Annotated in this window: 51 protein-coding genes and 6 pseudogenes (1 of these 57 cut by a window edge); 43 read left to right on the top strand and 14 right to left on the bottom strand. The window is 53.5% G+C overall.

All coding sequences use genetic code 11. From position 1 onward, the window contains the following. Positions 1-87: 87 nt before the first annotated feature. Together SYMBAF_RS18110 and SYMBAF_RS11220 are read left to right on the top strand one after the other, a co-directional pair. A complete protein-coding gene (locus tag SYMBAF_RS18110; protein ID WP_272899520.1) occupies positions 88-216 on the top strand; it encodes a hypothetical protein in 129 nt (42 codons plus the stop codon). Beyond that, a complete protein-coding gene (locus tag SYMBAF_RS11220) occupies positions 213-590 on the top strand; it encodes a type II toxin-antitoxin system death-on-curing family toxin (protein ID WP_040266582.1) in 378 nt (125 codons plus the stop codon). Before SYMBAF_RS18110 ends, SYMBAF_RS11220 begins: the two co-directional genes overlap by 4 nt. Before the next feature lie 33 nt (positions 591-623). On the opposite strand, the gene SYMBAF_RS11215 is transcribed toward SYMBAF_RS11220, so the two are convergent. The 7 genes from SYMBAF_RS11215 to SYMBAF_RS11185 all read right to left on the bottom strand — a co-directional run bounded on the left by SYMBAF_RS11215 (position 624) and on the right by SYMBAF_RS11185 (position 3,535). Beyond that, the gene (locus SYMBAF_RS11215) at positions 624-941 is read right to left on the bottom strand and encodes a helix-turn-helix domain-containing protein (protein ID WP_040266580.1); all 318 of its coding nucleotides are present in this window, start codon (positions 939-941) and stop codon (positions 624-626) included. 1 nt (position 942) lies between these two features. Beyond that, the gene (locus SYMBAF_RS11210; protein WP_040266579.1) at positions 943-1,287 is read right to left on the bottom strand and encodes a type II toxin-antitoxin system RelE/ParE family toxin; all 345 of its coding nucleotides are present in this window, start codon (positions 1,285-1,287) and stop codon (positions 943-945) included. A gap of 95 nt (positions 1,288-1,382) precedes the next feature. Next, complete coding sequence (locus SYMBAF_RS11205) at positions 1,383-1,589, bottom strand: hypothetical protein (RefSeq protein WP_040266577.1); 207 nt, start codon at positions 1,587-1,589, stop codon at positions 1,383-1,385. Next, the gene (locus SYMBAF_RS11200; RefSeq protein ID WP_040266575.1) at positions 1,589-1,825 is read right to left on the bottom strand and encodes a hypothetical protein; all 237 of its coding nucleotides are present in this window, start codon (positions 1,823-1,825) and stop codon (positions 1,589-1,591) included. The genes SYMBAF_RS11205 and SYMBAF_RS11200 overlap by 1 nt, the downstream gene beginning before the upstream one ends. Positions 1,826-1,941: 116 nt before the next feature. Continuing rightward, positions 1,942-2,409 carry a head completion/stabilization protein gene (locus tag SYMBAF_RS11195; protein ID WP_040266572.1) on the bottom strand — a complete coding sequence of 156 codons (468 nt, stop codon included), beginning with the start codon at positions 2,407-2,409 and terminating at the stop codon, positions 1,942-1,944. Positions 2,410-2,495: 86 nt separating this feature from the next. Continuing rightward, positions 2,496-3,158 (bottom strand): phage terminase small subunit, encoded by a 663-nt coding sequence (gpM, locus tag SYMBAF_RS11190; RefSeq protein ID WP_040266571.1) that lies wholly within the window; start codon positions 3,156-3,158, stop codon positions 2,496-2,498. Then, positions 3,155-3,535 carry a P2 family phage major capsid protein gene (locus tag SYMBAF_RS11185; protein ID WP_237162968.1) on the bottom strand — a complete coding sequence of 127 codons (381 nt, stop codon included), beginning with the start codon at positions 3,533-3,535 and terminating at the stop codon, positions 3,155-3,157. Before SYMBAF_RS11185 ends, gpM begins: the two co-directional genes overlap by 4 nt. Here SYMBAF_RS11185 and SYMBAF_RS11180 point away from each other — a divergent pair. Further along, positions 3,473-4,243, top strand: coding sequence for a phage portal protein (locus SYMBAF_RS11180; RefSeq protein ID WP_237162863.1), 771 nt, complete (start codon positions 3,473-3,475; stop codon positions 4,241-4,243). The genes SYMBAF_RS11185 and SYMBAF_RS11180 overlap by 63 nt on opposite strands. A 1,019-nt stretch (positions 4,244-5,262) precedes the next feature. Here SYMBAF_RS11180 and SYMBAF_RS11175 read toward each other — a convergent pair. Together SYMBAF_RS11175 and SYMBAF_RS11170 are read right to left on the bottom strand one after the other, a co-directional pair. Next, positions 5,263-6,807 carry a phosphoethanolamine transferase gene (locus SYMBAF_RS11175; protein WP_237162862.1) on the bottom strand — a complete coding sequence of 515 codons (1,545 nt, stop codon included), beginning with the start codon at positions 6,805-6,807 and terminating at the stop codon, positions 5,263-5,265. A 279-nt stretch (positions 6,808-7,086) separates the two neighbouring features. Continuing rightward, positions 7,087-7,389, bottom strand: a complete 303-nt coding sequence (locus tag SYMBAF_RS11170) for a hypothetical protein (protein WP_050789079.1) — start codon at positions 7,387-7,389, stop codon at positions 7,087-7,089. 163 nt (positions 7,390-7,552) lie between these two features. Between SYMBAF_RS11170 and murQ the strand changes: the two genes are divergently transcribed. Both murQ and SYMBAF_RS11160 read left to right on the top strand, forming a co-directional pair. Further along, positions 7,553-8,446, top strand: coding sequence for an N-acetylmuramic acid 6-phosphate etherase (murQ, locus tag SYMBAF_RS11165; RefSeq protein ID WP_040266569.1), 894 nt, complete (start codon positions 7,553-7,555; stop codon positions 8,444-8,446). A gap of 43 nt (positions 8,447-8,489) precedes the next feature. After that, positions 8,490-8,681 (top strand): annotated as a pseudogene (locus tag SYMBAF_RS11160) (PTS transporter subunit EIIC); the annotation flags it as partial. Between the two features lie 67 nt (positions 8,682-8,748). Here the strand turns inward: SYMBAF_RS11160 and SYMBAF_RS11155 are convergent. Next, entirely contained in the window at positions 8,749-9,804 is a 1,056-nt protein-coding gene (locus SYMBAF_RS11155; RefSeq protein ID WP_040266567.1) for a hypothetical protein, read from the bottom strand. Positions 9,805-10,154: 350 nt separating this feature from the next. Here SYMBAF_RS11155 and tadA point away from each other — a divergent pair, with 350 nt between their 5' ends. Continuing rightward, positions 10,155-10,664, top strand: coding sequence for a tRNA adenosine(34) deaminase TadA (gene tadA, locus SYMBAF_RS11150; RefSeq protein WP_037388379.1), 510 nt, complete (start codon positions 10,155-10,157; stop codon positions 10,662-10,664). Here the strand turns inward: tadA and mltF are convergent. Then, complete coding sequence (gene mltF, locus SYMBAF_RS11145; protein ID WP_040266565.1) at positions 10,658-12,118, bottom strand: membrane-bound lytic murein transglycosylase MltF; 1,461 nt, start codon at positions 12,116-12,118, stop codon at positions 10,658-10,660. The two genes, tadA and mltF, sit on opposite strands and share 7 nt — an antisense overlap. Before the next feature lie 278 nt (positions 12,119-12,396). On the opposite strand from mltF, the gene purL reads away from it, so the two are divergent. The 7 genes from purL to SYMBAF_RS11110 all read left to right on the top strand — a co-directional run bounded on the left by purL (position 12,397) and on the right by SYMBAF_RS11110 (position 23,109). Beyond that, positions 12,397-16,287 (top strand): phosphoribosylformylglycinamidine synthase, encoded by a 3,891-nt coding sequence (gene purL / locus SYMBAF_RS11140; protein WP_040266563.1) that lies wholly within the window; start codon positions 12,397-12,399, stop codon positions 16,285-16,287. Between the two features lie 830 nt (positions 16,288-17,117). Then, entirely contained in the window at positions 17,118-18,500 is a 1,383-nt protein-coding gene (locus tag SYMBAF_RS11135; protein ID WP_052447850.1) for a sensor histidine kinase, read from the top strand. Continuing rightward, on the top strand, positions 18,500-19,372 hold the full coding sequence (gene qseG / locus SYMBAF_RS11130; protein WP_082027026.1) for a two-component system QseEF-associated lipoprotein QseG: 873 nt from the start codon (positions 18,500-18,502) through the stop codon (positions 19,370-19,372). Before SYMBAF_RS11135 ends, qseG begins: the two co-directional genes overlap by 1 nt. Continuing rightward, positions 19,369-20,706 (top strand): two-component system response regulator GlrR, encoded by a 1,338-nt coding sequence (gene glrR / locus SYMBAF_RS11125; RefSeq protein WP_040266561.1) that lies wholly within the window; start codon positions 19,369-19,371, stop codon positions 20,704-20,706. Before qseG ends, glrR begins: the two co-directional genes overlap by 4 nt. Before the next feature lie 131 nt (positions 20,707-20,837). Beyond that, positions 20,838-22,460 carry an NAD+ synthase gene (locus tag SYMBAF_RS11120; protein WP_040266558.1) on the top strand — a complete coding sequence of 541 codons (1,623 nt, stop codon included), beginning with the start codon at positions 20,838-20,840 and terminating at the stop codon, positions 22,458-22,460. Between the two features lie 21 nt (positions 22,461-22,481). Beyond that, complete coding sequence (glnB, locus tag SYMBAF_RS11115) at positions 22,482-22,820, top strand: nitrogen regulatory protein P-II (protein ID WP_040266556.1); 339 nt, start codon at positions 22,482-22,484, stop codon at positions 22,818-22,820. A 55-nt stretch (positions 22,821-22,875) separates the two neighbouring features. Beyond that, positions 22,876-23,109, top strand: coding sequence for a hypothetical protein (locus SYMBAF_RS11110; RefSeq protein ID WP_160744051.1), 234 nt, complete (start codon positions 22,876-22,878; stop codon positions 23,107-23,109). Between the two features lie 80 nt (positions 23,110-23,189). Here the strand turns inward: SYMBAF_RS11110 and hmpA are convergent. Next, positions 23,190-24,394: pseudogene (hmpA, locus tag SYMBAF_RS11105) on the bottom strand (NO-inducible flavohemoprotein). A gap of 344 nt (positions 24,395-24,738) precedes the next feature. Between hmpA and glyA the strand changes: the two are divergent. From glyA to SYMBAF_RS11090, 3 genes are all read left to right on the top strand, one after another. Further along, entirely contained in the window at positions 24,739-25,992 is a 1,254-nt protein-coding gene (gene glyA, locus SYMBAF_RS11100; RefSeq protein ID WP_040266554.1) for a serine hydroxymethyltransferase, read from the top strand. A 279-nt stretch (positions 25,993-26,271) separates the two neighbouring features. Further along, positions 26,272-26,907 carry a DUF1007 family protein gene (locus tag SYMBAF_RS11095; protein ID WP_040266552.1) on the top strand — a complete coding sequence of 212 codons (636 nt, stop codon included), beginning with the start codon at positions 26,272-26,274 and terminating at the stop codon, positions 26,905-26,907. Further along, entirely contained in the window at positions 26,898-27,917 is a 1,020-nt protein-coding gene (locus SYMBAF_RS11090; protein ID WP_040266550.1) for a nickel/cobalt transporter, read from the top strand. The genes SYMBAF_RS11095 and SYMBAF_RS11090 overlap by 10 nt, the downstream gene beginning before the upstream one ends. Before the next feature lie 51 nt (positions 27,918-27,968). Here the strand turns inward: SYMBAF_RS11090 and suhB are convergent, their stop codons facing one another. Continuing rightward, positions 27,969-28,772 carry an inositol-1-monophosphatase gene (gene suhB / locus SYMBAF_RS11085; protein ID WP_040266548.1) on the bottom strand — a complete coding sequence of 268 codons (804 nt, stop codon included), beginning with the start codon at positions 28,770-28,772 and terminating at the stop codon, positions 27,969-27,971. 120 nt (positions 28,773-28,892) lie between these two features. Here suhB and trmJ point away from each other — a divergent pair, with 120 nt between their 5' ends. The 20 genes and pseudogenes from trmJ (at position 28,893) to SYMBAF_RS10985 (ending at position 49,159) form a co-directional block, all read left to right on the top strand. Further along, positions 28,893-29,627 (top strand): tRNA (cytosine(32)/uridine(32)-2'-O)-methyltransferase TrmJ, encoded by a 735-nt coding sequence (trmJ, locus tag SYMBAF_RS11080; RefSeq protein ID WP_006708461.1) that lies wholly within the window; start codon positions 28,893-28,895, stop codon positions 29,625-29,627. 173 nt (positions 29,628-29,800) lie between these two features. Further along, a pseudogene (gene iscR, locus SYMBAF_RS11075) lies at positions 29,801-30,296 on the top strand (Fe-S cluster assembly transcriptional regulator IscR). Between the two features lie 52 nt (positions 30,297-30,348). Next, positions 30,349-31,563, top strand: a complete 1,215-nt coding sequence (locus tag SYMBAF_RS11070) for an IscS subfamily cysteine desulfurase (protein WP_040266546.1) — start codon at positions 30,349-30,351, stop codon at positions 31,561-31,563. 24 nt (positions 31,564-31,587) lie between these two features. After that, positions 31,588-31,974 carry a Fe-S cluster assembly scaffold IscU gene (iscU, locus tag SYMBAF_RS11065; protein ID WP_006708463.1) on the top strand — a complete coding sequence of 129 codons (387 nt, stop codon included), beginning with the start codon at positions 31,588-31,590 and terminating at the stop codon, positions 31,972-31,974. A 61-nt stretch (positions 31,975-32,035) separates the two neighbouring features. Further along, positions 32,036-32,359 carry an iron-sulfur cluster assembly protein IscA gene (gene iscA, locus SYMBAF_RS11060; RefSeq protein ID WP_040266686.1) on the top strand — a complete coding sequence of 108 codons (324 nt, stop codon included), beginning with the start codon at positions 32,036-32,038 and terminating at the stop codon, positions 32,357-32,359. A 64-nt stretch (positions 32,360-32,423) separates the two neighbouring features. Then, complete coding sequence (hscB, locus tag SYMBAF_RS11055) at positions 32,424-32,945, top strand: co-chaperone HscB (RefSeq protein WP_040266544.1); 522 nt, start codon at positions 32,424-32,426, stop codon at positions 32,943-32,945. 26 nt (positions 32,946-32,971) lie between these two features. Continuing rightward, positions 32,972-34,822 (top strand): Fe-S protein assembly chaperone HscA, encoded by a 1,851-nt coding sequence (gene hscA, locus SYMBAF_RS11050; protein WP_040266542.1) that lies wholly within the window; start codon positions 32,972-32,974, stop codon positions 34,820-34,822. Between the two features lie 2 nt (positions 34,823-34,824). Then, positions 34,825-35,160: an ISC system 2Fe-2S type ferredoxin gene (gene fdx, locus SYMBAF_RS11045; protein WP_040266539.1), complete on the top strand. Its 336-nt coding sequence runs from the start codon at positions 34,825-34,827 to the stop codon at positions 35,158-35,160. Positions 35,161-35,403: 243 nt separating this feature from the next. Continuing rightward, entirely contained in the window at positions 35,404-36,714 is a 1,311-nt protein-coding gene (gene pepB / locus SYMBAF_RS11040) for an aminopeptidase PepB (protein WP_040266538.1), read from the top strand. 62 nt (positions 36,715-36,776) lie between these two features. Then, the gene (gene sseB, locus SYMBAF_RS11035) at positions 36,777-37,607 is read left to right on the top strand and encodes an enhanced serine sensitivity protein SseB (RefSeq protein WP_040266537.1); all 831 of its coding nucleotides are present in this window, start codon (positions 36,777-36,779) and stop codon (positions 37,605-37,607) included. A gap of 151 nt (positions 37,608-37,758) precedes the next feature. Then, on the top strand, positions 37,759-38,184 hold the full coding sequence (gene ndk / locus SYMBAF_RS11030; protein WP_040266535.1) for a nucleoside-diphosphate kinase: 426 nt from the start codon (positions 37,759-37,761) through the stop codon (positions 38,182-38,184). Between the two features lie 409 nt (positions 38,185-38,593). Next, the gene (gene rlmN / locus SYMBAF_RS11025) at positions 38,594-39,793 is read left to right on the top strand and encodes a dual-specificity RNA methyltransferase RlmN (protein WP_040266534.1); all 1,200 of its coding nucleotides are present in this window, start codon (positions 38,594-38,596) and stop codon (positions 39,791-39,793) included. Positions 39,794-39,869: 76 nt separating this feature from the next. Then, complete coding sequence (pilW, locus tag SYMBAF_RS11020) at positions 39,870-40,619, top strand: type IV pilus biogenesis/stability protein PilW (protein WP_040266685.1); 750 nt, start codon at positions 39,870-39,872, stop codon at positions 40,617-40,619. Continuing rightward, entirely contained in the window at positions 40,609-41,565 is a 957-nt protein-coding gene (rodZ, locus tag SYMBAF_RS11015) for a cytoskeleton protein RodZ (RefSeq protein WP_040266532.1), read from the top strand. Before pilW ends, rodZ begins: the two co-directional genes overlap by 11 nt. Positions 41,566-41,617: 52 nt before the next feature. Next, a complete protein-coding gene (gene ispG / locus SYMBAF_RS11010) occupies positions 41,618-42,733 on the top strand; it encodes a flavodoxin-dependent (E)-4-hydroxy-3-methylbut-2-enyl-diphosphate synthase (RefSeq protein WP_040266530.1) in 1,116 nt (371 codons plus the stop codon). Between the two features lie 146 nt (positions 42,734-42,879). Beyond that, on the top strand, positions 42,880-44,154 hold the full coding sequence (gene hisS, locus SYMBAF_RS11005; protein ID WP_040266528.1) for a histidine--tRNA ligase: 1,275 nt from the start codon (positions 42,880-42,882) through the stop codon (positions 44,152-44,154). A gap of 13 nt (positions 44,155-44,167) precedes the next feature. Beyond that, positions 44,168-44,788 carry a YfgM family protein gene (locus SYMBAF_RS11000; protein WP_040266527.1) on the top strand — a complete coding sequence of 207 codons (621 nt, stop codon included), beginning with the start codon at positions 44,168-44,170 and terminating at the stop codon, positions 44,786-44,788. A gap of 10 nt (positions 44,789-44,798) precedes the next feature. Continuing rightward, complete coding sequence (bamB, locus tag SYMBAF_RS10995) at positions 44,799-45,980, top strand: outer membrane protein assembly factor BamB (RefSeq protein WP_040266525.1); 1,182 nt, start codon at positions 44,799-44,801, stop codon at positions 45,978-45,980. A 255-nt stretch (positions 45,981-46,235) separates the two neighbouring features. After that, positions 46,236-47,723: a ribosome biogenesis GTPase Der gene (der, locus tag SYMBAF_RS10990; RefSeq protein ID WP_040266524.1), complete on the top strand. Its 1,488-nt coding sequence runs from the start codon at positions 46,236-46,238 to the stop codon at positions 47,721-47,723. A 267-nt stretch (positions 47,724-47,990) separates the two neighbouring features. Next, positions 47,991-49,159, top strand: a protein-coding gene (locus SYMBAF_RS10985; RefSeq protein WP_152609001.1) for an IS3 family transposase whose coding sequence is annotated in 2 segments (ribosomal slippage) — positions 47,991-48,240 and positions 48,240-49,159 — 1,170 coding nt in all. Because the reading frame shifts where the segments join, the coding sequence is not laid out codon by codon here. A gap of 387 nt (positions 49,160-49,546) precedes the next feature. Here SYMBAF_RS10985 and xseA read toward each other — a convergent pair. Then, a complete protein-coding gene (gene xseA / locus SYMBAF_RS10980) occupies positions 49,547-50,947 on the bottom strand; it encodes an exodeoxyribonuclease VII large subunit (protein ID WP_040266522.1) in 1,401 nt (466 codons plus the stop codon). Between the two features lie 170 nt (positions 50,948-51,117). Here xseA and guaB point away from each other — a divergent pair, with 170 nt between their 5' ends. The 7 genes and pseudogenes from guaB to thiD form a co-directional block, all read left to right on the top strand. Beyond that, positions 51,118-52,581, top strand: coding sequence for an IMP dehydrogenase (gene guaB / locus SYMBAF_RS10975; RefSeq protein WP_006708481.1), 1,464 nt, complete (start codon positions 51,118-51,120; stop codon positions 52,579-52,581). A 132-nt stretch (positions 52,582-52,713) separates the two neighbouring features. Next, complete coding sequence (guaA, locus tag SYMBAF_RS10970) at positions 52,714-54,291, top strand: glutamine-hydrolyzing GMP synthase (protein ID WP_040266520.1); 1,578 nt, start codon at positions 52,714-52,716, stop codon at positions 54,289-54,291. Between the two features lie 326 nt (positions 54,292-54,617). Then, a pseudogene (locus SYMBAF_RS18470) lies at positions 54,618-54,749 on the top strand (Arm DNA-binding domain-containing protein); the annotation flags it as partial. Positions 54,750-54,827: 78 nt separating this feature from the next. After that, positions 54,828-55,401, top strand: a pseudogene (locus SYMBAF_RS10960) (IS1 family transposase); the annotation flags it as partial. Positions 55,402-55,462: 61 nt separating this feature from the next. Then, the gene (locus SYMBAF_RS10955; protein ID WP_040266517.1) at positions 55,463-56,452 is read left to right on the top strand and encodes an LD-carboxypeptidase; all 990 of its coding nucleotides are present in this window, start codon (positions 55,463-55,465) and stop codon (positions 56,450-56,452) included. Positions 56,453-56,933: 481 nt separating this feature from the next. Then, positions 56,934-57,130: pseudogene (locus tag SYMBAF_RS10950) on the top strand (IS481 family transposase); the annotation flags it as partial. Positions 57,131-57,340: 210 nt separating this feature from the next. After that, positions 57,341-57,671, top strand: the 5' end (the start) of a protein-coding gene (thiD, locus tag SYMBAF_RS10945; protein ID WP_040266684.1) for a bifunctional hydroxymethylpyrimidine kinase/phosphomethylpyrimidine kinase. Its footprint extends 470 nt past the window's final position; 331 of the gene's 801 nt are visible here — the first part of the coding sequence; its start codon is at positions 57,341-57,343; its stop codon lies beyond the right edge, outside the window.

Raw genomic sequence — 57,671 nt, 5'->3', positions numbered from 1 at the left:
TGATAAAGAGTATTAGAGGTAAAAATGATGGCGAAAAATAGTAGTTCCACCAATAAATATGGCATCAAAGTTGTAAAAAGAGACAGTATGAGCGGTCAGTTCGTACCCGTCGAAATGAAGTTGGACGGCCCTGAAGGCGAGCGTGTGATTAAAAAGTCGGCAGAACGTATTTATGCCAGACACAGTAAAGTCATTAAGGCGCTAGCTAACCGATGATTGATGCACATTTGGTGATTGGAATTCACGATTTTATCCTTACTCATGAGCCGGGACTGGTTGGTTATCAAGATGCTGGTCGGGTTGAGGCGACACTGGCGCGGGTGGATAACCGCATTCTGTATGAACAGATGAATGATATTTTTCAGATAGCCGCTGCTTATGCGGTCTCTATTGCCAGAGGTCATGTTTTTGCTGATGCTAATAAGCGAACGGCGTTGGTGACGGCGTTGACGTACCTTGATATGCAGGGTGTGAACCTTAAACGGACGCAAAAGCTGGAAGATATTATGGTGGATGTTGCAGAGGGAACGCTGAATCTGGACGATTTGGCCGATATTTTCTATACCCTTAGTGATGTGAATGCTTCCTAAAAGGCAGCCCGACGAATCGGGCTGTTACGACGATCAGGCAAATACTACTTTAAGACTTCCCGGCGTCCGGCGTGGTTTTCCTACCACTATTTGCACATCGCGCCCTAAGCGGGTCAGACATTCCAGCATTTTGGCTTCACTGATGCCCCGGAACTGTCCACGCAGCATATTAGACAGCTTGGGTTGCGTGATTCCTAGCAGTTTTGCGGCTTGTTCCTGCGTCAGGCGGCGGCTTTTGATGATGTTGCCAATGGTAGTGGCAAGCTGGGCTTTTACCAGCATTTCTTCAGCGTCGTTTCTGCCGATATCGGCATAAACGTTGCCGCTACTGACTTCAATATCGTGGCTCATATTATGCTCCTTTAGCATGGTTTTCTGCGGTTTTCAGCCGTTCGCGGATCTTGTCCATATCGGGTTTTGGCGTGGAGATCCCGGAGGATGATTTTTTTTGGAATGCGTGCAATACATACACTGCATTGCCAAACCTGACGGTATACACCGCCCGATAGGTATCACCGAGGTAATCCTCCTCAACCTCCAGCACGCCAGCGCCGCCAAACCCTTTCAGTGGCTTGGTCAGGGAATGTTTACCGCCAGCCTGCGCCAGATGCAGGGCATAGCCGAAAACATCCTGTACATCGTCGGGCAATGACTGGAGGTCTTTCTTACTACTGCCAACCCAATAGAGTGGCTTCATCCGCGTAATCCATGCGTTAAATTATACCTATATGGGTATAATTTAACATGGCTAATGGTTAATGTATAGTCAAACAGGGAGGGGAATGTATTTGATTAGTCTATATAGGTAGCGGCCCAGCCAGTGCTACGTTCTAGCCTGTCCATATGCTTTTCCGCCCCTTCTAACAGGTCTTTTACAGCATAGTGATGTTCTGCGCCATCGGCCTGATCCAGCAGGGTGTCCTGAAAGTCGTATAACGCCTCGCGCAGGGCAGTTTGCGCCGCTCGTAGTGTTTCCAGCTTAGTGTGGATGTGGTTCATTATGCTGCCTCAATACCCGCGCTGGTTAACATATAGTGGCCCCAGTGGGTTTTCTTCAGGTAACCGGCTAGTTCCATCTGCGTCACAATAAATTCAGCATTAACCATTTCTATACCTGCGTAGTCGGCCAGATCGCGCAGCGGCCATGTACTGCGGACGCCAGCCTTAAGCATGGCATCTCTGATACGACGGGCGGTGTCGGTCATCGGGAGGGTTCTGGTGGTCTGGATGGTCATGGTAATTTTTCCCCTGTAGGTTTTTCCGTTGGTACAGACACTAACTCTGGTAGGGGTGGGCATCCAGCGTACAGATGGGGCGGTACGGTGATACACATCGCATACCCGTACTCTTTTTATACCAGAACGAACGTACTGCGGGGCTTGCCCAGAATATCCCGCACGGAAAAACGGGCATCGCGCGTCAGATCGTCTGCGGTGCTTTCCTTCTGTTCCGCCAGCTTGCTCCCGTGGGTGGTAGTATCGAAGTTGCGGTAGCGTTCCAGCAGGTTGGCGTGTGTCAAGCTGTAGACGGCGCGGCGGTAGCGGTGCAGGTTGACGCTTACACCGTCCAGCCGTTCTGCGGTGGTGTCCGCAATACCGGCTACGCCACGACGTTCCTGTTCCAGCCGCCATTCCCGCAGGTCGTCGTTCACGCTGGCCAGCGCAATCAGCAGCGCCTCGCGCAGCCGTTCGTTGGTGACGGTGGCATCCAGCCGCTGGGCGGCGCGCAGATGTTGCGTATCGATATCGGGGAAGAAAGGGTGGTTGCTGATAATCATCCCCGGCTGGCTGGCAGCGGGGGCGACCTGAATAAAGCTCATGGTATTCTCCCTGTTCGGCGGTGGACGGCAGGCGTTGCGGGAGTTAAAACTCTGCGCGGCCTGCCGTGCCGCCGGTCATGAGGGTCTCACTCTGTAGGCTGGTCAGGCTGCGCGTTACGAATGTGCCGTTCCAGTTGTTCAATCAGTTTTTTGACGCCGACGTTTTCATCCAGTTGCAGGGCGCGCTGGAATTGCGCCAGCGTTTCCTGCGGCTGGCTTTCCGTCTGCGCCAGCCCCAACGCCTTGTGCAGACGGGCGCGCACCTGATCCGGCATATCCTGCTCGGCGAGCAGTCCGGCAAAAGCCAGCAGGCTGTCCGGTGCCGTAAAGGTTCCGGCAGTAAGCTGTTTCAGTGCGGTGTCGGCGACCTCTTCGGCCACCATGCAGGCAGTCTGGCGCTGGTACTGATCCGGCGTCACCCAGCCGTGTTTCAGGGCATGTTCCGCCATATCGTAAGCGGCGGGGAAGTCGTCGGTATCCAGCGTCCAGAGCAGTACGGTCATAAACACATCGTCCTGCTGTTGACTGTCGGCGCTCAGGATGCCGCTTACCCACGGCTGATAGTCGGGCAGCAGCTCGCGCTTGACCTCAATTTTACGCTCAATGGACTGAATGGCTTTCAGGCGGCGCTTATCGGTCGCCAGTTTTGCCAGCATCAGTTCGTAGCCGCTGGCGTGGGTCTGGTTTTCCTGCTGGTTAGCGGCCAGCGCCTGATGGCGCAGCAGGTGGCGACGGGCAGGCGTCATCATGGGTTTTTATCCTCAAACTTGATGTTTTCAAACAGGCAGCCGCAGCCGAAGTCTTCCACTACAAAGGCGTCATTGGAGGACTCGAAGTTTTCTACCCGATCGCGTTTGGGGTTATCAATAATGGCGCGGCGACGGGAGCCTTTTTGCACATAGATAGACAGGTTGCTGAATGCGGTGACCAGAATGGTGTTGCGCGGGAAGCCCGGTACGCGCACGGCAGGACGTCCGCCGATGGTCTTCTGGCTGACCAGAATCTGCCCGGCCAGCTTCTCGCTGTTCTCGTTGTGTTGATTGAGGATCGGGAAGTATTTGTCGTGCAGCACGCCACGGCCACAAATCGCCACCAAATCCGCGCCGTCGACGTGCCATTCGTCAATCAGGTTTTCTTCGCCATCGTTGACCGGCTGGGCCAGCCGATGAAGCTGGTACCGGCGCTGGCCAAATATGTGCGGCGCGGCAAGGAACTGGACAACTACTTCTTTGTTCAGCCCGGTAAGGTGGATCACGAGTTTGTACCGGGCAGCGTTGGTCATCTGCTGGAGCCGGACATCAATCAGGAAATCTACGGCCTGCCGGAATACCTCGCGTCACTGAATGCCACATGGCTGGATAACGCCGCCACGCTGTTTCGCCGCCGCTACTACAAGAACGGCAGTCACGCCGGGTTTATCCTCTACCTGAGCGACCCGGCCCATAATGAGGCGGACATCGAGGCGTTACAGGAAGCGCTGGCGAACAGTCGCGGCCCCGGTAACTTCCGCAACCTGCTGATGTACCTGCCGAACGGCAAGCCGGACAGCGTGAAAGTGATCCCGATTGGCGAGGTGGCGGCAAAGGATAACTTTGCTGATATCAAAAGCGTCAGCCGCAGCGACCAGCAGGCCGCCCACCGCGTACCGCCTGCCCTGATGGGAACCGAACCCAATAACGCCGGGGGCTTCGGCGACCCAATCAAAGCCGCGCAGGTGTTCAACTGCAACGAGATCGAACCGCTGCAGGAACGGTTCAAAGAATTGAACGACTGGCTGGGCATTGAGATTATCCGCTTCAAACCCTACCGGTTAGCCGCAGAAGAGCAGGCATAGCCTGCTCCCCACTTTCTTCTTATCACGCCACCACGCGCCATTCAGCCCGCTTCCTGCGGGTTTTTTTACGCCCTTTCACCGCCAGAAATCCCAGCCAGCACCGCCAGAGCGCGGTTGTGACCCCGCCACGCCTGCACAGTAAACAGATCGCTTTTTTTGCACTGTTGCAGCAGTACCGGGGCAGGCCGTGACGGGGGGCGAAGGCAGGGTTTTGGGTGCAGCGGAATCATGCGGATTTATGCGCTCTGCATATGCACTGGGGGCAACAGGGAAAGCAAAGTCCGCGATCCTTCCGGCATTTTTGGATCGCCCATCGGAAAAAGGTAACCTCAGTAACCAGCAATAAAAATGATGTTTATTCTATTGTTTATAAAGGGGAAATCAGGTTACCCCTGAAAGGTAATCTGAGGTAACCCAAAAGGTAACCTGTTTTATGTTTTCTTATAAATCATAATGTTATGAATAAGAAGAGATCACTATTATAAAAGGTAACCTGATTACCCTTTGGTTACCAAAAGATTACCTTTTGCTGTTTTGGGAAAAACATTGTTATTCATTGTGTTAGCGTGTTTTTTTGTTGCAGGTTACTGAGGTTACCTTTTTCCGAAGTCCCCCAGGACTTTGGGATATATAAAAATAGGTTAAGAAATAGTCTTTGGTTTTGTTGTGTAATTTCTGTTCGGTATGTTTGCTGTCGAGTTGCTCTGGAATGTATAACGTAGTGATGTGGAAGGGGGGATCTGGCCTGATTTGCGTTACGTAATCGTCATTTCGCCGATTCTGCATAATTTACAAAAGCAACGCAAAGCGTAACGCGGATTTTTAATATGCTGTTTTGTATTGCTTTATTAGTTATTGGCGCACATATCGCAGTTGATGTATTTTTGGGTTATCAGCAGTGCCATTTCAGTTTTCTTTCCATTGGAGCGCCCGCGCAGGCGCACAATCTACCATAAATCCCCCTTTATTTGGGACGTTTTTCACCATCGCAGCACCTGGGCAGCCGTGCGAATCGCGCTCTAGAGTAATGCCGGTGGGTCGTCGGCCAACTGATCGAAATTAACCATTTCATGCCCATTATAAACCCGGCGGCTTTGGTCTCCAGGCGGCGCTGAGAAAGAAGTGAGTTTCGGATAGGTAATGTTAATCCCTGCCTCGCGGGCAAACAGGTCGATAAAGCCAAAAGCGCTGAGCGGTGTTTCGATAAGCTGGTGCTGTTGATCGTTGTCCGACAGCACCACCAGAGGCACTTCGTAGTTTTGCCGGGTATCTCCGCCATGTCGCAGGTAGCGGGCATCGCCAATCGTCTTGTGTGACAAACCATGATCGGAAAAATAGAACAGCTTAAAGGGTGAGCCGCTCTGCTTCATCATGTGATAGGTTTGCTCGATAAAGCGGTCGGTTTTGCGGTAGGTGGAAAGGTAACAGGCTAGCTCGCGATCCGGCATGTCAAAGGAAGGTGGCGCGCCGTTGAGGCGCTCGCAGAAATCGCTATGCGAACCCATCAGATGCAACACGTAGAGGTTATCCTGGCTTTTTTCTTGCAATGCATTCTGGAGCAAGGGCAGTAGGTCATCATCATCGGTGTTGCGTGACTGGAAATCCCCCTTTTTCAGAAAATGGTGAGTGTCGCTGAACATGGCCACTTTGGATACCGGAGTATCGAACTGCCCGAGCATCCCCTGATTAGATAGCCAATGGGTCTTCATGCCCGCAGCCTTGGCCAGTGTAACGACATTATTGGCAATAGTGGTATTTTCACCGCTGCTCAACGCTAGCGTCCTAGGCAGAGACTCAAAGGTGTTGGGTGCGGTGGAAATATAATTGCTGTAGAACTGGCCGTTTACGCTATCCAAAAATGGCGTGGTCTGCAACGGGTAACCAAACAGCGACATATGATCTCTGCGCATGCTTTCGCCAATGATAATAATGTAGTTGCCATTATTACGTGCCATTGTGCTGACAACCCAGTCAGGCTGCTTCATGGTAGTGGCCTCAAGATCGGCTATTTGTTGGTGGTATTGATTAAGAGAAGAATAGGCAGATAAAAAGAAATCAGGCAGTTTAATACTTTGCACGCCACCGCTGATTGTCCTTGCCACCACTACGATAATAAAGATCATGGATAGCGACAGTATACTTTTAATGGAAATAGTATGCCGCCAAATAAAAAAATTGAGAGCGAATAGTATCAATAACGTCGCGAGAGGTAACAGATAGCAGCTCGCGGGGATCGTGTGCAAAAACTCATTGGCTTCAGCGCTGTTGGTTTGCAACAGGGCTGATATTACGGCAACTGAAGGAGAACCATACATCTCCCCGACCGGTGCATAAAGCGCGCACAGCAGAATATAAGGAATAACCAACAAATAACGAGTGAGCGATATTGCTGACAATAATAACAGCGTAAGCGCAATGAACAGGATATCAATCCCTTTGGCACCGCCATAACCCATAGCTCTGCATAATATTATTGCGGTAAAGGCATAGAACACAAGTATTTTAACCAGCGGCTGTGCGGTGTAAGAACGGAACTTATCTAAAATCACTGTGTGAGTGTTCATAAAATATGTCGCTAATATAAGGCTGTCCATGCATGTTCAATTTCTGCGTGGTAATTGAACAAATAACTATGCCCACTACAGTTGATTTGAAATAATTGAGTGGGCAGTTTTTAAATTTTCTGCATTATACACTTCAGACCCGTTTCTTCTTCAACTTTTTGCTGTGGCCGCGCGTATGATCGAGATCGTGCTGGATCAGCGCCATGAACAGCAGAGCGGTGAGGGCGAATTGCTGCAGCATATCCAGCGCCAGATGCAACCGATCTTCGCTGTTGATATTCAGCGCAGCGCCGCCTGCTTTTCCACCCGCATTTTCACTAATGGTTTTAGCGCATCGCTACTGAGGATCTGGTTATGTATGGTGACCGCTGGCTGCGCCAGCTTCAATGCCGGAAAGCCCTGGTAGCCCATTTTCTGGGCAAACTTCACCATACACTCGACGGGTTGACGCCCGCCACTGGACGGCTTTTGCGAACTAAGATGACGCGCCTGCTCGGCGTTATGCAGCAGGCAATCGGCCAATTCACGGCCGTTTTGAGCCAGTGTCGGATACACCTGGCGAGTACGCAGCAGGGGACACATTGATCTTTCTCTAAGAACCTGTGGTCGTTCCACGGCGATGGTGAAAACGTGCTGTGAACGTTTTGTCAGTTCGCCTTTAAAATAGCCAATAGTGCTCGCTTTGCTGAATTAAATATTCAAATAATGGTTTTATATTTTGAATTAAAAATTCAGAGGTAAAAAGATGAATTTAGGCGCATTGGTATCAGAAACCCGCAACCCGGCCACCATGGGGCTGGATGAAATGTCCACGCTGGAGATGATACGTTGTTTTAATCAGGAAGACCGCAAGGTGCCAGAGGCGGTTGAAAAGGTGCTGCCAGAAATCGCCCAAGCGGTTGATCTGGCCGTTGTGGCGCTGAAAGCGGGTGCGCGCTTGATCTATCTGGGGGCTGGCACCAGCGGGCGTCTTGGGGTGCTGGATGCGTCCGAATGTCCGCCGACCTTCGGCGTGCCGTATGGCAGGGTGGTGGGTCTGATTGCCGGTGGCTACGGCGCACTGCTGAAAGCGGTGGAGGGTGCGGAGGATGATGTTTCCTTAGGCGTATCGGATCTACAGGCACTGAACCTGACTGCCTCCGACATGGTGGTGGGGCTGGCGGCATCTGGCCGCACGCCCTATGTGATCGGTGCACTACGTTATGCGCGTCAGTTAGGCTGCCCGACGGCGGCGATCTCCTGCAACCCCGATTCGCCGCTCGCCCATGAAGCGCAGGTGGCGATTTCCCCGGTGGTCGGCCCGGAAGCCCTGACAGGATCGACGCGTCTTAAGTCTGGCAGCGCGCAGAAGCTGGTGCTGAATATGCTATCGACTGGCGCGATGGTTAAGCTCGGCAAGGTTTATCAGAACCTGATGGTGGATGTTAAGGCCACCAACATCAAACTGGTGGATCGCGCTTGCCGTATCGTGGTAGAAGCCACCGGCGCACAGCCTAGCCAGGCGGAAGCCGCGTTGGCTCAGACCGATTTTGAGGTCAAACCGGCGATCCTGATGATCCTGGCAGGCCTCAGCGCCGTGGAAGCGGTACAGCGGTTGCAACGGCACGGCGGCTATTTGCGCGCAGCGTTAACCTGTTAAATCGGGCGATGGACAAGACAACGACACTGGCAACACAGATTTTGGCGCGGTGGGCGGCGCATTGATCAGCTATTAGAAAGTGGCGACGGTGATCACTTTCGGTATATCAGGTTTGCCTTTGACGTTAACCATCGTCTCAGGGAAGGTGATGCTGTATCTGGCGGGGATGGTGATTACGGTTATCGTCGGGTTCATTTTCACCTGGATAATGGGATTCAACGATCCTGAGAAATAGCGTCTGAGCGACAAGCAGAGACAGGGGGCCGTAGTTTAAAGGGCGGACTATCCGCCCTTTATTGTGGCTAACCGTCTTCGGTCACATCCTGCGCCCCGCGTCCTAACTGCCAGATCTTCTCGGCATAATGCCCCAACGCCCACAGGCTCAGACCGAGCAGCACGAAGAAAATCGCCTTCGGCGTGCTGTCCCAGAAGAATTCGAACAGCCGGGTATAGAGATTGATGCCGAGGAAGGTCAGGCCGAACCCGCGCAACATAGTGTCGTCGCGCTTCAGCCCCAGCCAGATAGCCGCTGTGGCAACCAGACCGAATAACAGGCTCCAGTGGAACAACCTAATTTGACGCACGCGATACCAACTGTCGAGATCGCCGTAGTTGCCAAAGATCGACAGCAGCCACAGAGCGATAAACAAATACAGTAGCCCCATTGCCAGCGTAACCCTATCCAACCCACGCCGGGCTAACAGGGGTTGCAGCAGTAACGCGGTGGCGATCAATACCACGCCGAAAGCGATAAAGCGGATCGGATAGCTCATGCCGAGCCAATAGGCACCCCAGCCGGATATATAGCCGGTTTCTGCGCCAAAGGCATTGCCGAGCGATAGCAGGGCGCCCCCCCACACTAGCCCAGAACGGGCAAACCAACCGATCGTCCCATACAGCAGCGTAGCGAGTATCAGTAGCACGGAAACCCGACCACTTCCGTTGTCCAGCCACACGCCCATTTGCCACAGGGCGCAGGCGGTGAGCAGCACGGCGATAAATAGTGCCGCTTCATTGCCGTAGCGTTTTTCTGGATGAAATCGACGGCGGCGCAGCGCCCAGGCATAGGCCAAAGCCGCCAACACACTGGCAATTACCATGCGTGCCAGTACATCGAAGCGGAATAGCCCACTCAACCATGCCAGCAAATCGCTGTCGTTGAATAGGCTGGTGAAGGCGATAACCAGCGAGGCCAGGGCCGCGAGGAATGCATAGCGTGCCAGACGCCGCCAGTCGAAAGGTTGCACTTCTACCTGCTGCTGCCACTGCTGCCACTGCTGCTGCGTCAGTGCGCCTTCTTTCACCCAGCCGTCCAGTACATTACGCACGATGGCGGCGTTCTTTTTACTGAGTTTCATGTTTTCTTTCCCTGCACAACAGTGATATTCGGCCCGTCATAGACGAGTAGCTGAGACAAAGAGGTTTAGGCTGCGTCCGGCAATTGTCCGTGAGCGCTGCTGGCGGTCATTTGAACGCGCAGCAAGACCTGGGCTGGCCAAATAAGCGGTGCGTCACCGAGAGACGCGTTCATGTGGCCCAGCCCTTCGGGGCGCGTCCCAAAAGCCCATACCTCGCGTTGTCGGCCCGCTATGCCCGGCACCTTCCGCCTTGATACGGGCTTTTGGGTCTGCAATTCCGCCACGACCCATTACGGGACATAGTCTAGTGTGTATAATGCCCGCCGCAAAAGCGCACGAGGAACTTGATGATGACTAAATATAGCGATCAATACTGGATGTGTCAGGCATTGCGACTGGCTCTGCGCGCGCAGGAAGAAGGCGAAGTGCCGGTAGGGGCGTTGCTGGTGTTGGATAATCAGGTGATTGGCGAAGGCTGGAACCGGCCAATCGGCCGTCACGATCCCACCGCCCATGCGGAAATTATGGCGCTGCGTCAAGGTGGGGCGGTGTTGCAGAACTACCGTTTACTGAACGCCACGCTATACGTCACGCTGGAGCCCTGTGTGATGTGCGCCGGCGCGATGGTGCACAGTCGCATTCGTCGGCTGGTGTATGGTACAGCCGATGAGAAAACCGGCGCGGCTGGTTCGTTGATGGATATTTTGCGCCATCCGGGCATGAATCATCAGGTGGAGATCGCCTCAGGCGTGCTAGCGGACGAGTGTGCCGCGATGCTGAGCCACTTTTTTCGCTTGCGCCGTGAGCAGAAAAAGGCGCTGAAGCAAGTGCAACGCGTGGGCAACAAACCGGATCAGTAGTCAATCACCAATTCCGGCGCAATGGCCGGATAGGCTCTTCCCATTGCTTCCTGGTTGGCGGCTTCTTGCGCTGCCTTCTTTTCTTTTTCTTGCAGATAACCAACCAGGCTAACCTGATAGCGGCGGATGTTTTCTACATAGTTATAAGCCTCGCGCCCACGGGCGTAACCGTAGGTCAGTTGCGAATGGTAACGCTTCTGACTGAGCATCGGCAGGCGCTGTTTGACATCGAGCCAACTGTCTGGATTGCCCTGTTGCATTTTGGTCAGTTTGCGGGCGTCCAGCATGTGACCCCAGCCCATGTTGTAGGCCGCCAATGAGAACCAGATGCGTTCGTCTACCGGCACGCTGTCCGGCACCTTAGCCATCAGCCGTTGCAGGTAGAGCGCTCCGCCCTGAATGCTCTCCTGCGGATCGAGGCGATCGTTTACCCCAAGGCTATCGGCGGTGGCGCGGGTCAGCATCATCAGGCCGCGTACCCCGGTGGGTGAGGTGGCCTGCGGATCCCAGTGCGACTCTTGATAGGCGATGGCCGCCAGTAGCTTCCAGTCGATCTCCTTGGCGTATTTTTCAAATAGTGAACGAAAGTTGGGTAGGATCACATCAATAGCGGATAAAAAGGTTTTGGTGTCAACGTAGTCAAAACTGCCGACGTGGCCGAGATATTTTTCTTCCAGCCGAGCCAGGGTGTTATCGTCCACAATCTGGTTGAAGAAGTCCAACATCGCCGCATATAGGCTATCGTCGTTACCGCGCTTCAGATACCAGGTGATCGGCTGTTCATCGGTGACATCAAACGCCACCGCCAGTTGCGGATGGACGCGCTGCAATAGGGCAATGGTCACTGAATCGCCGAGGGTATAGTCCAACTTGCCATCGGCTACCTGTTCCAGCAGTTCCTTTGACGTGAGGTCGCTGGCAGTTTGCCATTTGAGATCTGGGAATTTATCCCGCTTAAGCTGTTTCAGCGTGCTGATGTGCGCGGAACCGGAGGCCACCGCCAGCTTGCCTTTGATATCCGCGAAGCTTTTTGGCCGTGGGCTACCCAAACGGTACACTAACTGCTGGGAAACGGAATAGTAGGTTGGGCCAATGCGCGCACTGGCAAGGCGCTCTGGATTATAGTTCAGGCTGGCTGCCAGCAGATCGGCGTTATCTTCATCGAGGTCGTTAAACATATCGTTGATATTTTGCTGCGAGATCACCACCAGCTTGACCCCAAGGTAGTTGGCGAAGTGTTTCGCCAGCTCATAGTCAAGCCCCCCCGCGCCCTGTTTGGTGGTGAAATAGGTGAGCGGTGAGTTTAACGTGCTGATTCGCAACTCACCGCGGGATTTGATCGCGGCGAGTTGCCCCCTTTGGCCACCGTGCCAAGTGATGTTGGGCCACAGGGCGAGCGCTAAAAGCAAGGTAATAGCACCGACGAGAATATAGTTTATTTTGATGCGTTTCAAATAGTTATCCAGTAGTGGTACAAGGACACTGATGATGACAATCCCACCTTTTCTTATAGTTAAATCACCAGTGCCGGGGCATTTTGCGCAACAAAACGCCAACGTGCAACTTTATTGACATGCTATGACTACCCGATGGAACAAATAGCTTTTATCAATAATCGCTACGCAAACGGTTTCGTCGCAGGCGCGGATTCTCTATAATGACGCGCGTTTTTCCCTGTTGCGCCCAATGAAGTGCTGAAGTCAGTGGCTTCAAAGACGAGAGAATTTTGATTATGGAAATACTGCGTGGTTCGCCCGCTTTGTCGGCTTTTCGCATTACCAAACTGCTATCCCGCTGCCAGGACGCTCAACTCCCGGTCAATGATATCTACGCTGAATACGTCCACTTCGCTGATGTGAGCGCACCGCTAAGTGCCGAAGAACACGCCAAGCTTCAGTGTCTGCTTAAGTATGGGCCTTCTCTCGCCGAACATGCCCCTGAAGGGTGCCTGTTGTTGGTGACACCGCGTCCGGGCACCCTTTCACCCTGGTCTTCCAAAGCAAGCGACATCGCCCACAACTGCGGTTTGCAGCAGGTAGTCCGGTTGGAGCGCGGCTTGGCATTCTACGTCAAGGCACCCACGCTGACGGGGGGCCAGTGGCAGCAACTCGCCGCCTTGCTGCATGATCGCATGATGGAAACCGTTTTTAGCGAACTGCAACAGGCTGAACAGTTATTCGTACACCATCAACCGGCGCGGCATCAAGTGATAGACGTAGTGGGCGAAGGGCGCAGCGCGCTGGAACAGGCTAATGTCGGACTGGGGCTGGCGCTGGCACAGGATGAAATCGACTATCTGCTGAATGCCTTTATCGCTCTGGGGCGCAACCCAACGGATATCGAACTGTACATGTTCGCGCAGGCCAACTCTGAGCACTGCCGCCACAAGATTTTCAACGCTGACTGGATCATTGATGGTGAACCGCAGCCGAAGTCGCTGTTTAACATGATCAAGAACACCTTCGAGCAGACGCCGGACTACGTGCTGTCGGCTTATAAAGACAACGCCGCAGTGATGGAAGGCTCTCAGGTTGGCCGTTTCTTTGCCACGCCGGAAAACGGCCAGTACGATTACCATCAGGAACAGGCGCATATCCTGATGAAGGTGGAGACTCACAACCACCCGACGGCGATCTCCCCATGGCCGGGTGCCGCTACCGGCTCCGGCGGTGAGATCCGCGATGAGGGTGCCACTGGCCGTGGTGCCAAGCCGAAAGCCGGTCTGGTAGGTTTCTCGGTATCTAACCTGCGCATTCCCGGTTTTGAACAACCGTGGGAGCAGGATTTTGGCAAGCCGGAACGCATCGTCACAGCACTGGACATCATGACCGACGGCCCCTTGGGGGGTGCGGCGTTCAACAACGAATTCGGTCGTCCGGCACTGGTCGGTTACTTCCGCACCTACGAAGAGCAGGTCAACAGCCACAACGGTGTCGAACTGCGCGGCTATCACAAGCCTATTATGTTGGCGGGTGGCATCGGCAACATCCGTGCTGGCCATGTGCAGAAAGGGGAAATCACCGTCGGGGCCAAGTTGGTCGTGCTGGGGGGGGCGGCGATGAATATTGGCTTGGGCGGCGGTGCCGCTTCCTCTATGGATTCCGGCCAGTCCGATGCCGATCTGGACTTTGCCTCGGTGCAGCGTGACAACCCAGAAATGGAGCGCCGCTGTCAGGAGGTTATCGACCGCTGCTGGCAAATGGGCGAGCAAAATCCGATCCTCTTTATTCACGATGTTGGCGCGGGCGGCCTGTCCAACGCGATGCCAGAACTGGTGAGCGATGGTGGCCGTGGCGGGCGTTTCGAACTGCGCGACATCCTCAATGATGAACCGGGCATGAACCCGCTGGAAGTATGGTGTAATGAATCGCAGGAGCGTTACGTGCTGGCGATTGCGCCAGCACAGATGGCACAGTTTGCTGCCATTTGCCGCCGCGAGCGTGCGCCTTATGCGGTGATCGGTGAAGCCACTGAAGAGCAACATCTGACGTTAAACGATCGTCACTTCGACAACCGGCCAATCGATATGCCGTTGGACGTGCTACTGGGCAAAACGCCGAAAATGACGCGCGATGTCACCAGTCAACAGGCCAACGGCCAGCCACTACAACGTGAGAATATCACGCTGGCTGACGCGGTAAAACGCGTGCTGCATTTGCCGGCGGTGGCGGAAAAAACCTTCCTGATCACCATCGGCGATCGCACCGTGACTGGTATGGTAGCACGTGATCAGATGATCGGCCCATGGCAGATCCCGGTGGCCGACTGTGCGGTCACCACTGCCAGTTTGGACAGCTATTACGGCGAAGCGATGTCGATTGGCGAACGTGCGCCGGTTGCTCTGCTGGACTTCGCTGCTTCCGGCCGCCTAGCGGTAGGGGAAGCCTTGACCAACTTGGCCGCCACCGAAATCGGTGCGCTAAAGCGTGTGAAGCTTTCCGCTAACTGGATGGCCGCTGCTGGCCACCCAGGCGAAGATGCTGGCCTGTATGCGGCGGTGAAGGCGGTGGGCGAAGAACTCTGCCCGGCGCTGGGCATCACTATCCCGGTGGGTAAAGACTCGATGTCGATGAAAACCCGCTGGCAGGAAGGCAACGAACAACGCGAAATGACCTCGCCGCTGTCGCTGGTGATCACCGCTTTCGCCCGTGTGGAAGATGTGCGTCACACCGTGACGCCACAGTTACGCACCGACAAAGGCGACACCGCGTTGCTGTTGATCGATCTGGGTAACGGCCATAACGCGCTGGGTGCAACCGCGTTGGCGCAGGTCTACCGTCAACTGGGCGACAAGCCCGCCGATGTGCGTAACGTGGTGCAATTAGCGGGCTTTTTCAATGCCATGCAGCAACTGGTGGCCGATCGCGTCCTGCTGGCTTACCACGACCGTTCAGACGGTGGCCTGTTGGTCACGCTGGTGGAGATGGCGTTTGCTGGCCACTGTGGCGTTACCATCGCTATCGACGGCCTGGGTGACGATGCTCTGGCGGTGCTGTTCAATGAAGAGCTAGGCGCGGTGATCCAGGTGACTGCCGCCCAGCTTGAGGCGGTGAAGCAGGTGTTCGCCCAGCATGGCCTGAGCGACAACATACATCACATCGGCAGTGTGCAGACGGGCGATCGCTTTGTGATTAGCCAGAATAGCAAGGCGCTGTACAGCGAGAGCCGCAATACGTTGCGCACTTGGTGGGCGGAGACCACTTGGCAGATGCAGCGCCTGCGTGATAACCCGGCGTGTGCCGATCAGGAACACCAGGCCAAGCAGGATGAGCACGATCCTGGCCTAAACGTGAAGCTGACCTTCGCACCGCAGGAAGACATCGCTGCGCCATACATCGCGACGGGCGCTCGTCCGAAAGTGGCGGTGCTGCGTGAGCAGGGGGTGAACTCCCACGTTGAGATGGCGGCGGCATTTCATCGCGCTGGTTTTGATGCGCTGGATGTACACATGAGCGACCTGCTGGAAGGGCAGCGTAATTTGCAGGACTTCCACACGCTGGTGGCCTGCGGTGGCTTCTCTTACGGTGATGTGTTGGGGGCCGGGGAAGGCTGGGCGAAATCGATCCTGTTCAATGATCGGGTGCGCGATGAGTTTGAGTCGTTCTTCCATCGTCCGCACACCTTGGCGTTGGGGGTGTGCAACGGCTGTCAGATGATGTCCAACCTGCGTGAATTGATCCCCGGTGCTGAACACTGGCCGCGCTTTGTGCGTAATTTGTCAGATCGTTTTGAAGCCCGTTTTAGCCTAGTGGAAGTGGCAGCCAGTCCATCGCTGTTCATGCAGGGCATGGTGGGTTCACGCATGCCGATCGCCGTTTCCCACGGCGAAGGTCGAGTCGAAGTACGCGATACGGCGCACCTGTCTGCGCTGGAAAGCGATGGTCTGGTGGCACTGCGCTTCGTCAATAATGCCGGCCAGGTAACGGAAGATTATCCAGCAAACCCGAATGGTTCGCCGAACGGCATTGCCGCCGTCACCAGTGCCAGCGGACGGGCGACGGTGATGATGCCGCATCCAGAGCGCGTCTTCCGCACCGTCAGCAACTCCTGGCACCCGGAAGAGTGGGGTGAAGATAGCCCGTGGATGCGCATGTTCCGCAACGCCCGTAAACAGTTGGGTTAAGCGGCTAGATATCGCAGTGGTATCAGAGGGCGCAAGCGATTGTGCCCTTTTTACTGTGTGCATTCTGCGACAAAGACTGTTTTTTTCGTCTCTAAAAGGAGACATTTAACTATTTGATTTTAAATTATTTTGTGATGTTTAGTTTAGGTCGTCTGGATCTGACGACAAGTTGGCCGTTCTTTTCAATGCCATGCGGTTCAGCCTGATTAATCCATTAAATAATTAAATGTTTTAAAATCAATGTCTTGATTTGATTTTTTAAAAGTTGGTACGCTACATGCATTATCATTCCTGTTGCTCATTCATCTTTTTATGATGGTTGCCTATTTAAAGCCTCATAAGCCTCCGAATGATGCCAAAGAAAGGGTGCCTATCGTCCAACCAAACCGATAACAGCTCACGCAAGTGACTTTATCAAGCATTGGGCGACACGTGGAGTGAGGCACCGCCTATCTCTAACGGGGTGATGATAGCCTTAGGCTACTTCACCCAAAAACGAGGTTACTGGGCATCCACGTTCTTGCATGCGCTGGGGCAGTTTTGCCCCAGCGTCAATTCCCAAGCTCTGCGCCCACCTTGTATTTATTCATGCTTATGCTCTTGTCCCAGTCTTAAGGCCCGCACACCGTCTGACGGCTCGGCGAACGCCGCGCTTCTCTTTTTGGCGACAGCATCAAGCTGCTGGCCGCTTATGGTTATGCGTGATTATCCGTCGTTGGGCTTTTTTCTTATCAGCGAGTCAGTTAGCATCGGAACAGGTTTGAGAAGATGAGAAGATCCCGTTGAAAAAATGGCGTTTATTTCCTCGCTCGCTGCGCCAATTGGTGCTGATGGCATTTTTGCTGGTGCTGTTGCCACTGTTGGTATTGGCTTATCAGGCATACCAGAGTTTGGATCAGCTCAGTGCGCAGGCGGCAGACATCAACCACACTACCTTAGCGGATGCGCGCCGCAGCGAGGCGATGGTCAGTGTGGCGCTGGAGATGGAGCGCAGTTATCGCCAATATTGTGTGCTGGTCGATCCTACCTTGGCGCGACTGTACCAGAATCAGCGCAAGCAATATTCCCAGATGTTGAATGCCCACGCCCCTATTCTGCCAAATGAACGTTATTATCAGAGGTTGCGCGATTTGCTGACCCAGCTAGCGGCGATCACATGCCAGAACAGTGGGCCGGATAGCGGGGCTTCGGTGCTACTAGAGTCTTTCTCACATTCTAACGCTGAGATGGTACAGGCTACGCGGGCTGTGGTGTTTTCCCGTGGTCAGCAGTTGCAGCAAGCCATCGCCAAACGCGGCCAATTTTTCGGTTGGCAGGCGCTACTGTTGTTCCTGGTCAGCGTGCTGCTGGTGGTGCTATTTACTCGCATGATTATTGGCCCAGTGAAAGCCGTGGAACGGATGATTAACCGCTTGGGGGAAGGGCGCACGCCCGGCAGAAGCGCAGTGTTCAAAGGGCCGCGCGAGCTGCGTTCGTTGGCGCAGCGCATTATCTGGTTGAGCGAACGCCTGGCATGGCTGGAGTCGCAGCGCCATGAGTTTTTGCGTCATATTTCGCACGAACTGAAGACGCCGTTGGCGAGTATGCGTGAAGGCACCGAATTGCTGGCTGACGAGGTGGCGGGGCCGCTCACGGGTGATCAAAAAGACGTGGTGGCTATTCTTGATCACAGTAGCCGACACCTGCAAAAACTGATTGAGCAACTGTTGGATTACAACCGCAAGCTGGCCGATGGCCCGTCTGAACATGAGAATGTTCAGTTACGCGAGATGATTGAAATGGTGGTCGCCGCGCACAGCTTGCCAGCACGGGCAAAAATGATCAGCACTGAGATCGCATTGGAAGCGGAGATTTGTTGGGCAGAGCCTAGGCTATTAATGCGTGTGCTGGATAATCTCTACTCCAATGCGGTGTACTACGGCGAGGGATCCGGTAATATTTGGTTCCGCAGCCGTCAGGTTGGGCAACGGGTGCAGATTGATATCGCCAATACCGGCATACCGATCCCGGAAGCCGAACGAACCATGATTTTTGAGCCTTTTTTTCAGGGTAGCCACCAACGAAAAGGGGCGGTAAAAGGAAGTGGGCTGGGGCTGAGCATCGCTAAGGACTGTATTCGCCGTATGCACGGTGACTTGCAACTGATCATGGTCGCCGATGCAGACGTCTGCTTCCGCATCGAATTGCCATTAACAACTGCCGAGAATGAGTAATGTACACAGGGTCTAATTGCCTTCGTCTACCACAGACCGAACCTTCGCTGCATGCCACGCGGAGAGCGCTACTCGGCAAGCGCCCCATGTCTTTTTTAAGCGCCGCTTTTGTTATGCCGTTGCTGCTGACAGGCTGCGTGCAACACGCTACCAGCAATGACCTGAGCCAGCAGCAACAGGAAGCGATCCCTCGCACCAAAGTGGTGGATTACCGCCTGGCGGCTTGCGATACCCTGTGGCAGTTGAACGAAGAAGAGGCGCTGGATAACTCGCTGTACTGGCTGCGGGCTATAGATTGTGCCGATCGCATGGGGCCAACTCAGGCGCGAGCGCTGGCGAAAAACCTGCCGGACGACAGCGGGTTCGGCATTTTTAAGCAAAGCATTCTGTTGGGCAGCGCCGAGCCGACCACGGGTGAACGCCGCCAGATGATCGATCGCTTGAACAGCGCCCAGTTGGCGTTACCAAACTCGCTACAACCCTTGCTGCAACTGTGGCGTCAGCAGCAGGTGTTGCAAATTACCCTGCTTGACGAAAAGGCGCATTATCAGCGTTTGCAAGAAAGCGCCGACAGTCGGATCGACACGCTGCATCAGGCATTGGCTCGCCTGCAAGCTGAGCTGCAAGACACGTCACGCAAGCTGGAGGACCTGACTGATATCGAACGCCAGCTTTCGACGCGCAAACAGCTACAGGGAGAAATCCCAGAGAGCAGCACCGTACAACTTAAGGCCGATGCCACAGTTAACAACAGCGCTCCCGTGAGGGGCGCTGATCCAAAAAGCGCGCCGGAAAATAGCTCCGCCCTGCCAGTGGCAACAGAAGATACCGCCGTGCCGCCCCCTGCCAACAACGGATCTCACGCGCAATGACAGCATGCAAACCGGCCAATCTGCTATTGGTTGACGACGATCCCAGCCTGCTCAAACTGCTGGGCATGCGCCTGATCAGCGAAGGTTTTCACGTCACCATCGCGGAAAGCGGCCAAGAAGCGTTGCGGTTGCTATCGCGTGAACAGATTGATTTGGTGATAAGCGATCTACGGATGGATGAGATGGACGGCATGGCGCTGTTTGCTGAGATCCAGAAACATCAGCCGGGCATGCCGGTGATCATTCTTACCGCCCACGGTTCGATCCCGGATGCGGTGGCTGCCACCCAACAGGGGGTGTTCAGCTTCCTGACCAAACCGGTGGATCGTGATGCGTTGTACCAGGCCATCGATGAAGCGCTGTCGCAGTCGGCACCGGCTAGCGATGACAGTTGGTGTGAAGACATCGTCACTCGCAGCCCGCTGATGTTGCGCCTGCTGGATCAGGCGAAAATGGTGGCGCTGTCCGACGTCAGCGTATTGATCAACGGCCAGAGTGGCACCGGCAAAGAAGTGCTAGCCCAGGCTATCCACGGTGCTAGCTCTCGCGCCAAGAAAGCCTTTATCGCTATCAACTGCGCTGCCTTGCCGGAACAACTGTTGGAGTCGGAATTATTTGGTCATGTCAAGGGGGCTTTTACCGGTGCGGTCAGCAACCGAGAAGGACTATTTCAGGCGGCGGCAGGTGGCACGCTGTTCCTTGATGAAATCGGTGATATGCCGTTATCGTTACAGGTCAAGTTACTGCGCGTACTACAAGAACGCAAAGTGCGCCCACTGGGCAGCAACCGCGATCTGGACATCGACGTGCGTATTATCTCCGCTACCCATCGCGATCTGCCGAAGGCGATGGCGAAAAATGAATTCCGTGAAGACCTTTACTACCGTCTGAACGTAGTCAACTTAAAGATCCCGGTACTGAACGAACGCACCGAAGATATCCCACTGTTGGCTAACCATTTGCTACGCATGTCCGCCCTGCGCCACAAACCGTTGGTGCGTAGTTTCTCTTCCGGTGCCATGAAACGGCTGATCACCGCCAGTTGGCCGGGCAATGTGCGCCAATTGGTGAACGTCATTGAGCGTTGTGTGGCGTTGACCTCGGCACCGGTGATCGGCGAAGCGCTGGTGGAGCAGGCACTGGAAGGAGAAAACACCGCGCTGCCAACTTTCGTCGAGGCGCGCAATCAGTTTGAATTGCACTATCTGCGCAAGCTGCTACAAATCACCAAAGGTAACGTGACCCAAGCCGCGCGCATAGCAGGCCGTAATCGTACGGAGTTCTATAAATTGCTGTCGCGCCATGGCCTGGACGCTAACGATTTTAAAGAATGATGTTTTCTTGCTAGCGCCTGCCCATGCAGGCATCTCAACAAACCGGACGGAATGATCTACACTCCGTCCTCTTTGTCGTGGCAACACCCACCGAAGAACCCTATGGAACATATTAAGCGGGATGGTAAACAATGAGCAGATCACTTTCCATCGCATTGGCCCAGCTTAACCTGCTGGTCGGTGATATTGAAGGCAACACCGAACGTATGTTGCAAATCGCGCAAGAGCAGCAGGAGGCGGGCGCTGATCTGATCATGTTCACCGAACTGGCGCTGTGTGGTTATCCACCGGAAGATCTGCTGTATCGCAACGATTTCTATCAGCGCTGTGCCGCGCAGTTGCAGCGTTTGCAGCAGGCTGCGAGTGATGTAGCGATCCTGGTCGGCCATCCGTGGCGTGAAGGCGACAAGCTATACAATGCGTTGTCGCTGTTTGCCGAAGGACGTTTGCTGACCCGTTACTTCAAGCAACAATTGCCGAACTATGGCGTATTCGACGAGAAGCGCTATTTCCATGCTGGTAGCGAAACATGCGTGGTGGAGCTGAAGGGCTACCGTCTGGGCTTGCTGATTTGCGAAGATCTGTGGTTCCCGGAGCCGATTGACGCTGCCAAGGCTGCCGGTGCTGAACTGATCCTATCGATCAACGCCTCACCGTACCATTACGAGAAGCCTTACATCCGCAATACGCTGATGGTTGGTCACTGCCAGCGCACTCATCTGCCACTGGTCTACCTGAACCAGATCGGCGGGCAGGATGAACTGATTTTTGACGGCTGCTCCAAGGTATTTGACGCCGCTGGCAACATGACCCACCGCTTGGCCGCTTTTACCGAGCAGGTGGTTCAGCTTGAATTCAACGAGCTGGATGTGGTGCCGATGAGCGCACCGGCTACCCAGTTGCCGCAACTGGCTCAGGTGTATGCAGCACTGGTGCTGGCGGTACGCGATTATGTGACCAAAAACGGCTTCAATGGCGCGGTACTGGGGCTGTCCGGCGGTATTGACTCAGCACTGACGCTGGCGATCGCCGTCGATGCGTTGGGCAAAGATAGCGTGCAGGCGCTGATGATGCCGTTCCGCTACACGGCAGATATCAGCATCGCCGATGCTAAAGAGGAAGCTGAAATTCTTGGCGTGGAATTTGACATCGTCTCCATCGAACCGATGTTCGATGCCTTTATCGGACAGTTATCGCCGATGTTTGCTGGTACCGAACGCGACACCACCGAAGAAAACCTCCAGGCGCGCTGTCGTGGGGTGATACTGATGGCACTATCCAATAAGCGCCGCAGCATCGTGCTGACCACCGGTAACAAAAGTGAGATGGCAGTGGGCTATGCCACGCTGTATGGCGATATGGCTGGTGGCTTTGATGTGCTGAAAGACGTGCCGAAAACGCTGGTGTTCAAGCTGTCAGAATACCGCAACGGTGTTTCTTACGTGATCCCGCAACGGGTAATTGAGCGTCCGCCTTCCGCCGAGTTGGCACCGGATCAACGCGATCAGGACAGCCTGCCGCCTTACGATATTCTGGACGCGATCCTTGAGGGCTATGTCGAGGGCGACAAATCGGTCGCCGATCTGGTGGCCGAAGGGTTCGACGAGGCTATCGTACGTCAAGTAATCCGCCTGGTGGACATCAATGAATACAAGCGGCGTCAGGCCGCTGTTGGGCCGCGTATCACTGCCCGTAACTTCGGCAAAGACCGCCGCTATCCCATCACATCGGGTTTTGGCCGCAAAAATTGGTAATGAATGGGAGGAAAAAGGAAGATGAAAAAGATTGATGCGATTATCAAACCGTTCAAATTGGATGATGTCCGTGAAGCTTTAGCTGAAGTCGGCATTACCGGCATGACAGTGACCGAAGTGAAAGGGTTTGGCCGTCAAAAAGGCCACACCGAGCTGTACCGCGGTGCTGAATACATGGTCGATTTCTTGCCTAAAGTGAAAATTGAGATCGTAGTGGCTGACGATATCGTCGATACCTGCGTGGAAACCATCATGCAGACCGCCCAAACCGGCAAGATTGGTGATGGCAAGATCTTCGTCTTCGATGTGGCCTGTGTGGTGCGTATTAGGACCGGCGAACAAGACGAAGAAGCGATCTAATGCGATTGTCTACCGAGCGCGACCAGCTAGAACTTGGGTAGTGCTCGGCCTCCTGGTGTATTACCTCGCACGTCAAGATGAGCGCAGAAGAGATGTGCGCGTTGTACGGCCAAAATACCGCCAACCCCATTCCGACCGCGATGGTGATGGTGGACAACCTGCTAACCACGCTATGGGTGGAGGGCTGAATGCCGACGACGCGGGCTACGGCTGGGCAATGAACGACCAGCAGGCCACTGATCTGATGGCTATTTACGGGGGAATGGGGGCAACCGGGTTGCGCCGATAACCGAGCCGTTGGCGCAGGAGATGCGCAGGCTGCAACAGAAATAATGACAGGGCGCGGTTGGCAAACCGCGCCCTGATTGATTACAGCACTTTATGCGGGCCAAAGCATTCATAGTGGATACGTTCGGCCTCCACACCCATCGCCAGCAACTGTTTAGCCACGTGCTGCATGAACGGTACCGGGCCGCAGAAATAGTAGTGCATTTGCGGGTTGCTCAGTGCGTCACTCAGGGCATTGAGATCCATCAATCCTTGGCGGTGATAGTCGCGTCCTTCTACATCGTCTGCGCCCGGTTGGCGATACCAGATGTGGCGGTTCAGATGTGGCGGTTCAGATGCGGCATGCGCCCGGCGATATCTGCCACTTCGCCGGCAAAGGCGTGAACGGCACCGTTTTCTGCCGCGTGCAGCCAGTGGATTTCCGCCTGATGCTGACTGTCGTGCAAGGCATGCAACATGCTGAGCATCGGCGTCTGGCCAACGCCGACGGAGATCAGCGCGATCGGCGTTTCCGCTTCGGCTTCAAGGAAAAAGTCGCCGTGCGGCGGGGCAATATAAATCACATCGCCTTCCTGTGCCTGCTGATGCAGATAGTTAGATACCTTGCCCTGATCTTCACGCTTGACCGCGATGCGATAAAACTTGCCGTTTGGCGCGGTGGTCAGAGAGTACTGGCGGATTTCTTGGTACTCCAGGCTGTCGTGCTTGATGTAGACTGCCAGATACTGGCCTGGTTTGAAATCAACCACCTGGCCGCCATCGACCGGTGCTAGCTCCAGGCTGCAAATTACATCGCTCTGCGGCTGTTTTTTGACGATGCAAAAGGCGCGCAGATTGCGCCAACCCCCATTGTCGGTCTCGCTTTGCTGATAAATTTGCGCTTCACGCTGGATAAACACCTTGGCCAGCACGCCATAGGCTTTGCCCCAGGCATCCAGCACTTCCTGACTTGGGCTGAACATCTCGTCTAGCGTGGCCAGCAGGTGGCTGCCGACAATATCATACTGATCGGGCTGAATGTTGTAGCTGGTATGTTTTTGTGCGATGCGCTCCACTGCTGGCAGCAGCGCCGCCAAGTTTTCGATATTGTTGACATAGGCGCAGATGGCGTCGAACAGTGCTTGTCGCTGATCGCCGTTACGTTGGTTGTTCATATTGAAAATATCTTTCAATTCAGGGTGATGCGTGAACATGCGATCATAGAAATGGGCGGTCAACTTTGGCCCGGTGGCAGACAGCAAAGGAATAGTGGATTTGACGGTGGCGATGGTTTGGCTGTCCAGCATGGAAGCGCTTCTTAAAGACGATTTTTAATAATGTATTTTAAATGCATATTATTAGATTTGGCTGCGCAGGTAAATGACCCTGTTTTTATTAGGGTGGTTGCCAGCCAACGATCAGGCGCACAGAATATGAAAAAACCGCATCCTGAACATGAGAAAAAGTTCGTTGCTGGTAGGGGCGATTTATCGGATCCAAGTCTTGTGGAATCTTGTGCCAATCGTTTGCGTAAAAACCTCTGTCAAGCCCTATCCTCGCTAGAGGGAAACAGTTTACACTGTGGTTCAGTACCCAAATGGGGTGTTATTGGGTGATTTTTTAGTTAGCCGATTTAAGTCAGGAGATGTGGATGTTAAAACGTGAAATGAACATTGCCGATTACGATGCACAACTGTGGCGTGCAATGGAGCAAGAAGTAGTGCGTCAGGAAGAACACATCGAGCTGATTGCGTCTGAGAACTACACTAGCCCGCGCGTCATGCAGGCTCAGGGTTCACAACTGACCAATAAATACGCTGAAGGCTATCCAGGCAAGCGTTACTACGGCGGCTGCGCATATGTGGATATTGTTGAGCAATTGGCTATTGACCGCGCAAAGGAACTGTTCGGCGCAGATTACGCCAACGTACAACCGCACTCCGGCTCCCAGGCTAACTTCGCTGTTTACACGGCGTTGTTGCAGCCAGGTGACACTATTCTGGGTATGAACCTGGCGCACGGCGGCCACCTGACCCACGGCTCCCCGGTCAATCTATCCGGCAAACTGTACAACGTGGTGCCTTACGGCATCGACGAAAAAGGCCAGATCGATTATGACGATCTGGCTAAGCAAGCACAGGCCCACAAACCAAAAATGATCATCGGCGGCTTCTCTGCTTTCTCCGGCATCGCCGATTGGGCAAAAATGCGTGAAATCGCTGACAGCATTGGCGCTTACCTGTTCGTTGACATGGCACATGTTGCTGGTCTGATCGCCGCAGGCGTCTACCCGAACCCCGTGCCGCATGCACACATCGTTACCACTACCACCCACAAAACCCTGGCAGGCCCACGTGGTGGCTTGATCCTGGCGAAGGGGGGTGATGAAGCATTGTATAAGAAATTGAACTCGGCAGTGTTCCCTGGCGGCCAGGGCGGCCCGCTGATGCATGTGATCGCCGGCAAAGCGGTGGCGCTGAAAGAAGCAATGGAGCCAGCGTTCAAAATTTACCAGCAGCAAGTGGCCGACAACGCCAAGGCGATGGTGGAAGTGTTCCTGCAACGCGGCTATAAAGTGGTTTCCGGCGGTACTCACAACCACTTGTTCTTGCTGGATTTAGTTGACAAAAATTTGACCGGTAAAGAAGCTGACGCCGCTCTGGGGCGCGCAAATATCACCGTCAACAAAAACAGTGTGCCAAACGATCCGAAAAGCCCGTTTGTGACTTCCGGCGTGCGTATCGGCACCCCGGCGGTGACGCGCCGTGGCTTCAAAGAGGCTGAAGTGCGTGAACTGGCCGGTTGGATCTGTGATGTACTGGACAACATCAACGACGACGCCACCATCGAACGCACCAAGCAGAAAGTGTTGGATATCTGCGCCCGCTTGCCGGTTTACGCATAGTTCCACCCTCACAGTGAAAACTGCCTCGGCGCTGAGTCAATCAGTGTTAACAGACCCACACCCTATTGAGGCAGGGTTTGGCGAGGCAGTTAATTGTGGCATCCCGTGCCGCTCGCTTTATAAGTATGCGCGCTCTATGCCAATCCTGTTTTACCGTTTCATTTTCTGGGGAGCCATTAGCGCTCTCCCCTTTGAGCATACAGGAAGATGTCCAGTCTGCGGTGTTTTCATCGATATTCGAGATGAGCGCCGCTTTGATAACAGGGTGAAAATCCTTTGATGATGAAGTTACATGGTGCTCTGGTTGGGGTATGCCTATTGTTCAGTGTCAACGCTGCTGCTCACCCGCACAGCTTTATTGATATGAACACTACCTTTGTGGCTAAGGATCAACGGCTGGTCGGGTTGAAAATGGTGTGGGTAATGGATGAAATCACCTCAGCGGATTTGCTGTATGATGCGAAGAATGCCAAAAGCGATTCAGTCGTTTGGAAAAAGCTGGCGGCGCAAGTCATGGCCAACGTACTGGGCCAACATTATTTCACCGATATTTATCGCAATGGCAAACCGGTGAAATACCTCAATTTGCCGACTGAATACCACCTATCGCGGCGGGGCAACCAGGCGGTGCTGGAATTTGTGCTGCCACTAGCCGAACCACAACCGCTGGTGGGTAAACCCTTTGAGATCTCCACCTACGATCCCAGCTACTTTGTTGATATGACCTATAAAGGTCCAACCGCGTTGCACCTGCCACTGGCAATGGCGCAGCAGTGTAAGCTCAGCTTGATAACACCAAAACCGGATACTTCGCTGCGGCTCTACGCGTTGTCACTCGATAAAAACGACTCGCCCGGCGAAGATAGGGCATTGGGGCAACAGTTCGCGCAACGGGTGACCCTGCAATGTCAATAAATCTCAGCCAACCGTCCGGCCACAAGCATCACTGGATTTTTAGCTTGTGGCCGCTACTGCTGTTTGCACTGTTGCTGACGTTGGCCGCCCAGCTGGCATGGCACTTCTGGCCACAATTGCTGATGCACGCTGTGATATGGCAGAAGGCGCTGCACCAGCAAATGGCCGGGCTGTTGCAGCAGGTGAAAGCCGCGCCGCATCAGGTCGGGTGGCTGCTGATGCTGTTCAGCCTGAGCTATGGTGTGCTGCATGCGCTCGGCCCCGGCCATGGTAAGGTGGTGATCGCCACCTATCTGGCGACCCACCCGGTGCGGCTGAAAAGCAGCCTGAAGCTGACCTTTGCCGCTTCACTGGTGCAGGGGCTGGTGGCGATCGCGCTGGTGACGTTGATGCTGGAGGTTTTGCAGCTTTCTTCCCGACAATTGCACTACAGCAGCTTCTGGCTGGAAAAAGGCAGCTTTATTCTGGTGATGTTGTTCGGCGCACTGCTGAGCTGGCGTGCATTGAAACGCCTGTACTCTGTCCTTAAGGCGCAGCGCCTGGCACCGGCGCTGCGCATCAGCCACCTCGAACCATTGGCGGCGAACCACATGCACAGCGAACACTGTGGCTGCGGGCACCGTCATCTGCCCAGCGACAGCGAGTTGCTTGGTAGTGACTGGCGTACTCAGGCCGCTATTGTGCTGGTGATGGGCATGCGGCCATGCTCAGGGGCGATTCTGGTGCTGCTGTTCTCCAAGTTGATCGGCGTGTTCATTTGGGGCGTGATTTCTGCTCTGGCGATGGCGCTTGGCACCTCACTGAGCATTTCTCTGCTGGCGCTGTTGGTGCACTACAGCCGCCAGCTAGCGATGCATCTCAGCCGCTCGCGTGCGCCTGCCGCTTGGCACGCAGTGGCGTGGGCAGCGCTGGCGTTGGCTGGTGGCTTGATGTTGGTGTTCGTCGGGCTGCTACTGTACGTCAGCGTCCAGCCGGAATTCGGCGGCAGCATCCGGCCTTTCTCCCGCTGACGGACATAAAAAAGCGCTGCCGATGCAGCGCCCATGAGTCAATTCGCGATATTAGCGCTTCAGCGCTTCGCTCAGTTCTTCACGCAGGGTGGAAAGTATCGCTTTCACAACACGCGGGTTGCCCGCCACCACGTTACCGGAGCTAAAGTGGTTATGGCCACCAATAAAGTCGGTGACCAAGCCACCAGATTCACGCACCAGCAGTTCGCCTGCTGCGAAGTCCCAAGGTTTCAAACCGATCTCGAAGAAGCCATCCACGCGGCCAGCGGCGACATAGGCCAGATCCAGCGCGGCTGAGCCGGTGCGCCGGAAGTCCGCGCACTGGGTGAACAGTGTGCCAATCACCTTGATATATGGGGCGGCGTGCTGTTTATGTTTGAACGGGAAACCGGTCGCCAGAATGGTGCCATCCAGATCTTTAGCATGGGTGCCACGCAGGCGGTAACCGTTAAGTTGCGCACCTTGACCACGGCTAGCGGTGAACAGCTCATTGCGCATTGGATCATATACCACCGCCACTTCAGTACGGCCTTTAATACGTACTGCGATGGAGACAGAGAAATGTGGGAAGCGTTTGATAAAGTTTGAGGTGCCATCCAGTGGATCGATCACCCATTGTACATTTTGATCTTCGCCGATCAGTTCACCGCGTTCTTCGGTAACAATAGTATGTTGCGGATAAGATTTGCGGATCACTTCGATGATCAGATGCTCTGCATCGCGATCGACATTAGTGACAAAGTCATGGGTTCCTTTCTGGCTCGCTTCTATGGCGTCTGGGGTTTCATAGTTTTTGGCAATCAAGTTACCCGCCTTACGCGCAGCGCGCACGGCGATAGTCAGCATCGGATGCATGGGTATCTTCCAACTAGGATGTTAAAGAACAGGAAACGGCGCGCAGTATAGCAGCTGTGCGGCAAAATGCCTACGGCTGTGTTAAGGTACGCGGATTTTCCGCTACGCTCAAGAGTTTGTATGCTGCACAACATCCGTATTGTTCTGGTAGAGACCTCCCATACCGGCAACATGGGCTCGACCGCCAGAGCCATGAAAACAATGGGATTAACCAACCTTTATTTGGTTAATCCGCTGATAAAACCCGATTCTCAGGCGATTGCTCTGGCTGCCGGTGCCAGCGATGTGATCGGCAACGCCGCCCTCGTGGATACCGTTGATGACGCCATTAACGGTTGTAGCTTGGTGGTGGGTACCAGTGCGCGTTCACGCACATTACCCTGGCCAATGCTGGAGCCACGTGAGTGCGGGGTGCGGGCGGTTCAGGCAGGCGAGCACGCGCCAGTGGCGCTGGTGTTTGGCCGTGAACGAGTGGGCTTGACCAACGATGAGTTGCAGAAGTGTCACTACCATGTTGCCATTCCCGCCAATCCAGATTACAGCTCGCTGAACCTGGCGATGGCGGTGCAGATCCTGGCATATGAGTTGCGCGTGGCTTATCTCGACCGCCAGCAAACGGGGGGAACGCCTCAGGAAGAAACGCCTTATCCGCTGGTGGACGATCTTGAGCGTTTCTATCAGCATCTGGAGCAAACGTTGCAGCGCACTGGCTTTATCCGCCCGGCGCATCCGGGGCAGGTAATGAGTCGGCTGCGCCGTTTATTCACCCGCGCCCGCCCGGAAGAGCAGGAGCTGAATATCCTGCGTGGCATGCTGACATCGATCGAGAAACAGGATAAAAATCAGGTTAAATAAGCCGCTGTGGCGTCACCGCCAACGATAACAGTATCGGTTATCAAAAGGTTATCATCGATATTGAATATGGCCATGCATAATACTTGAGTAAATTGCTAGGTTAAATAGTTGACTGATTTACTCAGGAATGTCAAAATTTCAGCCGTATTTGACCAACAGGTAGCCATTGAACTATGAGACTGACATCTAAAGGCCGTTATGCGGTAACCGCTATGCTTGACGTAGCATTGCACTCCCAGGAAGGGCCTGTACCTTTGGCGGATATTTCCGAGCGCCAGGGTATTTCTCTCTCTTATCTGGAACAATTATTCTCTCGTCTGCGCAAGCATGGCCTGGTGGCCAGTGTGCGCGGCCCGGGTGGGGGGTATCTACTTGGGAAAGACATGAGTGACATCGCCGTTGGTACTGTTATCACTGCTGTTGATGAATCGGTAGATGCCACCCGTTGCCAAGGTAAAGAAGGTTGTCAAGGGGGAGAACGCTGCCTGACGCATACCCTGTGGCGCGATCTGAGCGAGCGCATCAGCGAATTCTTGAACAATATTACGTTGGCAGAACTGGTTAATAACCAGGAAGTACTGATAGTGGCGGATCGTCAGAACAACGATTCGCGTTGCATAGACAAACGGTCATCCACAAGAAGTTATCGACGTTAATCTGCACGCATAAGCAGCTAGCGATATTCTTTAGTTTTGGAAGTGATGTACGGAGCACAAGAGCAATGAAATTACCGATTTATCTGGATTACTCAGCAACGACGCCGGTAGACCCGCGCGTTGCTGAGAAGATAATGCAATTTTTGACCCTGGATGGCACTTTCGGTAACCCGGCCTCCCGTTCTCACCGTTTCGGTTGGCAGGCGGAAGAAGCCGTGGATATCGCCCGTAATCAAATTGCTGAATTGGTGGGGGCAGACCCGCGTGAAATCGTGTTCACTTCAGGGGCGACGGAATCCGATAACCTGGCGATTAAAGGCGCGGCTCATTTCTACCAGAAAAAAGGCAAGCACATCATTACCAGCAAAACCGAACATAAAGCCGTGTTGGACAGCTGTCGCCAACTTGAGCGCGAAGGTTTTGAGGTGACCTACCTGGCACCGCAGAACAATGGTATCATCGACCTGCCCGCTCTCGAAGCTGCGATGCGTGACGACACCATTCTGGTTTCTATCATGCATGTGAACAACGAAATCGGCGTGGTACAAGATATTGAAAAAATTGGCGAAATGTGCCGTGCGCGCGGCATTATTTACCACGTTGACGCCACCCAGAGCGTGGGTAAGTTGCCTATTGATCTGAGCAAGCTGAAAGTTGATCTGATGTCGTTCTCCGGCCATAAAATTTACGGCCCGAAAGGCATTGGTGCTTTGTATGTGCGCCGCAAGCCGCGTATCCGCATCGAAGCCCAAATCCACGGCGGTGGTCATGAGCGCGGCATGCGTTCCGGCACCCTGCCGGTGCACCAGATCGTCGGCCTGGGTGAAGCCTACCGTATCGCCAAAGAAGAGATGGCGACGGAAATGTCGCGCCTACGCTGGCTTCGCGATCGCCTGTGGAACGGCGTGAAAGATATGGAAGAAGTGTATTTAAACGGCGATCTAGAACAGGGTGCACCGAATATCCTTAACGTCAGTTTCAACTACGTTGAAGGTGAGTCGCTGATCATGGCGCTGAAAGATCTGGCTGTGTCCTCCGGCTCTGCCTGTACCTCCGCCAGCCTGGAGCCGTCCTACGTGTTGCGCGCGCTGGGCATGAATGATGAATTAGCGCACAGTTCGATCCGTTTCTCCCTGGGGCGTTTCACTACGCAAGAAGAGATCGATTACACCATTCAACTGGTGCGTAAATCCATTGGCCGCCTGCGCGACCTTTCCCCGCTGTGGGAGATGTTCAAACAGGGCGTGGATATCAACAGCATCGAGTGGGCACATCATTAATTCTCAGGATCCAGGAGCAAAATCATGGCATACAGCGAAAAAGTAATCGATCATTATGAAAATCCGCGCAACGTGGGTTCCTTCGACAACCAAGATCCCACCGTTGGCAGCGGCATGGTAGGTGCACCGGCCTGTGGTGACGTGATGAAGTTGCAGATCAAAGTCAACAATGAAGGTATCATTGAAGACGCTCGCTTCAAGACTTACGGCTGTGGTTCCGCCATCGCCTCCAGTTCGCTGGTGACCGAATGGATGAAAGGCAAATCTCTCGATCAGGCTGAAGCGATCAAAAACACCCAGATCGCCGAAGAACTGGCATTGCCGCCGGTTAAAATTCACTGTTCAATTTTGGCAGAAGACGCCATTAAAGCAGCGATCGCCGACTACAAAAGCAAACATAGCACCAAGTAGTTTTTTTGAGTCAGTTAGCCCGGCTGTCAGGTGGGGCTTTGATGTGACCTGTGAGGTTGTGATGTCAATTACCATGAGCGACAGCGCTGCACAACGTGTTCAGGCTTTTATCGATAAACGAGGTAAAGGTCTCGGTCTGCGTTTGGCGGTAAGAACTTCCGGCTGCTCTGGCATGGCGTACGTGCTGGAATTTGTTGACGAAATAAACGATGATGACATCGTCTTTGAAGACAAAGGCGTCAAAGTGTTCATTGACGGCAAAAGCCTGGTCTATCTTGATGGCACTGAGCTTGATTTCGTTAAGGAAGGTTTGAATGAAGGCTTCAAATTCAACAACCCGAACGTCTCAAGCGAGTGTGGCTGTGGCGAGAGTTTTAACGTCTGACCGCCTATCGCCTCCCTCCCGCCGTGTGCGGGGGGACTTTATCCGCTAACGCTCAGAGCACGCTATGGATTACTTTACTCTATTCGGGTTGCCAGTTCGCTATCCTGTGGACGCTAGCCTACTCACATCCCGTTTTCAGGATCTACAGCGCCAATTCCATCCCGATCGTTTTGCTTGCCAGCCGGAACGCGAACGCCTGATAGCGTTGCAGCAGGCGACGACCATCAATCAAGCCTACCAGACGCTAAAGCACCCATTAAAACGCGCAGAGTATATGTTATCTTTGTACGGCTTTGACCTGGCTAATGAACAGCACACCCTGCGCGACACCGCTTTTCTGATTGAACAGTTAGAGTTACGTGAGGAGCTTGATGCCATTGAGCGCAAAGCAGATGCGGAGAGCTTGCTGGCCGAATTTGACATGCGGTTGAACGACACGATCAAACAGCGCAGTGCGCTGATGGTGCAACAGTTGAATGGCGAGCGATGGTCGGAAGCTGCCGATACCGTGCGTAAGCTGCGCTTTTCGGACAAACTCCAGCAACAGGTTGAACAACTCACAGAAAAGCTGCTGGGTTTTGAGTAACACCTTCTGATTGTGGAAGCTTCAACATGGCCTTATTACAAATTAGTGAGCCTGGCCTCAGTGCCGCGCCGCATCAGCGCCGTTTGGCGGCGGGTATCGATTTAGGCACCACCAACTCGCTGGTTGCCACGGTGCGCAGTGGGCAGGCGGAAACGCTGGCCGACGAACAGGGCCGCCATTTGCTGCCTTCAGTGGTGCACTACCAGGCGCAGGCGCAGCTTGTGGGTTGGCAAGCGCGCCAACAGGCGGCACAGCAGCCAGCCAACACCATTAGCTCGATCAAACGTTTGATGGGCCGTTCCCTGATGGATGTGCAGCAACGTTATCCTAACCTGCCATACCAGTTTAAGGCCAGTGACAACGGCCTGCCGATGATCGTTACCGCTGCTGGGTTGGTTAACCCGGTGAGGGTTTCAGCCGATATTCTCAAGGTGCTTTCTGCCCGCGCACAGGCGGCGTTGCAAGGGAACCTTGACGGCGTGGTGATCACCGTTCCTGCCTATTTTGACGATGCACAGCGCCAAGGCACCAAAGACGCCGCGCGTCTGGCTGGCCTGCATCTATTGCGTCTGTTAAACGAACCGACCGCTGCGGCGATCGCCTACGGGCTGGACTCCGGCCAAGAAGGGGTGATCGCGGTCTATGATCTGGGCGGTGGCACCTTTGACATTTCCCTATTACGTCTTAGCCGAGGGGTGTTTGAAGTCTTGGCCACCGGCGGCGATGTTGCGTTGGGCGGCGACGACTTCGACCACCTGCTGGCTGACTGGTTACGCGATCAGGCTGGCGTGGTTGACCGCAGTGATCACGGTGTGCAGCGTCAACTGCTGGACGCCGCTATCGCCGCCAAAATCGCGCTGAGTGATGCCGATAGCGTCCATGTCGAGGTTGCTGGTTGGCGCGGTGAAGTGACGCGTACCCAGTTTGAAACGCTGATCGCGTCGTTGGTGAAACGCACTCTGCTGGCCTGCCGCCGTGCGCTGAAAGACGCTGGCCTTGGTGCTGAAGAGGTACGGGAAGTAGTGATGGTCGGCGGCTCCACACGTGTGCCATTCGTGCGTGAACAGGTGGGGACATTCTTTGGCCGCTCCCCGCTGATCGCTATCGACCCGGATAAAGTTGTTGCCATTGGCGCGGCGATCCAAGCCGATATTTTGGTGGGCAATAAGCCGGACAGCGACATGCTGTTGCTGGATGTGATCCCGTTGTCACTGGGGCTGGAAACCATGGGCGGTTTGGTTGAGAAAGTGATCCCGCGCAACACCACCATTCCGGTGGCGCGCGCGCAGGAGTTCACCACCTTCAAAGACGGTCAGAATGCGATGATGATCCACGTACTGCAAGGTGAGCGCGAACTGATACAAGATTGCCGTTCGCTGGCGCGTTTCACGCTACGAGGGTTGCCGCCGTTACCGGCCGGTGGCGCGCATATCCGCGTCACCTTCCAGGTGGATGCCGACGGTCTGCTGAGCGTCACTGCGATGGAAAAATCCACCGGTGTTGAAGCCGCAATTCAGGTAAAACCTTCGTATGGTTTGTCCGACAGCGAAATTGCCACGATGCTCAAAGAGTCGATGGCCCATGCCCAGAACGATGTTGGCACACGCAAGCTGGCGGAACAGCGGGTGGAGGCTTTGCGGGTGCTGGAAAGCCTACAGGGTGCGTTAGACAAGGATGCTGCGCTGCTGAGCGAAATGGAAAGCCAGGCGATCATTGCCGCATCGCAAGCGCTGCAACAGGCAGTATCAGGCGACGACCCCGTAGCTATCGAAACGGCCATTAAAGCATTAGATGCACAAACGCAAGATTTTGCCGCGCGCCGCATGGATGCCGCCACTCGCCGCGCGTTGGCTGGTCATTCTGTGGATGAGGTTTAACTATGCCTAAAATTGTTTTTTTGCCCCAGCAAGATTTATGCCCTGAGGGGGTAGTCGTGGAAGCTAAACCCGGGGAATCCATCCTCAACGTTGCGTTGCGCAGCGGTATTGAAATTGAGCACGCCTGCGAGAAATCCTGCGCTTGCACTACCTGTCATTGCATCGTGCGTGAAGGTTTCGATTCTCTGGAAGAAAGCGGCGAACTGGAAGACGACATGCTGGATAAGGCTTGGGGCTTGGAGCCGGAAAGCCGCTTGAGCTGTCAGACGCGGGTCGCCGACGAAGATCTGGTGATTGAAATACCCCGTTACACCGTTAATCACGCGCGTGAGCATTGATACCCATCGCCTTTCAAGCCACAGCGCTGTTGGCCGCGTGCAGTTATTTGGCCGATCCTTGGGCCTCACCCCTGCTGCCAGCAGATTTGTCACCCCAGTCACTTACTGGTGTAAGCAGTTGGGGACTCAGGCCGTTGCCGCCTAGCTGCAACTTGAAATCCATAGGCTATGCAATAAAAATCCCTCGTGAGTTTCGCTTTGAAGAGTGAAAAATTAAGGGGATAAATTCGGAGTGAGAAGGTTATGACAACAGAATTCATGCAGGTCACGCTGTCACCGCAACCTGCTGACGCGCGCTGGGGCGAAAAAGCCTTGCTGAGCACCAACGTGGAAGGGATCACCCTCCATCTGACCGGCAACGATAAGCAGGGTGACATCCAGCGTGCTGGGCGCAAAATTGACGCCCAGGGCATCAGAAAAGTGAAGCTGGCGGGTGAAGGCTGGGATCTGGAAAGCAGTTGGGCGTTTTGGCAGGGCTATCGTGGGCCAAAAGGCCAGCGCAGCATCGAATGGGCAGAACTGCCGGAGGCCGAACACCAAGAGTTGGAGAAGCGCCTGAAGATCGTTGACTGGGTACGCGACACTATCAACATACCGGCTGACGCACTAAGCCCAGAGCAACTGGCTATCCGCGCTGTTGATTTGATGTACGATGTCGGCGGCGATGCCATTAGCTATCGTATCACCAAAGGCGAGGATCTGCGTGAGCAGAACTACGCGGGTCTCTATACCGTTGGCCGTGGTTCCAAGCGTCCGCCGGTATTGTTGGTGCTGGATTTCAACCCCACTGCTAACCCGGATTCGCCGGTGTTCGCCTGTCTGGTAGGCAAAGGTATCACCTTTGACAGCGGCGGCTACAGCCTGAAACAGAGTGCCTATATGGATTCCATGAAAGCCGATATGGGCGGTGCCGCCACCATCACTGGGGCTTTGGCGCTGGCGGCGGCACGCGGCCTCAAGCAACGCGTAAAACTGTATCTGTGCTGTGCGGACAACATGGTCAGCGGCAACGCCTTCAAACTGGGTGACATTATTTGCTACCGCAACGGCAAAACCGTTGAGGTGATGAACACCGACGCGGAAGGGCGGTTAGTATTGGCCGATGGCCTGATTGACGCCTGCGAGCAGAGCCCGCAGTTGATCATCGATTGTGCCACCCTGACTGGCGCGGCAAAAACCGCCCTGGGCAATGATTATCACGCCCTGTTCAGCTTTGATGATGCGTTGGCGCAGGAACTGCTGACCAGCGCCGCCGCTGAACAAGAACCCTTCTGGCGCTTGCCGCTGGCCGAGTTCCATCGCAGCCAGCTACCGTCCAATTTCGCCGAACTAAACAATGTGGCCGGTTCCGCCCACACTGCCGGGGCCAGCACCGCAGCGGCATTCCTATCGCACTTTGTCAAACATTATCAGCAAGGCTGGCTGCACATCGATTGCTCCGCCACCTACCGCAAGGGTGCGGTGGAACAGTGGTCTGCGGGTGCCACTGGCCTAGGTGTGCGTACCCTGGCGAATCTGCTGCTCAGTAGAGCCAAACCATTGAACGCCTGCTAGCCTGTGCTCTATCGTCATCGCCCAGCATGCTGGGCGATGCTATTTGATCTCTGGAGTTTGCCATGAGTTTCCATCATCAGGATGCCGCCCCCAGCGAGAATGAACTTGAACACCTGCTTAAGCGGGCAGTGACAGAGCCAGCCGAGCGCCCGGCGTTCTTCCGTGCACTGCTTGATGCCACGGTGCTGATCCTCGGCGACAACGAGCAGATGCGGCAGGACGGTGACATTACCCTGAATGCCGACACCCCAGTCAATATTCAACATTGGGAAAAACAAGGCGGCGGCAACATCATTCCGTTTTTCTCCTCGTTGGCCGCGCTGCGAAAAGCTGTTGAGGGTGAACAACCATTCATCGCGCTGCCAGCGCGGGTATTGTTTGAAATTACCCAGGGTGCGGATTTGTTCCTCAACCCGAAGGCAGAATACGGCAAGGAATTTTATCCCGAGGAGGTAGCAACGCTGTTGGCCACCGATGGGGTTACCGAGTCGGTAGAGCGCTATGTTGATAAAGACAGCCAAATCCTGTTGGGCCAGCCGAAGGACTATCCCACGGCGATGGTGGAGGCGCTAACCACATTGTTTAGTCAACGCAAACTGGTGCGCCGTGCCTTCCTGACGCTGATGCATGATCAGGCGGTGGATGAGCAGCCTAATCTGTTGGTGGGATTGGAGGTGGACGGTGATCCGGCGGAGATCGACGCCTTGATCAACGAGGCTGGCAACCTGGCGAGCGAAATGGTCGCTAACGAAGAGCCTGTGGATTTTTGCTTGGTGTCGGAAAAAGAACGCGGAGTCAGTCACTACCTGATCACCCATACCTGGCCGTTTTATCAGCGCCGTTGGGGGAGTTGGCTGCGTGATCTCATTCCCTCGACCACTAAAACAGAGTGAGCCTTGCCGCAATAGTGGAATGAGAGCCTATTCTTTTAAAATATTGATTTTTCTGTAGGCAAGCGTTAACAGCGCACATATAATTTGCACCACTTGAGAAGGCTGGTTTTATTGATTGCAGACCGGCTAGTTTTGAAATGCAGAGGCCATCATGACCCTAGAACGTACCTTTTCCATCATTAAACCCAATGCTGTAGCCAACAACGATATCGGTGCAATTTATGCCCGTTTCGAGCGTGCTGGTTTCAAAATTATTGCATCCAAAATGCTGCGTCTGACTCGCGAACAGGCGGAAGGCTTCTACGCTGAGCACAAAGGTCGCCCATTCTTCGACGGTTTGGTTGAGTTCATGACGTCCGGCCCGATCATGGTACAGGTTCTGGAAGCGGAAAACGCCGTACAGCGTAACCGTGACATCATGGGGGCAACCAACCCGGATAACGCACAGGCTGGCACCCTGCGCGCTGACTACGCGGACAGCTTCACTGCTAATGCCGTTCACGGTTCCGATGCCATAGAATCTGCACAGCGTGAAATTGCTTATTTTTTCACTGAAAGTGAAATTTGCCCACGCTAATCCCCGTCGTCTTTCAAGCCGCAGCGTTGTTGGCTGCACTCGTTCACCCCGGTCACTTACCTGAGTAAGCTCCTGGGATGAACGAGTTGGTCGACTAGCTGCAACTTGAAATCCATGGGGTATTCTGTGTTGAGGTTTGCATGGTACCAATAAGCATATTTACCGGCTGAAACCATAAAAATGCCTTTAAAGCCTTTCAGACATGGAAACCCGCTATTAAAATTTGTACAATAACGCGCCCCTGATAAGTCATCTTATCAGGGGCGCGTTATTTTCCGCTGCGTCTTTCGAGCCGCAGCTCAACATCCATTGGCAACAGTGCTATCGCCTGACATTTCTTGGGCTGAATGCATAACTTACTTTCCATTCTTTAGCGCCATAACGTGTAACAACGAGGCCAGAGAGCATTATGTTAGGATCCATCACGTCTGAGCGCACCCTGTCTGAAAATCATTCGCTGACGACGACTCAATCCGTTAACGCGGAACAATCGGCTGTGGCCAAAATTAACCTGCTGGATTTGAATCGCCAGCAAATGCGCGAGTTCTTCAGCCAAATGGGCGAGAAACCCTTCCGTGCTGATCAAGTGATGAAGTGGATGTACCACTATTGCTGCGATGATTTTGAGCAAATGACCGACATCAATAAGGTCTTGCGTAATAAATTACAACGCGTTGCTGAGATCCGCGCACCGGAAGTGGCCGAAGAACAATGCTCAGCTGATGGCACGATCAAGTGGGCGATCAAAGTGGGCGACCAGCAGGTTGAAACCGTCTATATCCCGGATGGCGATCGCGCCACCCTGTGCGTCTCATCCCAGGTGGGTTGCGCTCTGGAGTGCAAATTCTGTTCAACGGCTCAACAGGGCTTTAACCGCAACCTGCGCGTATCGGAAATCATTGGTCAAGTGTGGCGTGCGGCGAAAATTATCGGCGCGCTGAAAGTCGCGGGTGAGCGCCCTATCACCAACGTGGTGATGATGGGGATGGGGGAGCCGCTGCTTAACCTGAACAACGTGGTGCCAGCAATGGAAATCATGCTCGACGACTTCGGCTTTGGCCTATCCAAACGCCGTGTCACCCTATCAACCTCCGGTGTAGTGCCGGCGTTGGACAAGCTGGGCGATATGATCGATGTGGCACTGGCGATATCGCTGCACGCGCCTAACGACAAAATCCGCAATGAGATCGTGCCGATCAACCGCAAGTACAATATTGAGAGTTTCTTGGCCGCAGTGCGCCGCTATCTGGCAAAATCTAACGCCAACCAGGGCCGGGTTACCGTTGAATACGTGATGCTGGATCATATCAATGACAGCACCGACGATGCGCATCAGTTGGCAGACGTACTTAAGAATACACCGTGCAAGATCAACCTGATCCCATGGAATCCGTTCCCGGCGGCGCCTTATGGCCGCAGTTCCAACAGCCGGGTAGATCGTTTTGCCAAAGTATTGATGGAATACGGTTTTACGACTATTGTTCGTAGAACCCGTGGCGACGATATTGATGCCGCTTGTGGGCAACTGGCGGGTGAGGTGATCGACCGTACCAAACGAACCCTGAAAAAGAAAAGGGCCGGGGAAGCTATCAATGTACGGGCGGTCTGAATCCTATAGCACTGTTTTTGCCTTCTAACCGTCTGTTAGGCGCACCGATGGCATCGATAAGGAAATAAATGTGGGCATGAAGCTGAGAATGCTGAGAGGCGTGCTGGTAGCCGGTTTACTGGCTGGCTGTTCCGGTTCACTGCCGGAAAAGGACGCACTATCTTCTGACGCGAGCCAGACGCGGTTGCAGTTGGGTTTGGAGTATCTGCAACAGGGGGATATGAACGCCGCGCGGCAGGATCTGGAGAAGGCGCTGGCCGCAGCGCCACAAGATTACCGTACCCAGTTGGGTATGGCGCTTTATGAGCAGCAAATTGGCGAGAATGCCCTAGCTGAACAGCGTTATCAGCACATACTCAAACTTGCGCCGGGCAATGGTACTGTGCTGAATAATTACGGTGCGTTTCTTTGCAGTTTGGGGCAGTATGTAGCGGCACAACAGCAATTTAGCGCCGCTGTGCAGGTACCCGATTATGGTCGGATCGCCGATAGCCTGGAAAACGCCGGTTACTGTTTTCTCAAAGCCGGAAAAAATGACCAAGCGCGCCCCTTGTTGACCCGTGCGCTGAAGGTCGATCCGGACAAAGGTGCTCCACTGTTAGTGGAGGCAGAAAAGCGATTGGGGGAAGGGAAGCGCGCACAGTCGCAACTTTTATTGGATACTTATCGACATGTGTTGCCGGCCAGTGCCAGCAGCTTATGGTTACAGATCCGTTTCGCCGCATTAGCAGGGCGTTATGATAGCGTTCAACGCTATGGCAAACAGCTAGCGCGAAGTTTTCCACAATCCAAACAGTACCAGCAATTCTTAGCCAATGAATACTGAAGCCTCCCAAGATAAAAGCGAATCCATGACGACCGGCCAACGCCTGCGTCAAGCCCGTGAACAACTCGGGCTGAGCCACCAGGTGGTAGCAGAGCACCTGTGCCTCAAAAAGTCTACCGTGCGCGATATCGAGGAAGACAGCATTTCCGCTGATCTCGCTTCGACTTTCGTGCGTGGTTATATCCGTTCTTACGCCAAGCTGGTGCATATTCCAGAGGATGAACTGCTGACGACTTTGGCCGAGCAGGCACCGCAAAAAATGGCGAAAGTCGCACTGATGCAGAGCTTTTCATTGGACAAGCATCGTAAAAAACGCGATGGCTGGTTGATGAGCTTCACTTGGTTGATGGTGTTGGTGGTGCTCGGCCTGACCGGTGCCTGGTGGTGGCAAAACCACCAGGCACAGCAGGAAGAGATCGCGACCATGGCCGATCAGTCAGATGCGCAGCTAGCGCAAAACGAAGGCAAACGGGTATCGTTGACCGACAACCAGGCTGACAACAGCACCCGTGTGTCGCTGACCGATAATGCTACTACGCCGAACGATACTGGCACTGCGCCGCAGGCAGCAGCCGTTAACCCACAGCAGCCTACCGTGGCGTTGCCCAGCCAGACAACGCTGCCGGAAACTGCGCTGGGGGCACCGTCCGCTCAGTCATTGTTACCTACCGTTGATGCGGGCATGGCAGCGGCTAGCGATACGAACGCACTGGTGATGGGTTTTTCAGCTGATTGCTGGTTGCAGGTGACCGATGCTAACGGAAAAACTTTGTTCAGCGGCATGCAAAAGAACGGCGACAAGTTGAATCTGGCCGGTACCGCGCCATACAAACTGACAATCGGCGCGCCTACCGCCGTGAAGATCCAGTATCAAGGTAAGCCGGTTGATTTAAGCCGGTTCGTTAAGTCAAACCGTGTTGCTCGCCTGACTATTGCTGCGCAGTGATTGCGTAGCAGTGGCCGTAACGTAATGACAGAGCAGCAATGGAGAGTAAGTCATGCATAACCAAGCGCCGATCAATCGCCGAAAATCAACACGTATTTACGTTGGTAAGGTGCCTATCGGTGATGGCGCGCCGATTACCGTGCAGTCGATGACCAACACCCGTACCACTGATGTTGCCGCTACGGTTAATCAGATTAAAGCGCTGGAGCGCGTCGGTGTCGATATCGTCCGTGTTTCGGTTCCCACCATGGACGCCGCCGAGGCGTTCAAGTTGATCAAACAGCGGGTCAACGTGCCGCTGGTCGCTGATATCCATTTCGATTATCGCCTCGCGTTGCAGGTGGCTGAATACGGTGTGGATTGCCTACGTATCAATCCTGGTAATATTGGCAACGAATCGCGTATCCGCTCGGTAGTGGATTGCGCGCGTGACAAGAATATCCCGATCCGAATCGGCGTTAATGGTGGATCGCTGGAGAAAGACCTACAGGAAAAGTACGGTGAACCAACGTCGGAAGCGCTGCTGGAATCCGCCATGCGTCATGTAGACATCCTCGATCGCCTCAACTTTGACCAGTTCAAGGTCAGTGTCAAAGCGTCTGATGTATTTTTGGCGGTGCAGTCCTATCGCCTGCTGGCGTCGCGTATTGATCAACCGCTGCACCTGGGCATCACCGAAGCTGGTGGTGCACGCAGCGGTTCGGTCAAGTCAGCGATAGGCCTGGGGTTGTTGCTGTCGGAAGGTATTGGTGACACCCTGCGTATCTCGCTAGCGGCTGATCCGGTGGAAGAAGTGAAGGTCGGTTTCGACATCCTAAAATCGTTGCGCATCCGCGCACGCGGCATCAACTTCATCGCCTGCCCGACCTGTTCACGTCAAGAATTTGACGTGATTGGTACGGTGAATGCATTAGAACAGCGTCTGGAAGACATTATCACGCCAATGGATGTGTCGATTATCGGTTGCGTGGTCAACGGGCCGGGCGAAGCGCTGGTATCGACCCTGGGTGTCACTGGTGGTCATAACAAGAGCGGCTTCTACGAAGACGGCACGCGTCAGAAAGAGCGTTTCGACAACGAGCAGATAATTGACCAATTGGAGGCGAAGATCCGCGCCAAGGCATCGATGATGGATGAAACCAACCGCATCTCGGTCAGTCTGCTGTAAAAGTAAGCTTTTTATCGATGATACTGCGGGCTTTTTTTCCCGCTTTTTTATGAGCCAGGGGGAGAGAATGGCATCCACGTTGAACACGGGATGGCAAAGTTCCTATAATCGGGTTCATTTTTACAGACAACCGACAGAGAACTCACGTGGCAAAGAACATTCAAGCCATTCGCGGCATGAACGACTACCTGCCGAAAGACACGGCATTATGGCAGCGCATTGAAGGCACTCTCAAGAAGGTGCTTGACGGCTATGGCTACAGCGAAATACGGTTGCCGATTGTAGAGCAGACCCCGTTATTCAAACGTGCGATCGGCGAGGTGACTGATGTTGTAGAAAAAGAGATGTACACCTTTGATGATCGCAATGGTGATAGCCTGACCCTGCGCCCGGAAGGCACGGCTGGCTGCGTTCGCGCGGGTATTGAACATGGTTTGCTCTACAATCAGGAACAGCGTCTGTGGTACATCGGGCCGATGTTCCGCTATGAGCGCCCGCAAAAAGGCCGCTATCGCCAGTTCCATCAATTAGGGGCGGAAGTGTTTGGCCTGCATGGCCCGGATATTGATGCCGAACTGATCCTACTGACCGCTCGCTGGTGGAAAGCGCTGGGCATCGCCGAACACGTCAAATTAGAGCTGAACTCCATTGGTTCGCTGGAGGCGCGCGCCAACTACCGCAACGCGCTGGTAGGTTTTCTCGAACAGCACGTCGACGTGCTGGATGAAGACTGCAAGCGCCGCATGTACCGCAACCCGTTGCGCGTGCTGGACTCCAAAAATCCTGAGGTGCAGGCATTGCTGAACGATGCCCCGCGCCTGTCCGAGTATCTGGATGAAGCGTCTCGCGCTCACTTCACCGGTCTATGTGAACTTTTGGCACAGGCGGGTATCCCATACACCATCAATGAATGCCTGGTACGCGGTCTGGACTACTACAACCGTACGGTATTTGAATGGGTGACCACCAGTCTGGGTGCACAGGGTACTGTGTGTGCAGGGGGACGTTACGATAGTCTGGTCGAGCAGTTGGGCGGGCGTGCGGTGCCAGCCGTGGGCTTTGCTATGGGGTTGGAACGTCTGGTGCTGCTGGTACAAGCGCTTAACCCGGATTTCACTGCGCCACCCACCATCGATGTGTACTTGATTTCTTCCGGCGCGGGTGCGCAGAGTGCAGCGATGCAACTGGCAGAACGAGTGCGCGATGCGTTGCCGCAGCTAAAACTGATGACCAACTACGGTGGCGGTAACTTCAAAAAGCAGATCACCCGTGCGGACAAATGGGGCGCGTGCGTCGCATTGATCTTGGGCGAGAACGAAGTGGCGGCACAACAGGTGGTGGTGAAAGACCTGCGCAGTGGTGAACAAGAAACGCTGGCGCAAAGCGAAACTGCTGCGCGTCTGGCTCAAATGTTAAGTTGAGGAGAAAGACACCGTGGAAGTCTATACCACTGAAAACGAACAAGTTGACGCTTTGCGTCGGTTCTTTGCTGAAAACGGCAAAGCGCTGGCGGTGGGAGTGGTACTCGGCATTGCTGCCTTGGTTGGTTGGCGTTACTGGCAAAACCATCAAAGTGTCGACCTGATGGCAGCATCCCAATCTTATCAGGAAGCCAGTGATCGTCTGGCGGCCGGTAAGCCGGACGATGTGGCCGCAGCGGAGAAATTTGTCCAGGCTAACAGCAACAGCTACGGCGTATTAGCCGCGTTGCAGTTGGCCAAGCATTTTGTTGAGCAGAATGATTTTGCTAAAGCGGAACAGCAACTGGTGCAGGCGCAGAGCCAGACCAAAGACGATAACCTGCTTTCGCAGATCAACCTGCGTCTGGCGCGTGTCCAGATACAGGAAAAAAAGTGGGATCACGCGCTAAAAACGCTGGATGAGGTGAAAGATGCAGGCTGGGCGGCGCTGGTGCAGGATACGCGCGGCGATGTGTTGTTGGCCAAGGGCGATGCTCAAGGTGCACGCGAAGCCTACAGTAAAGGCCTTGAGTCCAACGTTTCTCAGGCGCTCGAGGTGTTGTTGCGTTTAAAATTGAATAACTTGTCCAACTAAGGGGAACCCCATGCAATTGTGTAAAACACTCTTGGTCGGGCTAGTTTCTGCTGCCTTGCTGAGTGGTTGTTCGCTGTTTAACAGTGAAGAAGACGTGGTGACTATGTCGCCATTGCCGAAAGTTGAAAATCAATTTACGCCGAACAAGATGTGGAGCACCTCGGTTGGTGATGGCATTGGCGAGTTTTATTCCCACCTGCGTCCGGCCTTCCAGAACAGCACCCTTTTCGCTGCTGATCGTCACGGCATAGTGAAAGCGCTCGACGCCACCAGCGGCAACGAAAAGTGGAAGGTGGATCTCTCCGAGCACACCGGCTTCTTCTCCAGCCGCTTGTCCGCGCTGCTGTCAGGCGGCTTAGCGGTATCAGGCGACAGGATCTATATTGGCAGTGAGAAAGCGGTAGTTTACGCATTGAATACTGCTGATGGCAGCGTAGCCTGGCAGGCCAGGGTTGCTGGCGAAGCGATGTCCCGCCCGGTGATCAGCGATGGCATGGTGCTGATCCACACCTCTAATGGTCAGTTGCAGGCGCTGAACGAATCTGATGGCGCAGTGAAGTGGACGGTTAACCTGGACATGCCATCACTGTCGTTGCGCGGTGAATCCGCACCGGCTGTGGCTTTCGGCGCAGCTATCGTCGGCGGTGATAATGGCCGCGTCAGCGCCGTATTGATGCAGCAAGGCCAACTGATTTGGCAGCAGCGTATTTCCCAGCCGAGTGGTGCGACTGAAATCGATCGCCTAAATGATGTAGACACTACGCCGGTGATCGTTGAAGGCATCGTTTATGCATTGGGCTACAATGGCAACCTGACGGCGCTGGATCTACGTTCCGGCCAGATCATGTGGAAACGTGAGTTGGGTTCAGTGAACGACTTCATCGTCGATGCAGGCCGTATTTACCTGGTCGATCAGAATGATCGCTTGGTAGCGCTGAGCACTGAAGGCGGCGTGACGGTGTGGACACAGGGCGATCTGCTGCACCGCAAATTGACACCACCGGTGATGTTTAATGGTTATCTGGTGACTGGTGATGCCAAAGGCTATCTGCACTGGATCAACACCACCGATGGTCGTTTTGTCGCCCAACAGTCAGTGGATAGCTCTGGCTTCCTGTCTGCGCCGTTGGTGGCGGGCGATAAACTGGTCATTCAGGCACGAGGCGGAAAAGTTCACGCTTTCACCCGCTAGCGCTGATGGCCGTAACCTTTTCAGTACCCAAAAGATTTCGGGGTGCAGCCAGGCGATAAGCGCACGGTTCCCCAAAAGCCTGAACTCAGTGACTGAGGTCAGGGCGCGCAGTCAACGTTGCTGCGGCGCGAAAGATGAAGGGGAAAACGGCTCCTGAGGGTTCAGGAGCCGTTTCGTATTTTATAAGCTACAGTGTCGGAATCTGTCCGAAGTGTGGTAAAACATTGATTATAAAGTAATAATGAGGCTTCAACAATGATACCTGTCGTCGCGCTGGTTGGGCGCCCGAATGTGGGTAAATCTACCTTGTTTAACCGTTTGACACAGACGCGCGATGCGCTGGTGGCAGATTTCCCAGGGCTAACGCGAGACCGCAAGTATGGGCGTGCTGAAGTTGAGGGCAATGAATTTATCATTGTCGATACTGGCGGTATTGATGGCCACGAAGATGGCGTCGAAACGCGCATGGCGGGTCAGTCGCTGTTGGCGATTGAAGAAGCCGATATTGTGCTGTTTATGGTTGATGCCCGCGCTGGCCTGATGCCAGCCGATCAGGGTATCGCCCAGCATCTGCGCAACCGCCAGAAGGCGACCTTTTTGGTGGTCAACAAGACTGATGGCCTAGATCCAGACGTGGTCACCGCTGATTTCTACTCGCTGGGCTTGGGTGAGGTGTATGCCATTGCCGCCTCACACGGCCGTGGTGTCAGACAACTGATCGAGCACGTACTGATGCCGTTCCTTCCTGAAAAAGAGGAAGAAGTCGAACTGACCGAAGAAGAGGCCAACGCCGCTTATTGGGTCGAACAGAATGCTGAGAACCTCGAAGGGGAAGAGGATGAACCGGAAGATGACTTCAACCCGCAGGATTTGGCGATCAAGCTGGCGATTGTCGGGCGCCCCAACGTAGGTAAATCTACGCTGACTAACCGTATCCTTGGCGAGGAACGCGTGGTGGTGTACGACATGCCAGGTACCACCCGCGACAGTATTTATATCCCGATGGTACGTGATGAACGCGAATATGTGCTCATCGACACCGCCGGGGTGCGCAAACGCGGGAAAGTGACGGAAACGGTAGAGAAGTTCTCGGTAATCAAAACATTACAGGCGATTGAAGACGCCAACGTGGTGCTGCTGGTAATCGACGCACGCGAAGGGATTTCTGATCAGGATCTGTCGTTGCTTGGCTTTATCCTCAATAGTGGCCGCTCACTGGTGATTGTGGTCAACAAGTGGGATGGCATGAGCGAGGAAGAGCGCACACATGTGAAGGAAATGCTCGATCTGCGTCTGGGCTTTGTCGATTTCGCCCGTGTGCACTTTATCTCCGCGCTGCATGGCAGCGGTGTCGGCAACCTATTCGAATCGGTGCTGGAAGCATATGCTTGTGCGACCCACCGTGTGAACACCTCAATGCTGACTAAGATCATGCACATGGCCGTTGACGATCACCAGCCGCCGCTGGTGCGTGGCCGCCGTGTGAAGCTGAAATACGCTCACGCCGGTGGGTATAACCCACCGATTGTGGTGATCCACGGCAATCAGGTGAGTGATTTGTCCGATTCGTACAAACGTTATCTGATGAACTATTTCCGCCGCTCGCTGAAAGTGATGGGAACGCCGATCCGCATCCAATTCAAAGAGGGCGACAACCCGTTCGCTGGTAAACGCAATCTACTGACGCCAAACCAACTACGCAAGCGCAAGCGCCTGATGAGTCACCTGAAGAAAAACAAATGATGATTTACTAAGAATCATCAGCTTTCGAAAAGTCCAGAAGCCCGCATTGTGTCGGGCTTTTTTGTTATCAAGGACTATTACAACGACGCATTACAGCTCATCATTCAGTTGTACCCATGTGTGTACTCAGTAGGTTTTGCTTTGTTTTTGGGTACAAAGATGAGTACTCATTCATGATCAAGCCCGCATTGGGTATGTAGTGGCACACTGAATTTGGCCACCTGAACAGAGGTGATATGCTCACCTCAGGACATTACAGGTGCTTCAATGAAAAAAAGAAATTTCAGTGCAGAGTTCAAACGCGAATCCGCTCAACTGGTCGTTGACCAGAACTACACCGTGGCAGATGCAGCCAGTGCTATGGATGTCGGCCTTTCCACAATGACGCGATGGGTGAAGCAGTTGCGTGATGAGCGGCAGGGAAAAATACCTAAAGCCTCTCCCATTACTCCTGAACAAATTGAAATACGTGAGCTGAGGAAAAAAATACAACGTATTGAAATGGAAAACGAAATATTAAAAAAGGCTACCGCGCTCTTGATGTCAGACTCCCTGAACAGTTCTCGATAATCGGGAAACTCAGAGCGCATTATCCGGTGGTCACACTCTGCCACGTGTTCGGGGTTCATCGCAGCAGCTACAAATACTGGAAAAACCGTCCTGAAAAACCAGATGGCAGACGAGCTGTATTACGCAGCCAGGTACTGGAACTGCATAGCGTCAGCCATGGCTCTGCTGGCGCAAGGAGTATCGCAACTATGGCAACCATGAAGGGCTTCAGGATGGGACGATGGCTCGCCGGCAGGCTCATGAAAGAGCTGGGGCTGGTCAGTTGTCAACAGCCCACTCATCGGTATAAATGCGGTGGCCTTGAACACATCGCTATCCCGAATCACCTTGAGCGGCAGTTCGCAGTGACAGAGCCTAATCAGGTGTGGTGTGGCGATGTGACCTATATCTGGACAGGCAGGCGCTGGGCCTACCTCGCCGTTGTTCTCGACCTGTTCGCGAGAAAACCGGTGGGCTGGGCAATGTCGTTCTCACCGGACAGCAGGCTGACCATCAAAGCGCTGGAGATGGCGTGGGAGGCCCGGGGAAAACCAGCCGGAGTGATGTTCCACAGCGATCAGGGCAGCCATTACACAAGCAGACAGTTCCGGCAGTCACTGTGGAGGTATCGGATCAGACAGAGTATGAGTCGGCGTGGAAACTGCTGGGATAATAGCCCAATGGAGCGCTTCTTCAGGAGTCTGAAGAACGAATGGGTACCGGTGACGGGTTACATAAACTTCAGCGATGCAGCCCACGCAATAACGGACTATATCGTTGGGTATTACAGCGCGCTCAGGCCGCATGAATATAACGGTGGGTTACCACCAAACGAATCGGAAAACCGATACTGGAAAAACTCTAACGCGGTGGCCAGTTTTAGTTGACCACTACAGTTCAGAGAGCTTCCGCCATTGCGACAAAACGCGACGTTCAGCCCTTCCTCAAGCCAGTGCCGCGCCGCTAACCTCACTAATAGCATATTGTTAATTGGGTGAGAGGCCACTCCCCCACCAGCTTGATAACGGATAGTGATTTTCATCACTGATATTCTTAGGATGAAATAATTTTCATTGATTAATAATTGTACGGGATTGGTTAGTACTTTCATTTTTCGTGTACACCGGGGTGTACTCAAAACAATTGTTAAATTAAAAAATCCTTTTAAATCAAGTGAAAAATCGCTTTCTTACTATTCACCTGAAGAAAAAATAATCAGTGCAAAGTGGGCGTTAGTAATACTGCCCCCATATTCTATCGAAAGGGCTGAGAGGTTATCGATTGGACGAATCAATATTGCGCTCAAACAGCCTCATTGGATCGCGAGTTTTAGCGGTGGTGATGCTCTTCACCTCACTTTCTATCCAGCCATCAAGTAAACGGGTTTCTAGCCGTTCGCCGAGTTGAGCCTGTTTGGTGCTTTTCAGCAGCTTGCCGCATGGGGTTTGTGTCACGCTATAGCCGCGCGCCAGCGTCGCCAGCGGGCTGACCGCTTCAAGCTGGCTACAGGCCATGCCGAAGCGCTGGCGGTAAGCATTGAGCTGGCGATCCAGCGCCTGCTGTAAGCGGTACTCCTGCTGTTGCACACGCTGTTGATAGCGGTGAATGTGGTTCTGCGGCTGTATCTGCGCCAACTGTTGCTGGGCGCGTTCGTTGCGCTGCGAGGCCATGCGCAACTGATTTTGCGTGCCCTCTTCCAGACGGCGTTGTAATTTGAACAGCAGCGTCTGCTGGCGCGCCAGCCGCAGGTGCGGATGTTGCTGCTGCAAACGGTGGTGAATGCGTGTGAACTGCTGTTGACGCCGGACCAGATAGTAATCCATCGCCATTTCCAACCGTTGTTGCTGCGACTGCAACTGACGCACTAGCTCAAGCTGATTGCGGCTGACCAGTTCAGCGGCAGCGGAAGGGGTCGGCGCACGCAGATCGGCGACAAAGTCGACGATAGTCACATCGGTTTCATGGCCGACTGCGCTGACGATCGGGATCTGGCTGGCGAATATCGCGCGTGCTACGCGTTCATCATTGAAACTCCACAGATCTTCCAGCGAACCTCCACCCCGGCCAACGATCAGCACATCGCATTCATCACGGCGGTTGGCGGTTTCGATGGCGCGCACCACCTGCATTGGCGCGTCCTCGCCCTGCACTGAGGTGGGGTAAATAATGATCGGCAGTGAAGGATCACGCCGTTGCAGCACCTGCAAGATATCATGCAACGCCGCGCCGTTGGCGGAGGTGATCACCCCAACGCATTTGGCTGGGCTAGGCAGTGGCTGTTTGAACTGTGGGTCGAATAAACCTTCGTCGCTCAGGTGCTGCTTTAGTTGATCGAACTGCTGTTGCAACAGGCCGTTGCCGGCAGGCTGCATACTCTCGGCGATCAGTTGATAATCGCCACGCAGTTCGTATAGGGTGATGCTGGCGCGCACCAGAACCTGCTGGCCGTTCTGCGGCCGGAAAGTGGTACGGCGGTTGCTGTTGCGGAACATCGCACAGCGCACCTGCGCGCAATCGTCTTTCAAGGTGAAATACCAGTGGCCGGATGTTGGCTGGGAAAAGTTGGAGATTTCAGCAGAGATCCATATCTGCCCCATTTCCATTTCCAGCAGTTGTCGAACAGCCTGATTTAAGCGGCTTACGGTAAAAATGGACGGTGGGGGAGCTAGCGACATGTGATCCAAATCAAATCTTAAAACAAGCACTCAATTGCCCGATACTACATGGCTAAAAAAGGTAATCAAGGGTTTTTGCAAGAAAGTGCTGGAGGCAACCGATTACGCTCTGTATAATGCCACGGCAATATTTTATCCCTTTCACAGCCCACCCTGGTGAGATATTGCCCATGCTACGTATTGTTAAAGAAGCGTTGACGTTTGACGATGTACTCCTGATTCCTGCCCATTCCACGGTTCTGCCTAATACCGCAGAACTCGGCACGCAGCTGACTAAAAATATCCGCCTGAATATCCCTATGTTGTCCGCCGCCATGGATACCGTAACCGAATCTAGCTTGGCTATCGCGCTGGCGCAGGAAGGTGGCCTGGGTTTTATTCACAAAAACATGTCTATCGAACGCCAGGCTGAAGAAGTCAGCCGGGTGAAGAAACATGAAAGCGGTGTAGTGACCGACCCACAGACCGTCACCCCAGCAACCACCTTACAAGAAGTTAAAACGCTGACTGCTCGCAACGGCTTCGCTGGTTACCCGGTTGTTACCGAAGACAATGAGTTAGTGGGGATCATTACCGGGCGCGACGTGCGCTTCGTTACCGATCTGAACCAGCCGGTCACCGCAGTGATGACGCCGAAAGCACGCCTGGTCACGGTGAAAGAAGGTGAAGCGCGCGAAATCGTGCTACAAAAAATGCACGAAAAACGCGTTGAAAAAGCGCTGGTGGTGGATGACAGCTTCCACCTGCTGGGCATGATCACCGTTAAAGACTTCCAGAAAGCAGAACGCAAGCCCAACGCCTGTAAAGACGAGCATGGCCGGTTACGTGTAGGTGCGGCGGTTGGTGCGGGTGCCGGTAATGAACAGCGCGTTGATGCGCTGGTCGCCGCAGGTGTTGACGTGCTGCTGATCGACTCCTCACACGGCCACTCCGCAGGTGTGCTGCAACGTATTCGAGAAACCCGTGCCAAATACCCCGACTTGCCGATCGTCGGTGGCAACGTTGCCACCGACGCCGGTGCCAAAGCCTTAGCTGAGGCGGGGGTGAGCGCGGTGAAAGTGGGCATTGGCCCTGGTTCTATCTGCACCACCCGCATCGTCACTGGTGTAGGCGTACCACAGATCACGGCCATCGCTGATGCGGTTGACGCGCTGGAAGGCACCGGTATCCCGGTTATCGCCGATGGTGGCATCCGTTTCTCTGGCGACATCGCCAAGGCTATCGCGGCGGGTGCCTCCTGCGTGATGGTTGGCTCCATGCTAGCAGGTACCGAAGAATCACCGGGTGAAATCGAGCTGTACCAGGGGCGTTCGTTCAAGTCCTATCGTGGCATGGGGTCGCTGGGTGCGATGTCCAAAGGTTCTTCTGACCGTTACTTCCAAACCGATAACGCCGCCGACAAACTGGTGCCAGAAGGTATCGAAGGCCGTGTAGCCTACAAAGGCATGCTGAAAGCCATCGTGCATCAGCAGATGGGGGGGCTGCGCTCCTGCATGGGTCTGACTGGCTGTGCCACCATCGACGAACTGCGCACCAAGGCAGAGTTTGTGCGTATTAGTGGCGCTGGTATTCAGGAAAGCCATGTACACGATGTGACCATCACCAAAGAGTCGCCGAACTACCGCATGGGTTGATTTCAAGGGGGCATGGTTCATTGGACTTAATGTCAACGGCGTATAGGGTACGGCGGGTGACAACTTACTGATGGGCCTTGCCCCAGACGATTTGATTTTTCCTTTATTTTTGTTGCTGGAATTCGCTTTATTATGAAAAAAAATATCCATAAGTATCGCATTCTTATTCTGGATTTCGGTTCACAATATAGCCAATTGATTGCCCGCCGCGTGCGCGAAATCGGCGTTTACTGTGAGCTATGGGCCTGGGATGTGAACGAAGAACAGATCCGCGAATTCAATCCTAGCGGCATCATCCTTTCCGGTGGCCCGGAAAGCACCACCGCAGACGGCAGCCCGCGCGCCCCTGAGTACGTGTTTACTGCCGATGTGCCGGTGTTGGGTGTGTGCTACGGCATGCAGACCATGGCGATGCAGTTAGGTGGTTGTGTGCAGGGTTCTAACGAGCGTGAGTTCGGCTACGCGCAGGTGGAAGTCGTCAATGAGTGCGCGCTGTTGCGTGGCATCGAGGACATCACCAGCCCGCTGGGCAAACCGCTATTGGACGTGTGGATGAGCCACGGCGACAAAGTCACTGCCATCCCATCTGACTTCGTGACCATCGCCAGCACCGATAGCTGCCCGTTCGCCATTATGGCTAATGAAGAAAAACGTTTCTACGGCGTGCAGTTCCACCCGGAAGTGACTCACACCCACCAGGGCCAGCGCATGCTAGAACGTTTTGTTCTGGACATTTGCCAATGTGAAGCCCTGTGGACTCCGGCCACCATCATTGAAGATGCGGTTGAACGTATTCGCCAGCAAGTGGGGGAAGACCATGTGATCCTCGGCCTGTCCGGCGGTGTTGACTCTTCTGTAACCGCGATGCTGCTGCACCGTGCCATTGGCACACGTCTGACCTGCGTTTTCGTCGACAACGGCTTGCTGCGCCTGAATGAAGCTGATCAGGTGCTGGAAATGTTCGGCGACGGTTTCGGCTTGAATATCGTGCATGTGGCGGCGGAGAATCGCTTCCTGAGCGAGTTGGCTGGCGTTGACGAACCAGAAGCCAAGCGCAAGATCATTGGCCGCGTGTTCGTGGAAGTGTTCGACGAAGAAGCCTGCAAGCAATCCGACGTGAAATGGTTGGCGCAGGGCACCATTTACCCGGACGTGATCGAATCCGCTGCTTCCGCCACTGGCAAAGCGCATGTGATCAAATCGCATCACAACGTGGGTGGCCTGCCGCAAGAGATGAAGCTGGGGCTGGTCGAACCGTTGAAAGAACTGTTCAAAGATGAAGTGCGCAAGATCGGTCTGGAACTGGGCCTGCCGTCCGATATGCTGTACCGGCACCCATTCCCTGGGCCTGGTCTGGGCGTGCGCGTGCTTGGTGAAGTGAAGAAAGAGTATTGCGACCTGCTGCGCCGTGCAGATGCCATCTTCATTGAAGAGTTGCACAACGCTGACCTGTATAACAAGGTGAGCCAGGCGTTCACCGTATTCCTGCCGGTACGTTCGGTGGGCGTAATGGGCGATGGCCGTAAATACGACTGGGTTGTTTCACTGCGCGCAGTGGAAACTATCGACTTTATGACCGCACAGTGGGCGCATCTACCCTATGACTTTCTCGGCCGCGTCTCCAACCGCATTATCAACGAAGTAAACGGCATTTCCCGCGTGGTATACGACATCAGTGGCAAACCGCCAGCGACCATTGAGTGGGAATGATCCGCGAGCGTTTTCTACGATTAATATCCATTCAAAATAATACTACCCGCCTTGATTTGTAGGCGGTTTTTTTATTTTTAGCCATTAATATCCATCAGGTACTATCGGTTATTTTTAACGGTAAATCTGACGGTATAAGAATCTTTTTGTCAGTGTTACAGGCCATTTTACCGTCAGGTTTAGGCCAGTTGTGACGGTAAAATTTCACAATAAAGAGTGGCCCAATGTTGACCGATACCAGACTAAAAAACCTTAAAGCGCTGGAAAAACTTTATAAGGTTGTCGATCGTGATGGCCTGTATGTAACCGTATCCCCCAAGGGATAGGTGATATTTCGCTATGACTATCGAATTAACGGGCGTCGTGGGCGCTATGGTGACGGTATTTCTCTGGCGCAGGCGCGCGAAAAACTACTCGAAGCGAAAAAACGCGTAAATGCAGGAATATCGCCTGCTATAGAGAAGCGTAACAGTAAAACAAAACGAAAAGGGGAGAAGACATTTCACGATTTTACCTTCAGCTATATGAAACATAACAACGGTGCTAAACCCGAAACCCATCAGACCATTGTTGATATGGCAATGAATGGTTCCGGATGCCGCGATGAAGATAAGCCTCAATACTGTTCTCCGCCATTTAACCACATCAGGTAGCACAAAACGTTGAACCCGGCGTTGAAGTCGTTATTTGCTGTGAAGCCGATGAACAGTGGTCTTATGTACAGAATAAAGGTCATCCACGCTGGTTATTCTACGCTTATGACCGCATCAGAAAGCGGGGCCTCACGCATGTACTGGGGCCACGTAATGCGCTGACTTTACGGCGGCTTCTGGCTTTGCTGAGCTTGTTTACTATCGCTTTCTACATGACTGACGCCTGGCCTGTCTACCGGACTTTACTGCCCTCAACCAGTCATGTCATCAGCAAAAATATACCCAGCGGATAGAGCGGCATAATCTCAATTTGCGAACCCATCTTAAACGACTGGCCCGCAGGACTATCTATTTCTCGAAGTCAGAAGAAATGCACGATAAGCTCATTGGGGGGGATCTGACCATCAATCATTACCACTCAGTCTGCGTCACGACCAAAAAATCGAGTAAATATTGAGTTTATCGTTAAATTTTGATAGAGAAGAACCAGGTGATAAAAATGATATGGATGGTAAAATATGACTAGTTTATGTAGGCTTATTCAAGTATTTTTTTTTCTCATTTCTTTTGAGTGTTTGGCGGATAATGGGAAAGTAATTTATTTGATTTCAAGCTCTTCAGCTTACGATGAAAGTTCTATTCCTAAGATTTCAGCGTTTTTGAAAAGTAAAGGTTACACTGTAGAAACAAAATACCTCAATCAGCAAATATCAGATTTTGGATATGTAAATACCGATAAAGAAAGAGGTAAAAATATAATTAATGCGCTGACTGATGATAATGTTAAATATTTATGGTTTGTCAGGGGAGGTTCTGGAGCCATCAATATTTTCCCCTATCTTTATAAAAATAGTGAAGGCATAAAGAAAAGTAAGGAAAAAGTAATTATCGGGTTCAGTGACGTAACTGCAATCCATTATTTTTTGAATAACTATATTGGTTGGAAAAGTGTGCATGGAATTGTTGCTGCTTATAATAAAGATATTTATAATGGCGTGGAACATGAAAGGATAAGTATGAATAATAACTTTGATCAGGTTTTTGAAGCTATAAAAAAAGGTGTTTCATATAACGGCATTATTCCCCTTAATTCACAGGCTGAATCTGGCGTTTCGGGGGTGCTGGGGGGAGGGAATCTTACATTGCTTCAGTCTTTCTTTTCTACTGAATATGAGAAATACTTACCAAATCAGATATTATTGATGGAAGATACAGGGGTAACTTACAAGCAACTTGATCGTACATTAAATCAAATTCTTTATAAACGTGAATTTAAACCCAAAGCGATTATATTTGGGCAATTCTATACTTTATCAGCAAGTGACGAAGAAAGACTCATTTTTAAAACTGTAATCAAAGGGTTTGCGGAAAAAACAAAGATCCCTGTTTACTACTATCCATACTTTGGACATGGAAAAACAAATAATCCATTTATTTTGAGAGGAAAAATGAGCATCAAATGTGAAAAAGATGAAGAGTATTGCCAGTTAAATCAAGCTGGAATATAAATAAGAACCTATCCCAGTAGGCGTACATTGTTGCAGCCTGTTTGGACAGGGACAGCGCGCAATAACCGGAGCATACAGAGAGTCCGTGAAGATGGTGAGTACTGCCCAGGGCTAAAATGGCAAATAGAATCGCCTAATGGGATAGGTTCTAAGAAGAGCAGCAAACTCATATCCTCACCGGCATGAAACGAGAAGATGCATCAGCACATGGAAGAGGGTGCGCAGAAATAATATTACCACGCCCCAACCAATTCGCCTCTGAACAGGGCGGGCTTTCTTATAGCGACACATCCCGCCACGCATTTTTGCAAAGTGTACTGACAGGGTGTAGAGCTATTAATGCCGGTGGCTTTCAGTGCGCGGGAAAGATCGTACTTAATCACCGGGCCACCCAGGTAGAGGGTAGGGTGAAATCTGTCATCGGTGATGCAGCAGGATAGTGTCAGAGTAGATCGCAGGCAGCAAGGATTTACTGGCATAATGGCAACACGGCTACCATTGGGAACGTCCTCATAGCGCTCACAACGGTAAAACGCCGATGTAGCGCCACTTCGAACTTGCTGAGCAACACCATACTCTGATGCCGTTCAGGCAAGCTATCAGCCCGGAGAAGACCATATACAAGAACAGAACGACAAGCTTGAACCTGAGCTGAGAAAATTGAAACGATGTCTATGAATCACACAAATTATCAAATACAACACGTTCTGGGGTGTTTGACACCAAGGTTAAATCGCTTTGTGAGGGTGGTACCTAAGCCTGATGATTTGATCACCGTGTATGATTCGTATCTCGTCACCGGGCCTGATTTTGGCAGGCGTCTCGCTGGGCAGTGTTGCCCCGGCCTTTATCAAAGGCCAGTACCTGCTGCACATGGAGGATTTTGCAATGAAGCGCATTAACGCATTAACTATTGCTGGTACCGATCCCAGTGGTGGTGCTGGCATTCAGGCTGACCTGAAAGTGTTCTCGGCACTGGGCGCTTATGGCACCTCGGTGATCACTGCGCTGGTGGCGCAAAATACCTGCGGCGTTCAGTCGGTGTATAACATCGATCCGGCGTTCGTCGCTGCCCAGTTAGATTCTGTGTTCAGTGACGTGCGCATCGACAGCGCCAAGATTGGCATGCTGGCCAATGCCAATGTCGTCGAAAGGGTCGCTGAGCGGTTGCGTCACTACCGACCAGTGTTCGTGGTGTTGGACACGGTGATGCTGGCGA

The organism is Serratia symbiotica (assembly GCF_000821185.2).
Classification (GTDB): domain Bacteria; phylum Pseudomonadota; class Gammaproteobacteria; order Enterobacterales; family Enterobacteriaceae; genus Serratia; species Serratia symbiotica.
This window is presented reverse-complemented; position numbering and strand designations above follow the sequence as displayed.

What these genes read in the sequence shown, in the direction of transcription:
- SYMBAF_RS18110 (WP_272899520.1), top strand. Translation starts at nt 88, where the DNA reads ATGAGCGGTCAGTTCGTACCCGTCGAAATGAAGTTGGACGGCCCTGAA.
- SYMBAF_RS11220 (WP_040266582.1), top strand. Translation starts at nt 213, where the DNA reads ATGATTGATGCACATTTGGTGATTGGAATTCACGATTTTATCCTTACT.
- SYMBAF_RS11215 (WP_040266580.1), bottom strand. Translation starts at nt 941, where the DNA reads ATGAGCCACGATATTGAAGTCAGTAGCGGCAACGTTTATGCCGATATC.
- SYMBAF_RS11210 (WP_040266579.1), bottom strand. Translation starts at nt 1,287, where the DNA reads ATGAAGCCACTCTATTGGGTTGGCAGTAGTAAGAAAGACCTCCAGTCA.
- SYMBAF_RS11205 (WP_040266577.1), bottom strand. Translation starts at nt 1,589, where the DNA reads ATGAACCACATCCACACTAAGCTGGAAACACTACGAGCGGCGCAAACT.
- SYMBAF_RS11200 (WP_040266575.1), bottom strand. Translation starts at nt 1,825, where the DNA reads ATGACCATCCAGACCACCAGAACCCTCCCGATGACCGACACCGCCCGT.
- SYMBAF_RS11195 (WP_040266572.1), bottom strand. Translation starts at nt 2,409, where the DNA reads ATGAGCTTTATTCAGGTCGCCCCCGCTGCCAGCCAGCCGGGGATGATT.
- gpM (WP_040266571.1), bottom strand. Translation starts at nt 3,158, where the DNA reads ATGATGACGCCTGCCCGTCGCCACCTGCTGCGCCATCAGGCGCTGGCC.
- SYMBAF_RS11175 (WP_237162862.1), bottom strand. Translation starts at nt 6,807, where the DNA reads ATGAACACTCACACAGTGATTTTAGATAAGTTCCGTTCTTACACCGCA.
- SYMBAF_RS11170 (WP_050789079.1), bottom strand. Translation starts at nt 7,389, where the DNA reads ATGTGTCCCCTGCTGCGTACTCGCCAGGTGTATCCGACACTGGCTCAA.
- murQ (WP_040266569.1), top strand. Translation starts at nt 7,553, where the DNA reads ATGAATTTAGGCGCATTGGTATCAGAAACCCGCAACCCGGCCACCATG.
- SYMBAF_RS11155 (WP_040266567.1), bottom strand. Translation starts at nt 9,804, where the DNA reads ATGAAACTCAGTAAAAAGAACGCCGCCATCGTGCGTAATGTACTGGAC.
- tadA (WP_037388379.1), top strand. Translation starts at nt 10,155, where the DNA reads ATGACTAAATATAGCGATCAATACTGGATGTGTCAGGCATTGCGACTG.
- purL (WP_040266563.1), top strand. Translation starts at nt 12,397, where the DNA reads ATGGAAATACTGCGTGGTTCGCCCGCTTTGTCGGCTTTTCGCATTACC.
- SYMBAF_RS11135 (WP_052447850.1), top strand. Translation starts at nt 17,118, where the DNA reads ATGGCATTTTTGCTGGTGCTGTTGCCACTGTTGGTATTGGCTTATCAG.
- qseG (WP_082027026.1), top strand. Translation starts at nt 18,500, where the DNA reads ATGTACACAGGGTCTAATTGCCTTCGTCTACCACAGACCGAACCTTCG.
- glrR (WP_040266561.1), top strand. Translation starts at nt 19,369, where the DNA reads ATGACAGCATGCAAACCGGCCAATCTGCTATTGGTTGACGACGATCCC.
- SYMBAF_RS11120 (WP_040266558.1), top strand. Translation starts at nt 20,838, where the DNA reads ATGAGCAGATCACTTTCCATCGCATTGGCCCAGCTTAACCTGCTGGTC.
- glnB (WP_040266556.1), top strand. Translation starts at nt 22,482, where the DNA reads ATGAAAAAGATTGATGCGATTATCAAACCGTTCAAATTGGATGATGTC.
- glyA (WP_040266554.1), top strand. Translation starts at nt 24,739, where the DNA reads ATGTTAAAACGTGAAATGAACATTGCCGATTACGATGCACAACTGTGG.
- SYMBAF_RS11095 (WP_040266552.1), top strand. Translation starts at nt 26,272, where the DNA reads ATGATGAAGTTACATGGTGCTCTGGTTGGGGTATGCCTATTGTTCAGT.
- SYMBAF_RS11090 (WP_040266550.1), top strand. Translation starts at nt 26,898, where the DNA reads ATGTCAATAAATCTCAGCCAACCGTCCGGCCACAAGCATCACTGGATT.
- suhB (WP_040266548.1), bottom strand. Translation starts at nt 28,772, where the DNA reads ATGCATCCGATGCTGACTATCGCCGTGCGCGCTGCGCGTAAGGCGGGT.
- trmJ (WP_006708461.1), top strand. Translation starts at nt 28,893, where the DNA reads ATGCTGCACAACATCCGTATTGTTCTGGTAGAGACCTCCCATACCGGC.
- SYMBAF_RS11070 (WP_040266546.1), top strand. Translation starts at nt 30,349, where the DNA reads ATGAAATTACCGATTTATCTGGATTACTCAGCAACGACGCCGGTAGAC.
- iscU (WP_006708463.1), top strand. Translation starts at nt 31,588, where the DNA reads ATGGCATACAGCGAAAAAGTAATCGATCATTATGAAAATCCGCGCAAC.
- iscA (WP_040266686.1), top strand. Translation starts at nt 32,036, where the DNA reads ATGTCAATTACCATGAGCGACAGCGCTGCACAACGTGTTCAGGCTTTT.
- hscB (WP_040266544.1), top strand. Translation starts at nt 32,424, where the DNA reads ATGGATTACTTTACTCTATTCGGGTTGCCAGTTCGCTATCCTGTGGAC.
- hscA (WP_040266542.1), top strand. Translation starts at nt 32,972, where the DNA reads ATGGCCTTATTACAAATTAGTGAGCCTGGCCTCAGTGCCGCGCCGCAT.
- fdx (WP_040266539.1), top strand. Translation starts at nt 34,825, where the DNA reads ATGCCTAAAATTGTTTTTTTGCCCCAGCAAGATTTATGCCCTGAGGGG.
- pepB (WP_040266538.1), top strand. Translation starts at nt 35,404, where the DNA reads ATGACAACAGAATTCATGCAGGTCACGCTGTCACCGCAACCTGCTGAC.
- sseB (WP_040266537.1), top strand. Translation starts at nt 36,777, where the DNA reads ATGAGTTTCCATCATCAGGATGCCGCCCCCAGCGAGAATGAACTTGAA.
- ndk (WP_040266535.1), top strand. Translation starts at nt 37,759, where the DNA reads ATGACCCTAGAACGTACCTTTTCCATCATTAAACCCAATGCTGTAGCC.
- rlmN (WP_040266534.1), top strand. Translation starts at nt 38,594, where the DNA reads ATGTTAGGATCCATCACGTCTGAGCGCACCCTGTCTGAAAATCATTCG.
- pilW (WP_040266685.1), top strand. Translation starts at nt 39,870, where the DNA reads ATGAAGCTGAGAATGCTGAGAGGCGTGCTGGTAGCCGGTTTACTGGCT.
- rodZ (WP_040266532.1), top strand. Translation starts at nt 40,609, where the DNA reads ATGAATACTGAAGCCTCCCAAGATAAAAGCGAATCCATGACGACCGGC.
- ispG (WP_040266530.1), top strand. Translation starts at nt 41,618, where the DNA reads ATGCATAACCAAGCGCCGATCAATCGCCGAAAATCAACACGTATTTAC.
- bamB (WP_040266525.1), top strand. Translation starts at nt 44,799, where the DNA reads ATGCAATTGTGTAAAACACTCTTGGTCGGGCTAGTTTCTGCTGCCTTG.
- der (WP_040266524.1), top strand. Translation starts at nt 46,236, where the DNA reads ATGATACCTGTCGTCGCGCTGGTTGGGCGCCCGAATGTGGGTAAATCT.
- xseA (WP_040266522.1), bottom strand. Translation starts at nt 50,947, where the DNA reads ATGTCGCTAGCTCCCCCACCGTCCATTTTTACCGTAAGCCGCTTAAAT.
- guaB (WP_006708481.1), top strand. Translation starts at nt 51,118, where the DNA reads ATGCTACGTATTGTTAAAGAAGCGTTGACGTTTGACGATGTACTCCTG.
- guaA (WP_040266520.1), top strand. Translation starts at nt 52,714, where the DNA reads ATGAAAAAAAATATCCATAAGTATCGCATTCTTATTCTGGATTTCGGT.
- SYMBAF_RS10955 (WP_040266517.1), top strand. Translation starts at nt 55,463, where the DNA reads ATGACTAGTTTATGTAGGCTTATTCAAGTATTTTTTTTTCTCATTTCT.